The sequence below is a fragment of the Actinokineospora inagensis DSM 44258 genome (assembly GCF_000482865.1).
GTDB lineage: Bacteria > Actinomycetota > Actinomycetes > Mycobacteriales > Pseudonocardiaceae > Actinokineospora > Actinokineospora inagensis.
Genome location: NZ_AXWW01000031.1, coordinates 57672 through 98575 on the forward strand (window position 1 = coordinate 57672; position 40904 = coordinate 98575).

At 70.6% G+C, this 40904-nt stretch carries 35 protein-coding genes (1 of these 35 only partly in view); 17 read left to right on the forward strand and 18 right to left on the reverse strand.

Features of this window, described 5'->3' with window-relative positions; translation table 11 throughout:
• The 6 genes from H504_RS0113800 to H504_RS0113825 form a co-directional block, all read left to right on the forward strand.
• Positions 1-452: the 3' portion of a potassium transporter Kup gene (locus H504_RS0113800; protein ID WP_026423263.1), read on the forward strand. The gene continues 1462 nt to the left of window position 1, outside the view; only the last 452 of its 1914 coding nucleotides appear in the window; its start codon lies beyond the left edge, outside the window; the stop codon is at positions 450-452.
• Between the two features lie 488 nt (positions 453-940).
• Entirely contained in the window at positions 941-2497 is a 1557-nt protein-coding gene (locus H504_RS0113805; RefSeq protein ID WP_026423264.1) for a M4 family metallopeptidase, read from the forward strand.
• A 185-nt stretch (positions 2498-2682) separates the two neighbouring features.
• Positions 2683-3207 (forward strand): YlcI/YnfO family protein, encoded by a 525-nt coding sequence (locus H504_RS0113810; RefSeq protein WP_026423265.1) that lies wholly within the window; start codon positions 2683-2685, stop codon positions 3205-3207.
• A 70-nt stretch (positions 3208-3277) separates the two neighbouring features.
• Complete coding sequence (locus tag H504_RS0113815; protein ID WP_026423266.1) at positions 3278-4123, forward strand: DUF4097 family beta strand repeat-containing protein; 846 nt, start codon at positions 3278-3280, stop codon at positions 4121-4123.
• A 20-nt stretch (positions 4124-4143) separates the two neighbouring features.
• Entirely contained in the window at positions 4144-5070 is a 927-nt protein-coding gene (locus H504_RS0113820; RefSeq protein WP_211239314.1) for an ATP-binding cassette domain-containing protein, read from the forward strand.
• Positions 5067-5861: an ABC transporter permease gene (locus H504_RS0113825; RefSeq protein ID WP_026423268.1), complete on the forward strand. Its 795-nt coding sequence runs from the start codon at positions 5067-5069 to the stop codon at positions 5859-5861. Before H504_RS0113820 ends, H504_RS0113825 begins: the two co-directional genes overlap by 4 nt.
• Positions 5862-6087: 226 nt before the next feature.
• On the opposite strand, the gene H504_RS0113830 is transcribed toward H504_RS0113825, so the two are convergent.
• Positions 6088-7443 (reverse strand): cytochrome P450, encoded by a 1356-nt coding sequence (locus H504_RS0113830; protein WP_026423269.1) that lies wholly within the window; start codon positions 7441-7443, stop codon positions 6088-6090.
• A 390-nt stretch (positions 7444-7833) separates the two neighbouring features.
• On the opposite strand from H504_RS0113830, the gene H504_RS0113835 reads away from it, so the two are divergent.
• Positions 7834-9507, forward strand: a complete 1674-nt coding sequence (locus H504_RS0113835; protein ID WP_026423270.1) for a choice-of-anchor P family protein — start codon at positions 7834-7836, stop codon at positions 9505-9507.
• A 51-nt stretch (positions 9508-9558) separates the two neighbouring features.
• Here the strand turns inward: H504_RS0113835 and H504_RS0113840 are convergent, their stop codons facing one another.
• The 4 genes from H504_RS0113840 to H504_RS0113855 form a co-directional block, all read right to left on the reverse strand.
• Positions 9559-9912 (reverse strand): PRC-barrel domain-containing protein, encoded by a 354-nt coding sequence (locus H504_RS0113840; RefSeq protein ID WP_026423271.1) that lies wholly within the window; start codon positions 9910-9912, stop codon positions 9559-9561.
• A gap of 537 nt (positions 9913-10449) precedes the next feature.
• On the reverse strand, positions 10450-10878 hold the full coding sequence (locus tag H504_RS0113845; RefSeq protein WP_157440390.1) for a VOC family protein: 429 nt from the start codon (positions 10876-10878) through the stop codon (positions 10450-10452).
• A 9-nt stretch (positions 10879-10887) separates the two neighbouring features.
• Complete coding sequence (locus tag H504_RS0113850) at positions 10888-11382, reverse strand: DUF3291 domain-containing protein (RefSeq protein ID WP_026423273.1); 495 nt, start codon at positions 11380-11382, stop codon at positions 10888-10890.
• Positions 11383-11404: 22 nt separating this feature from the next.
• Complete coding sequence (locus tag H504_RS0113855) at positions 11405-12394, reverse strand: helix-turn-helix transcriptional regulator (protein ID WP_157440391.1); 990 nt, start codon at positions 12392-12394, stop codon at positions 11405-11407.
• 163 nt (positions 12395-12557) lie between these two features.
• Between H504_RS0113855 and H504_RS38660 the strand changes: the two genes are divergently transcribed.
• The 3 genes from H504_RS38660 (at position 12558) to H504_RS41975 (ending at position 14705) form a co-directional block, all read left to right on the forward strand.
• Positions 12558-13322 carry a hypothetical protein gene (locus H504_RS38660; RefSeq protein ID WP_169735385.1) on the forward strand — a complete coding sequence of 255 codons (765 nt, stop codon included), beginning with the start codon at positions 12558-12560 and terminating at the stop codon, positions 13320-13322.
• 113 nt (positions 13323-13435) lie between these two features.
• Positions 13436-13768 carry a DUF2218 domain-containing protein gene (locus H504_RS34915; RefSeq protein ID WP_035304288.1) on the forward strand — a complete coding sequence of 111 codons (333 nt, stop codon included), beginning with the start codon at positions 13436-13438 and terminating at the stop codon, positions 13766-13768.
• 64 nt (positions 13769-13832) lie between these two features.
• The gene (locus tag H504_RS41975) at positions 13833-14705 is read left to right on the forward strand and encodes a hypothetical protein (protein ID WP_026423276.1); all 873 of its coding nucleotides are present in this window, start codon (positions 13833-13835) and stop codon (positions 14703-14705) included.
• 920 nt (positions 14706-15625) lie between these two features.
• Here H504_RS41975 and H504_RS0113875 read toward each other — a convergent pair.
• From H504_RS0113875 to H504_RS0113910, 8 genes are all read right to left on the reverse strand, one after another.
• Positions 15626-16771: a 4-hydroxybenzoate 3-monooxygenase gene (locus H504_RS0113875; RefSeq protein WP_026423277.1), complete on the reverse strand. Its 1146-nt coding sequence runs from the start codon at positions 16769-16771 to the stop codon at positions 15626-15628.
• Positions 16768-17877 carry a bifunctional 3-oxoadipate enol-lactonase/4-carboxymuconolactone decarboxylase PcaDC gene (gene pcaDC, locus H504_RS43620; RefSeq protein ID WP_035304314.1) on the reverse strand — a complete coding sequence of 370 codons (1110 nt, stop codon included), beginning with the start codon at positions 17875-17877 and terminating at the stop codon, positions 16768-16770. Before pcaDC ends, H504_RS0113875 begins: the two co-directional genes overlap by 4 nt.
• 13 nt (positions 17878-17890) lie before the next feature.
• Positions 17891-18460, reverse strand: coding sequence for a protocatechuate 3,4-dioxygenase subunit alpha (pcaG, locus tag H504_RS0113885; RefSeq protein ID WP_026423279.1), 570 nt, complete (start codon positions 18458-18460; stop codon positions 17891-17893).
• Entirely contained in the window at positions 18457-19215 is a 759-nt protein-coding gene (gene pcaH / locus H504_RS0113890; protein ID WP_026423280.1) for a protocatechuate 3,4-dioxygenase subunit beta, read from the reverse strand. Before pcaH ends, pcaG begins: the two co-directional genes overlap by 4 nt.
• Entirely contained in the window at positions 19212-19856 is a 645-nt protein-coding gene (locus H504_RS0113895; RefSeq protein ID WP_026423281.1) for a CoA transferase subunit B, read from the reverse strand. Before H504_RS0113895 ends, pcaH begins: the two co-directional genes overlap by 4 nt.
• Positions 19856-20617 (reverse strand): CoA transferase subunit A, encoded by a 762-nt coding sequence (locus H504_RS0113900; RefSeq protein ID WP_026423282.1) that lies wholly within the window; start codon positions 20615-20617, stop codon positions 19856-19858. The genes H504_RS0113895 and H504_RS0113900 overlap by 1 nt, the downstream gene beginning before the upstream one ends.
• A gap of 122 nt (positions 20618-20739) precedes the next feature.
• Complete coding sequence (locus H504_RS43870; protein ID WP_026423283.1) at positions 20740-22347, reverse strand: IclR family transcriptional regulator domain-containing protein; 1608 nt, start codon at positions 22345-22347, stop codon at positions 20740-20742.
• A 75-nt stretch (positions 22348-22422) separates the two neighbouring features.
• Positions 22423-23034: a hypothetical protein gene (locus tag H504_RS0113910; protein WP_026423284.1), complete on the reverse strand. Its 612-nt coding sequence runs from the start codon at positions 23032-23034 to the stop codon at positions 22423-22425.
• Positions 23035-23209: 175 nt separating this feature from the next.
• Between H504_RS0113910 and H504_RS0113915 the strand changes: the two genes are divergently transcribed.
• Positions 23210-24049: a polysaccharide deacetylase family protein gene (locus H504_RS0113915; RefSeq protein WP_035304315.1), complete on the forward strand. Its 840-nt coding sequence runs from the start codon at positions 23210-23212 to the stop codon at positions 24047-24049.
• A gap of 599 nt (positions 24050-24648) precedes the next feature.
• On the opposite strand, the gene H504_RS0113920 is transcribed toward H504_RS0113915, so the two are convergent.
• From H504_RS0113920 to H504_RS0113930, 3 genes are all read right to left on the reverse strand, one after another.
• Entirely contained in the window at positions 24649-25434 is a 786-nt protein-coding gene (locus H504_RS0113920) for an AfsR/SARP family transcriptional regulator (RefSeq protein WP_026423286.1), read from the reverse strand.
• 162 nt (positions 25435-25596) lie between these two features.
• Entirely contained in the window at positions 25597-26712 is a 1116-nt protein-coding gene (locus H504_RS34920; protein WP_051385818.1) for a PLL family lectin, read from the reverse strand.
• 198 nt (positions 26713-26910) lie between these two features.
• Complete coding sequence (locus H504_RS0113930; RefSeq protein ID WP_026423287.1) at positions 26911-27306, reverse strand: ATP-binding protein; 396 nt, start codon at positions 27304-27306, stop codon at positions 26911-26913.
• Positions 27307-27440: 134 nt separating this feature from the next.
• On the opposite strand from H504_RS0113930, the gene H504_RS0113935 reads away from it, so the two are divergent.
• The 4 genes from H504_RS0113935 to H504_RS0113950 are packed head-to-tail and all read left to right on the forward strand — an operon-like array spanning position 27441 to position 35639.
• Entirely contained in the window at positions 27441-31925 is a 4485-nt protein-coding gene (locus H504_RS0113935; protein WP_035304289.1) for a HAMP domain-containing protein, read from the forward strand.
• 8 nt (positions 31926-31933) lie between these two features.
• The gene (locus H504_RS34925) at positions 31934-34399 is read left to right on the forward strand and encodes a SpoIIE family protein phosphatase (protein ID WP_084467671.1); all 2466 of its coding nucleotides are present in this window, start codon (positions 31934-31936) and stop codon (positions 34397-34399) included.
• A gap of 46 nt (positions 34400-34445) precedes the next feature.
• Complete coding sequence (locus tag H504_RS0113945) at positions 34446-35240, forward strand: transglutaminase domain-containing protein (protein WP_211239315.1); 795 nt, start codon at positions 34446-34448, stop codon at positions 35238-35240.
• 54 nt (positions 35241-35294) lie between these two features.
• Positions 35295-35639 carry a hypothetical protein gene (locus tag H504_RS0113950; RefSeq protein ID WP_211239316.1) on the forward strand — a complete coding sequence of 115 codons (345 nt, stop codon included), beginning with the start codon at positions 35295-35297 and terminating at the stop codon, positions 35637-35639.
• A gap of 7 nt (positions 35640-35646) precedes the next feature.
• Here H504_RS0113950 and H504_RS34930 read toward each other — a convergent pair whose 3' ends face one another.
• Together H504_RS34930 and H504_RS0113960 are read right to left on the reverse strand one after the other, a co-directional pair.
• The gene (locus H504_RS34930; protein ID WP_051385821.1) at positions 35647-37956 is read right to left on the reverse strand and encodes a zinc metalloprotease; all 2310 of its coding nucleotides are present in this window, start codon (positions 37954-37956) and stop codon (positions 35647-35649) included.
• A gap of 15 nt (positions 37957-37971) precedes the next feature.
• A complete protein-coding gene (locus H504_RS0113960; protein WP_035304290.1) occupies positions 37972-38664 on the reverse strand; it encodes a hypothetical protein in 693 nt (230 codons plus the stop codon).
• Positions 38665-39220: 556 nt separating this feature from the next.
• Between H504_RS0113960 and H504_RS0113965 the strand changes: the two genes are divergently transcribed.
• Together H504_RS0113965 and H504_RS0113970 are read left to right on the forward strand one after the other, a co-directional pair.
• Positions 39221-39889, forward strand: coding sequence for a GPP34 family phosphoprotein (locus tag H504_RS0113965; protein WP_026423292.1), 669 nt, complete (start codon positions 39221-39223; stop codon positions 39887-39889).
• Positions 39890-40270: 381 nt separating this feature from the next.
• Positions 40271-40904: amino acid permease (locus H504_RS0113970; RefSeq protein WP_026423293.1), on the forward strand; the 634-nt coding region annotated here is incomplete at its 3' end.

Consider the following 40904-nt stretch of genomic DNA (forward strand, 5'->3'; position numbering starts at 1 on the left):
TGTTCCTCAACCGCGGCAAGAAAACCGCGCCGCTGGCCATGCGCGCCAACACCGAGCACAACCACACCCGGCACGAACACGTCGTCATCATGTCCCTGGACACCGAGCCGGTCCCGCGCGTCCCCGCCGAGCGCCGCGTCGTCGTCGACGACCTCGGCTACGCCAACGACGGCATCATCCACGTCAGCGCCCGCTTCGGGTACATGGAGCCCCCGGACGTGCTGGCCGCCCTCACCGCTCTCGACCCGGCCACCACCGAGGGCGGCATCGACCTCACCCGGGCCTCCTACTTCCTCTCCAAAATCGAACTCCACCGCGGCCCCGATCCCACCATGGCGCCCTGGCGCAAACGCCTCTTCATCGCCACCTCCTACATCACCGCCGACGCCGCCGAACACTTCGGCCTGCCCCGCGACCGCACCGTCATCATGGGTGCGCACATCGACGTATAGCGCGTTCGCGGGTATCGGTGGTATGGGCTGGAAACTGTTCGCGGTTCGCCGCCCAAGGCCACTCGATACGTCCGGCTCTGCCGCCATCGCCGCAGTTGTGATAGGGCGCGGGGCCTGCCGGTGGTATTCCTCCGGGTGTTCCCGGCCATTCGGGTTCATATCACCGGCGGGAGCGCGCGGGTCGGTCCGGATAACAGGCGTTGCCAGTCGGGAATTCACGCGCCGGACACACGGCTATTCACCTGGAGATTCGCTGGAATCACGCGTGTCGGGTGGTTGCCGCGGATTTGCCTGATGTTGACAAACGGGCATTCCCACCATGGATTTCGTTGACTGGCGCACGGCCGCCCCCGAATGCTTGGTCGCGCTCGGTGACGCGTGCACAGCTCTGCGTCGCCAGTGCAGCCACTGGGCCGGTCGCCGGTGGGTCGCCCACGAGGCGGCGGCGAGCGGTACCGGGCGCGCAACCCTGCCCACGAGGAGCATGAATGAAGCGCAAAGGTATGACGGCCGGGGTAGCCCTCGCCGTGCTGGCCAGCGGCGCCGTCGCGTTGACCGCGTCGCCGGTGTTCGCCAGTCAGGACCAGGCCATCGACCACCAGGCACTCGCGGTCGCCGCCGCGGACCGGGCGGCGGCCAACGGTCTGGACGCCCTGGTCAAGGGCCCGGACGAGGTGTACGCCCGGGACATGGTGACCCCGTTCGTCAACGACCTGTACTCGATCAGCTACCAGCGGACCTGGCGCGGTGTGCCGGTGGTCGGCGGCGACGCGACCGTGCTGGCCGACGGCCAGGGCACCGTCCGGGCCACGGTCGCGGGCACCAGGGCCGGGGTGGCCGTCCCGTCCACCACCGCCAAGGTCGCCAAGGCGGCCGCCGAGCGGACCGCGCGGTCCCGGCAGGCGACCACCAGCCAGGCGCAGCCGAGCAGGCTGGTCGTCAAGGTCACCGACGACAAGCCCGCGTTGGCCTGGGAGCAGTTGCTGATCGGCACCCGGAAGGACGGTGGCCCCAGCCACCTGACCGTCTGGGTGGACGCCACCACCGGCGCTGTCCTGGACCAGGTCGAGGACGCCGCCGAGGGCACCCTCAACAGCGAGTGGAACGGCCAGGTCTCCATCAACACCACCCACTCCGGCAGCACGTACACGCTGGCCGACCCGACCCGTCCGGGTCTGCAGTGCGCCGACTACAGCGGCGGTCGGGTGTTCTCGAAGGCCACCGACAGTTGGGGCACCGGTAGTGCCTCCAGCAAGGAGACCGGCTGCGGCGACGTCATGTACGACGCGAGCCAGGAGTGGAACATGCTCAAGGACTGGTTGGGCCGCAACGGTCACACCGGTTCTGGCCGTAGCTGGCCCGCGAAGGTGGGTCTGAACGAGCTGAACGCGTACTGGGACGGTTCCACGATCACCATCGGCCACAACTCGGCCAACAAGTGGATCGCCTCGATGGACGTGGTCGGCCACGAGTACGGCCACGGCCTCGACCAGAACACCCCCGGCGGCACCTCGCGCGAAGCCGGTCTCGGTGAGGGCACCGGCGACATCTTCGGCGCGTTGACCGAGGCGTACGCCAACAACCCGAAGGACCGCCCGGACTACACCGTGGGCGAGACGGTCAACCTGCAGGGCTCGGGCCCGATCCGCAACATGTACAACCCGTCGCTGGTCAACAACGACCCGAACTGCTACAGCGCCTCGATCCCGAACGCCGAGGTGCACAAGGCGGCAGGCCCGCTCAACCACTGGTTCTACCTGCTGGCCGAGGGCTCGGCCCCCGGCGGCGGCAAGCCGAACAGCCCGACCTGCAACAGCTCCAGCGTCACCGGGGTCGGCGTGAAGGACGCGGGCCGGGTCTTCTACGGCGCCATGCTGCTCAAGACCAGCGGCATGACCTACAAGAAGTACCGGGTCGCCACCCTGACCGCCGCGAAGAACCTCGACAAGACGTGCAACCTGTACAACCGCACCAAGGCCGCGTGGAACGCGATCTCGCTGCCCGCGCAAACCGGTGAGCCGACCACCTGCACTCCGCAGGTCTAGGCAGGTCTAGGCAGGTCTAGGCAGGTCTGATCGCGCACAGAATGGCACGACCCGGTGGGGTGGGACGACTTTCGTCCCACCCCACCGGGCTTTGACCTGGGGTTTCACCCTGTGGTGCCATCGGTGGCACATGGCCTGAGCCAAGATGGCTTGCAGCGGTGCCAAGCGTGTGCCATAGTGGTGCCATGGACTTGACCACATACGTGAGCAACCTCGGCCGCGAGTTCGCCGCGCTCGCCGAGGCGGGTGGCGAGGACGCGCGCGCGCTGGTCGAGCGCCTGACCGGGCCGCTCGAGTCGGCGATCCGGATGGCCATGCTGGACGCGCTGTCCGCCGCGGCCGACGAGATCACCCGCGACCTGGCCCCGGGGTCGGTCGAGCTGCGCCTGCGCGGCCGCGACCCCAACTTCGTCGTCACCGCGCCCCCCGCCGAGCCGTTCGAGCCCGCGGGCGAGGCGCCCCCAGTCGACGGCGCGCCGGACGACCTGCTGTTCGCCGAGGACGGTCCCGCCGCCCGGATCAACGTCCGGCTGCCCGAGCAGCTCAAGGCCGCGGTCGAGGCGGCCGCCGCCAAGGAGGGCCGCTCGGTCAACGCCTGGCTGGTCCGGGCCGCGGCCGCCGCCCTGCAGCGCTCCGACCGCGAACCGCGCCCGGAGCCGCACGGCACCGCCAAGCGCGGCAAGCAGCGGCTCACCGGCTGGGTCCGCTAACCACCAGCCGTTCCCCCTTACGTCCCCGACCTGCGGGGACGGTTCAACCACTCATCTCCTGGAGACAGCCATGCCAAAATTCGACACCCCCGAAGCCATCTCCCTCGTCGTCGAGCTCGGTGTCGGCGACGTGCGGATCACCGCGAGCGACCGGGGCGACACCGTCGTCGAGGTCCGCCCGAGCGACGAGACCGACGAGTCCGACGTGAAGGCCGCGCGCCAGGTCACCGTCGAGTACGCCAACGGGACCCTGCAGATCAGCGGCCCCAAGGCGCGCGTGTTCGACTTCTCCCGCAAGACCAGGGCGGTCGACATCAGCATCGAGCTGCCCACCGGCTCCCGGGTGTCCGCCGACCTGCAGGCGGGTGGCTTCCGCGGCGCGGGCGTGCTGGGGGAGTGCCGGTTCAAGACGTCGATCGGCAACGTCGGGCTCGACCGCACCGGGCCGCTGCGCCTGGACACCGGCACCGGCCACGTGACCGTCGAAGGCGTCGCCGGGAGCGCGGAGGTCACCACCGGGTCCGGCAAGATCCGGATCGGCGATGTCGACGGCGGCGCGGTCGTCAAGAACTCCAACGGGAACACCACGATCGGCGCGGTCGCCGGTGACCTGCGGGTGCGCTCGGCCAACGGCGAGATCGAGGTCGAACGGGCGGGCGCCGGGGTCGACGCGAAGACCTCGAACGGCGGCATCCGGATCGGCGAGGTGGTCCGCGGCGCGGTCACCCTGGCGACCGCCCTGGGCGACCTGGAGATCGGCGTCGCCGCGGGCACCGCCGCCTGGCTCGAGGTCAACACCGCGTTCGGGCACGTGCACAACCTGCTGGACAACGCCACCCGGCCCGAGGACGCCGACGAGACCGTCGAGGTCCGCGGCCGCACGTCCTGCGGCGACGTCACCATCCGCCGCTCCTGATCTCCCGGAAGGGGAAAACCATGCACGCCATCTCCGTGACCGGACTGCGCAAGTCGTTCGGCGACCACGTCGTGCTCGACGGCCTGGACCTGTCCGTCCACTCCGGAACGGTCTTCGCGTTGCTCGGTGCGAACGGCGCCGGGAAGACCACCACGGTCAAGATCCTGTCCACTTTGCTCAGTGCGGACGCGGGCGATGCCCGGGTCGCCGGGCACGACCTCGCCCGCGAACCCGACGCGGTGCGCGCCGCGATCGGCGTCACCGGCCAGTTCTCCGCGGTGGACACCCTGCTCACCGGCGAGGAGAACCTCCTGCTGATGGCGGACCTGAACCACCTCGGCCGCGGCGCGCGGCGCGCGCGCGTCGCCCAGTTGCTCGACCAGTTCGACCTGGTGGACGCCGCCAAGAAGCCCGCGATGAGCTACTCCGGCGGCATGCGGCGGCGGCTCGACCTGGCGATGACCCTGGTCGGCAGCCCACGGGTGATCTTCCTGGACGAGCCGACCACCGGGCTGGACCCGCGCAGCCGCCGGACCATGTGGCAGATCATCCGCGACCTGGTGGCAGGCGGCGTCACCATCTTCCTGACCACGCAGTACCTCGAAGAGGCCGATGAGCTGGCCGACCGGATCGCGGTCCTCGACGGCGGCAAGCTCGTCGCCGAGGGCACCGCGGCCGAGTTGAAGCGCCGCATCCCCGGTGGCCACGTCCGCCTCCGCTTCGCCGACCAGCACGGCCTCGACACCGCCATGTCCGTGCTGGGTCAGGCTTCCCGCGACAACGACGCCCTCGCCCTGCGCGTCCCCAGCGACGGCAGCCTCCGCGCGCTCAAGGCGTTGATCGACCAGCTCGACCACCGGTCCATCCAGGTCGACGAGCTGTCCGTGCACACCCCCGACCTCGACGACGTCTTCCTCGCCCTCACCGACCAGAAGGTGACCCGATGACCACCATCAGCCCGCCCCTGCGCTTCCACCCCCTGCGCGACTCCGCGACGATGCTCCGCCGCAACCTCAAACGCATGCTCCGCTACCCGTCGATGACGGTGATGCTCGTCGGCATGCCAGTCGTGTTCCTGCTCCTGTTCGTCTACGTCTTAGGCGGAACCCTCGGCGCGGGCCTGGGCGGCGGCCGCTCCGCGTACGCCAACTACGTCGCCCCCGCGATCATCCTGATGACCGTGACGGCGGTGGTCCAGGGAACCGCCATCTCGGTCGCCATGGACATGACCGAGGGCGTGATCGCCCGGTTCCGCACCATGCACATCGCCCGCGTCTCCGTCCTCACCGGACACGTGGTGGGCAGCGTGATCCAAGCCCTGTTCAGCCTGACCATCGTCATCGGCGTCGCCCTGCTCGTCGGTTTCCGCCCCACGGCGGGGGTGTTGGCCTGGCTGGCCACCGCGGGGTTCCTGGTGCTGGTGACCTTCGCCCTCGTCTGGCTGTCGGTCGCCCTCGGCCAAGTCAGCAAGACAGTCGAGACGGCCAGCAACCTCCCCATGCCGCTGATCCTCCTCCCCTTCCTCGGCAGCGGCTTCGTCCCCACCGACTCCATGCCCACCGCCCTCCGCTGGTTCGCCGAGTACCAGCCCTTCACCCCGATCATCGAGACCATCCGCGCCCTCCTGATGTCCCACCCCCTCGGCAACCACGCCTGGCTCGCCCTGACCTGGTGCGCCGCCATCACCCTCACCGGCTACCTCTGGTCCAAACACCTCTTCAACCGCGAATCCCACTGACCCGCCGCGCACCTGCCACGGGGATCGGCACATGCGGACAATGATCCGCTCGACCCCGTGGTCGGCTGCTGATCACCGCCGAGTGGGTGCCGGTCGCGACTGTGGGGTGGGCTCGGTCCGCCTGCGCTGGGTCGGCCATAACCTGGTTCAAGCGCGCACCATCGCCCACGACGCCGAATGCGGGCTCGGGCGTGTACCGCCCAGGTTTCTCATCCACACCCACCGGTTACCGAGCACCGCCGTCCGGTTGTTTTGTGACCTGCGCCGGTGGTTGCCGTTGGTCGGGGAGGCGGGCCACGGCGGTCAGTCGCAACCGCAGGTCCTTCGGTCGCAGCGTGGCGGCGGGGACGGCGCGGACGGTGCCGGAACTCGTTGGCGTCACGTACCAGTGGCGCAGGATGGTGGTCAGTGCGATCGCGATCTCGGTCAGCGCGTACTGGGTGCCGACGCACTTGCGGGCGCCGCTGCTGAACGGGATGTACGCCGTGCGCGGTGGTTGCCGGTCGATCCAACGGTCCGGGTCGAACTCGTCGCCGCGCGGGTAGACGTCGTCGCGGAGGTGCAGCAGGTACGGGCTGACGACCACGGCGGTGCCCGCCGGAATCCGGTGTCCGGCCAGTTCGGTGTCCGCGCTGGTGGTGCGGGTGAACATCCACACCGGCGGCCACCGGCGCAGCGATTCGGTGATCACCCGGCCGGTGAGCGTCTCGTGACCGGGCGCGGTCCCGGCGGCGAGCACCTGGTCGGCCTCGGCGCGCACCCGCTCTTGCAGGTCCGGCCGGGTGGCGAGCAGGTGCAGTGTCCACGTCAGACAGCTCGCGGCCGTCTCGGTGCCCGCGATGAAGAAGGTGACGAGCTCGTCGGTCAGGCCGTCGTCCAGGTCTGAAGCCAGCAGCGCGGAGAGCAGGTCGCCGCGGTCCTTGTTGGGGTTCGCACGGCGATTGGCCACGACGTTGTCGAGCACGCCGCGCAGCCGGTCGGTCGCCTGGTGGTAGCCGCGGTTGCCCGGTGTGGGCAGGTTGTTCACCGCGGCGGGCCGCATCATCCGGTGGTACAGGCCGGTCATCAACGTGGACACGTCGGCCAGCGCCTGCTTGAGTTCGGACGTGGTCAGGGCGTCGGAGAACATGGTGACGGCGACCGTGCGCGAGGTGATGTCCATCATCCCGTCGAGCACGTCGAGCGGTGCGCCGTTGGTCCAGGTCTCGGCCACGGCGCCTGCCTCGCGGGCCATCACCTCGGCGTACCCGGGCAGCCGGTCGGCGTGGAAGGCGGGCTGGACGAGCCGCCGTTGCCGCCGGTGCAGGGCGTGCGGGCAGGAGGACAGGCCGTTGCCCGCGAACTCCCGGACCCGGTCCCAGAACGGGCCGCCCTTGTCGAAGACGTGGTCGTCGCGCAGCACCTGGTCGGCCAGGTCCGCCCCGCACACCACCACGGCGCGCACCGGCCCCAGCCGCACCGCGACCAGGTCGCCGTGGCGGGGCAGGGATTCCAGCAGCCCCAAGGGATCGCGCATCAGCGACAGGGCGTGCCCCAGCAGGGGCAGCGCTCCGGGTGCGACGGGGATGTCAGTGGTCGTCATCGCGGAGCGCCCTCCCGGGTCCGGTGTGAGCAGGCGGTCACCGTCCCCCAAACGCTAGGGGGACCGCCACCGCCGACCAAGGCACGTCACCCGTCCAGATGAAGCGGCACGGCCACGGGCGCCGCGGTTCTGCTCACCGGAGCTGAATCAGCCTGCCGGTGCTGTTCTCGCGGGCAACGATGGGGTACCGGGCTCGTCGCCTGCGTGGCGGTTGAGCCGGGGCGGCGCGGTGAGTGGTCGCGGCCGCCGGTCATCCGCTGTGCGGAGTCCGGGTGAATGTGCCGCACGGTGGAGTGACGGCGTCCGAACAGGTGCAACCGCGGGCCGGCGTGTCGCGATGGACCCCGTGGCTCGACGGTCGAGTGCTGGTGTCGTCTGTGGAGGTTCGCGGTGGACGTCTGGTCATGGGCACGCGGCAGTCGGTTCGTCATGGGAATAGTCGCCGTGGGGCTGGTGGGGTCGGGCCTGGCGGTCGGCGCGACGACCGCGGCCGCCGAGCCCGTTGCGCCGCGACCGCCGGTGGTGGTGTTCGCGGAGAACTTCGAGAATGGTCAAGGTTCCGCCATCACCTGGGTGAACCGCTACGTCGGCGCGGCGCCGCTGGGGCAGACGTACACCGCGGACCCGGTGTGGTTGGCCTCGTGCAACGGGATCATCGCGTCCGAGCTCAACCAGGCGACCGATCCGCCCGGCGCGGGCTGCGGCGGCTGGTGGCCACGGGTCAAGGACCTGGCGGGCGTGCTCGGTGACTGGGCGGACGGCAGCGGCGCGACCAACCACGCGGTCACCGCGTACACGCACACCGACCCGGGCGCGGGCCGGACCCAACTGCAGAGCACCGCCCCGATCCCGATCTCGGCGCCGAACCGGTTCATCGCGTTCTCGGTCGACGTCGCCGAGCAGAACTGCTACGGCCAGCACACGAAGTACGCGTTCTACCTGCTCGACGGCGCCACCGCCATCCCCGCGTCCACCCGCCCGATCGCGCCCTGCGAGGACGCGACCACGGTGATCAACGGGACCGCGGTCGGCACGTTCCACAGCGACGCGCCGGTGCTGTTCGCCGGGACCTCGCTCGGCCTGCGCCTGGTGAACCAGCAGCCCAGCGGCAACGGCAACGACAGCGCCTTCGACAACGTGCGGGTCCTCGACGTGACACCACAGGTGGGGATCGCGTTCGACCCGAACCCGGTGGAGGTCGGCAAGACCTCGAACCTGACGCTGACGGTCACCAACACCACCGAGTTGAGCGCCAAGGCAGGCTGGTCCTTCACCCTCGCGCTCCCCCCTGGCCTCACCCAGGCACCCACGGTCGCAACGACCTGCGCAGGCACCACGTTCACCCCAGTGGCAGGTGCGTTCAGCGCCACCGGAACCCTCCCCGCAGGCGCCGAGTCGTGCACCATCACGCTCCCGGTGCGCGCCGCCCGGACCGGGACCTACACAAGCTGCGGCGGTGACTTCGCGCCACTCGTCGGCCTGAACCCGCCCGGTTGCGCCACCCTCAAGGTCGTCGGCCCCACCCTCGCCTACGCCGCCCACGCCCACGGTGTCCGAGTGTCCACACTGCTCGGTCCGCTCCCCCCGCTGGCACCCGCCGACCTCACCTGCACCACCACCCCCACCACCGACTCGGCCACCCTCGCGACCGCTTCCGTGCTGGGCTCCACCAGCGCCCTCGTCGACACCGCCACCGGCACCACAGACCCCGACGGCCTGCGCACCGCCCACGCGACCTCCCACACCGCCGTGGTCAACCTCCTCGCGGGCCTCATCACCGCCGACGAACTCCACTCCGAGGCGATCGCCGCCACCACACCAACCGGCGCCATCACCGTGTCCGGCTCCAGCGGCCTGACCAACCTGCGCGTCGCGGGCGTGCCGGTGATCCCGAAGGTCAACCTCAACCTGACCATCCCCCTCGTCGGCTCAATCACCACCGACGAACAGATCCCCGGACCCAACGGCATCACCGTCAACGCCCTGCACGTCAGACTGCTCGCGGGCACCGATCTGGTGGTCGGCCAGACCACCGCCTCCCTCGGCACCCCCTGCCTGGGCTGAGGCCCCCGTTCGGCGGCGCCGACGTCCCCGGGCCTGACGTCGGCGCCCCGGTCACCGCCGCGCCAGCCTGCGCTCCGGCCCGACCCCGTAGTCCAAGTGGTAGTGCGCGAACACCTTCGGCTCATCAACCGCAGGCAACTCCCCATCCACCGCGATCTGCGGCGCGTCACGCACAAGATCCTTCGAGTACCGCACCCGCACCGACTTCGGAGTCACGGTAACGTCGATGGCAGGCACGAACACCAGATGATGCTTGCCGATGAGCCCACCCACGTCGATCGTGAGAAAACTGGGCTCATCACTGATCGTGTCGACGTAGACCGCCTCCAGGACGCCGATCTTCTTCGAATCCGGGTCCAGCACATCTATCCCAACCCAGTCGCGCAAATTTTCCACGGTGAACATGCCCCAGGAGTACCCCGTTACCACCGCAGCACACCTCCACCCCCGAAGGACCCCAACCGAGCTACCCCCCGCCTCGACCCCACCCCCACAGAGGGCTTCCGCCCCACATCGACGAAGCCCCCCGGCGCCGCGCGCCTCAAAAACCGCCCCCATATCGACAAAGCGCCACACCCGCACCGCACACCTCGAAACCCCACCTCACATCGACGAAGGCCGCCAGCCCACCCCCCGCGCCTCGGGACCCGCCCCATATCAGCGAAGTCCCACACTGGCCCCACGCGCCTCGGGACCCGCCGATGCCAACTGCCCGTTGTGGTGGAGTTGTTTTGTTTGGGGGGAGCGGTGGCCTAAGCCGGCTGGCGGGTAAGGCCACGCTTTCCAGTGGCCCCGCCTTTTAGCCTTACCCAGGCTGCCGCTAGAGGCCCCAAACAAAACAACTTCACCACAACGGGCACCACCGCTTTCATCTGGCGCCCGAGGCCGGCGTCGCCGAAGGCGACCAGACCCAACCCCGAGCGCAGCGAGGTCCAGAGATCCTCAACTCACACAAAACTCATTCCCCTGCGGATCCGCTAGAGTCACCCACCGAAACGGCCCCTGATCCCCATCGTGAAGCTTGACCGCCCCCCGCGCGATCAACCCCTCCACCGCAGCAGCCACATTCTCCCTCCCCACCCACACATCCACATGTACCCGGTTCTTCACCGTCTTCGCTTCAGGCACCCACTGAAACAACATCCGCCGCTTAACAGTCGGATGGTTGATCGCCGCCCCCGTCTTCCACACCAGCGCGCCATTGTGCGTTGTGGTGTCAGACTCACGAGCGTGACCTTCGGTCACCATTCTGCGGATGAACTCCTCGTCAGTGGGTTCCACCGCCCAGCCGAGGGTCTCGGCCCACCAGTCGGCGAGAGTGTGCGGGTCGCTGGAGTCGACCACGACCTGGAAGTCGTGCGGTGTGCTCATGCGGCCACCCTAGAGGCCATTCCGGACGATTAGTGTCCGCTCACGGGCTCCCTGCGCGGTGAACCGGCACCGCACCGTGAACGCCCGCGGGCTCGGGCCGTTCGCCCGGAGGTAGGCCAACCGCGCCAACCCGTCGGCCGGGCTCGGGCGTTGGCCGACCCTGATCCACCACAGCGCCGTGGCCGGGAGCGGGACGCGCTCGAACCATTCCCTGCGGTGCCGGACGAATCGGCCGTGTTCGGCGCGGTAGGCGTAGTCGTGCAGCACCCGGTACGACTCCCACACCGAGATGTTCAGCGCCATCCGCTCGTCTCCGAGCAGGTCCGCGCCGTTGAGGCGGTCGCCCGGCGATGGCAGCCGCCACACGAATCCCGGCGCCGACTCGGCGAGCCGGTTGACCCGGCGCAGCACGCTGAGGAAGGTCGCCAGTCGTGGATCGTCCGGCGGTACCCGCAGTTTGGACACGTTGACCTGCGCGAGGTGGAACCGGCCCCCGATCAGCATGCGACCGAGGGTAACGGGGGTGTCACGAGTTGAGGGTGTGGCTCGGCAGCACACCGAACGCCGAGCGGTAGTAGCCGGTGAACCTACCGGCGTTGAAGAAACCCCACCGGGCGGCCACGGCCGTCACGGTGTCCGCCCCGGGCGAGGCGTTCACGAGTTCCCGGTGCGCGTGTTCGAGCCGGATCCGCCGCAGGTAGGCCAGGGGAGTGGTGTCGAGGTGGCGGCGGAACGCGAGCTGGACCGCCCGCACCGTCACCCTGGACGCGACGGCGACGTCGGCGAGTGAGATGTCGGTGCCCGCGTTCTCCTCGATGTAGGCGATCGCGCGGCGCAGCGTCGGCGGGTACGCGTCGTGCCGGTCGGTTCCGGTTGGTTCGAGGACGGCGGTGCTCGGGAAGGTCGCCAGCGCGGTGGCGGCCAGCAACCGGGCCGCGTTCGCCAGCACCAGCGTCTCCGCGCCGGTGCCGAGCACGTCGTCGACCAGGAACTCCACCGTGCGCCGCCACCGCCGGGCGCCCACCTCGGTCAGCGGCCGGTACCCGGTGAACCGCGGCCGCCCGCTCGCCACCTCGCCCAGCAGCTCCGCCTCGAAGGTGACCGACCGCAGCTCGGCCAGCCAGGCCCGGGTCGCGAACCGCTCACCCGGCCGCGAGTGCACCAGTACGTCCCCGGGGGCGATCCGGTCGAACTCGGTGCCCAGGGTCCGCTCCGCGCGGCCGGCGTGCAGGTCGACGAACACCGGCCCGGTCGCCTCGGCGCTGTAGGCCAGGTCCAGTGGCAACCGCAGGTCGTCGATGGTGAACCGGCCGCCGCTGGCCCGCTGGTGGGCCAGCGTCCCGGCGCTGAGCCGGTCCACGGTCAGGTCGTGGTCGAGCGTCTCCACCAGGTACTGGTTCGCCCGGTCTGGGTCGTCGGTCTCGAACCGGGTGATCCGGTCCGGCTGCCGCTCCTGCTCGGGAACGGCCGTTCGGGACATGGTCTCCATCGCCGTCTCCATCGCCCTGCCTTCCACCCTGGTTCCTTGCCGACTACCCCGTCCCGCCGCGCCCGAACCTGGCAACCGGCTGTGGAACCCATGAGTTGGCTGTGCGCGGCCGCCGTTCGCTCGGAAGGGCGAACCGGAGGCCGAACCCCCGGTGGCAAGCGAACCCCACCGCGAGGCAGGAAGCATGACTGTGAGCACGATCTCGAGTGCGTCGAGCACCGCGCTGGCCCAACTCCAGCAGACCCAGCAGACCCAGGGCACCCACCGCCACGGCGAGATGCGCAAGGCGTTCGACGCCGCCGCCAAGACCCTCGGCATGTCGACCGACGACCTGCGCAGCGCGCTGCAGAGCGGTCAGAGCATGACCTCGCTGGCGCAGAGCAAGGGCATCAGCACCGACGCCCTCACCTCCGCCATCAGCGACGCGCTGACCAGCGCGGACTCCAGCCTGACCGCCGACAAGGCCAAGGAGATCGCCCAGCGCGTCGTCGCGGGCCCCGGCCAGGGCGGCCCGGGTGGTCCCGGCGGCGCGGGCGGGCCGGGTGGCCCGCCGCCCGGCGGCAAACCCGACTCGCGGATCGAGAGCGCCCTTTCGTCCGTCGCGGGCGCCCTCGGCATGTCCGACGACGACCTGAAGGACGCCCTCAGCTCCGGCCAGTCCCTCACCGACGTCGCCGCCGCCAACGGCATGGACGCCGACACCCTCAAGACCACCCTCACCACCGCCATCAGCAAGGCCGACTCGTCGCTGTCGTCGGACGCGGTCAGCGCGCTCGCCGACAAGATCATCCAGGGCCCGCCGAAGAAGGAGCAGGACAACCAGACCGACCGGCAGGGCTTCGACCTGTCCCAGCTCAGCAGCTCGCTGGACAGCTCGTCGATCAGCAAGCAACTGCTGAGCAGCGTGTACTCGCAGCAGTCGTCACAGTTGGCCGCCGCAGGCAGTTGGGCCTGACCCGCCCCGGCTCCCACCCGATCGGGTGGGAGCCGGTTAGGGTGTCCTCAGTCATGCCCCGCCGGTGCCCGCGCCACGCGTAGCATTCGGGGGACGTCGAGGGAGGACCACAAATGGCGACATCACACGCCCGCGTCGCGACCGACCGCCCCGGCCGGTACGCCAAGCAGTTGGCGGCGCACATGGCCCGCAAGGTCGAGACCGAGTGGGACCCGGACACCGGCGTCGGTGAGCTCCGCTTCCCGTTTGGCACCTCGGCGCTGCGCGCCGAGCCCGACGCCCTGCTGCTCACCGTGGACGGCGCGCCCGAGGACCTGGAGCGCCTGGAGGCCGTGGTCGGCAAACACCTCGTCCGCTTCGGCGCCAAGGACGAGTTGGTGGTCGCCTGGACCCGCGACACGGGCACCCCCGGCACCGAGTGGCGCAACGACGAGGACCCCGCCTGACCCCCGTCACCCACCCGGGTCGCCCCGCTCAAGCTCCGGTCACCCGACCGCCGATGACCCCCACATGGTCATCAAGCCGACCCTGGTCGCCCTCCTCCTGCTGCTCACCGCCTGCGCCCACCCGGTCCCCTTCGCGACCGCGCCGCCACGCGCCCACGAGCCCGACCAAATCGGCTGCCTCACCACCCCCGTGACGTCGTCGCCGACCACGTCCACCACCGCCGCAGCCCCGTTGTCCCTGCGCACCGCCCCCACTTTGGGCGTGTCGCTCCAGGGCAGCCCCGCCGTCTGGACCGAGATCCAACGGGAACTCGCGACGTACGAGAAGTCGGACTACCAGCACGTCACCACGGTCAACCGCTCCACAGGCACCTACATCGTCGACTGCTCAGGCTGGGGCAACGTCCTGCTCCGCACCGCCTCCTGCGCCGCCTACGCCGACCTCGTCGCCTCGGCCAACAACACCCGAGGCACCACCTTCACCGCGTCCTGCGACCTCGGCGCAGGCCAAATAGAACACGGCCCCTACGCGGTGGACTGGGCCCACATGCTCTCGTCAATCCCCCCGGGCACCCCCAACGCCCACTGGTCCCGCCTGACCTCCGTCGCCACCCTCACCCCCGGCGACGTCATCACCTACGCCCTCGGCCCCAACGCCACCGACACCGGCCACGTAATGTTCTGCGCAGGCCACCCCACCCAAACCTCCCCCACCGAATGGACCGTCCCCATCGCCGACTCAACAGCCAGCGAACACGGCCCAACCGACACCCGCCACAACAACCCGAAAAACATCAACGGCACAGGAATCGGCACCTCGTCACTGACCCTCATCACCGATACCAACGGCACCCCAACCCCCCAATTCCGCTGGTACCCGACTGACCCAAACATTGATACCGTTCCAGCCCCCGTTCTCCTGGGTCACCTGAACTAACCCTCTCGCACCCGCCCACCCACCCACCGGAAATCGCCATCGAGACTACGCCGCGAAACCCACACCTCATCGACGAAGTGCCACACCCACACCCCCCTCCCAAAAAAACCCACGCCCTATCGACGAAGGCCGCCAGCCTGCGCCGCGCGCCTCGGGACCCGCCGACACCAACTGCCCGTTGTGGTGGAGTTGTTTTGTTTGGGGGGGGCGGTGGCCTAAGCCGGCGGGCGGGTAAGGCCACGCTTTCCAGTGGCCCCGCCTTTTTGCCTTACCCAGGCCACCGCTAGGGGCCCCAAACAAAACAACTTCACCACAACGGGCACCACCGCTTTTATCTGGCGCCCGGGGCCGGCGTCGCCGCCAGGCGACAAGGCCGAATCTCGAGGCGCAGCCGAGGCCTGGAGTCCCTGTGTGGGCTCGTCGGGCCAGGACTGTCGGTGGGCTCGTCTAGGCTGTGTATTCAGGGGCTCAAGTCTAGGTTGATCATGGTTCGAGTGCTCACAGAGGGCACTGAGCCTCGCTTCGCTCGGGTTTCGGCCTTGTCGCCTGGCGGCGACGCCGGCCCCGGGCGCCAGATTAAAACGGTAGTGCCCGTTGTGGTGAAGTTGTTTTGTTTGGGGCCCCTAGCGGTAGCCTGGGTAAGGCTAAAAGGCGGGGCCACTGGAAAGCGTGGCCTTACCCGCCAGCCGGCTTAGGCCACCGCTCCCCCCAAACAAAACAACTCCACCACAACGGGCAGTTGGTGTCGGCGGGTCCCGAGGCGCGCGGGGCAGGCGTGGGACTTCGTCGATATGGGGGAGGTCTCTATTTTTTTTGGGGGGGGGGCGGTGTGGGTGTGGCGCTTCGTCGATGAGGGGTAGGGGTTCTTAGGCGGGCGGTGCAAGAATGTGGCGGTGTGGCGGTGTGATTCTGGGGTGTTGTTAGAGTGGGGTGGTGCCGGTGTAGTTTTCGGCTAGGGATTGGGTGGTGGGGGGTGAGGTGGTGGTGTGGTGGAGGTGGGAGAGTTGGAGTTGGGTTTCGAATTCCGTTTGGTCTGGTGAGATGTGCAGCATGGTTGTCATGGTGTTGGAGAAGTGTTGGGCTCGCCAGATTCTGCGGAGGCAGGTCTCCGTGTAAGCGTCCAGGAGTTCGGGGGAGCCGGTTTGAGACAGGTGGGTGAAGGCTTCGGCTAGGACGGTCACATCGTGGGCGGCGAGGTTGAGGCCTTTGGCGCCGGTTGGGGGGACGATGTGGGCGGCGTCGCCTGCTAGGAAGAGGGGGCCTTGTTGCATTGACTGGCGGACGGAGGCTCGCATGGGGAGGACTGATTTGGCGGTGATGCGGCCTTCGTTGGGGGTGTGGGGGGTGAGGCGGGTGGTGAGTTCGGACCAGATTCGGTCGTCTGGCCATGTGTCGGGGGTGGTGCCGTTGGGGACCTGCAGGTACAGGCGGCTGATGGTGGGGGAGCGCATGCTGGCCAGGGCGAAGCCGTGGCGGGAGTGGGCGTAGACGAGTTCGTGGTGCACGGGGGGTGCGTCGACGAGGATGCCGAGCCAGGAGTAGGGGAAGGAGCGGGAGAGGACCGGGGCGGGGACCAGGTCGCGGGTCACTCCGTGGAAGCCGTCGCAGCCGACGATGTAGTCGCACGAGAAGGTGTGGGGTTGGCCGTCGTGGCGGTAGTGGATCATGGGTGGGTCGAGGGTGATCGACTGGACTTCGGCTTCGAACAGCAGTGGCAGGTCGTCGGCGAGGCGGAGGGCGATGAGGTCTTTGACGACCTCGGTTTGGGCGTAGATCCAGACCCGGGCGCCGGTGAGTTCGACGAAGTCGACCCGGTGTGCGGCGCCGTCGTAGACGAGGTCGATGCCGTCGTGGGGGATGCCGAGTCGGTCGAGGCGGTCGGCGGCGCCCGCGGCGCGGAGGGTGTTGACGGTGCCCTGTTCGAGGATTCCGGCGCGTTGGCGTTGTTCGACGTAGTCGCGGTCGCGGTTCTCGAACACCACGCTGTCGATCCCGGCGCGGTGCAGCAGGCGGCCCAAGAGGAGACCGGCCGGGCCCGCGCCGACGATGCCCACGGTGAAACTCATCCGAGAACTTCTTGCGCCACAGCGAAAGCACGGTTGGCGGCGGGCACTCCACAGTAGATCGCGGACTGCAGCAGGACCTCGCCGATCTCCTCGCGGGTGAGGCCGTTGCGCAGCGCGGCCCGGACGTGCATGGCGAGTTCTTCGAAGTGGCCGTGGGCGATCAGCGCGGTCAGGGTGACGCAACTGCGGGTGCGCCGGTCCAGTCCGGGGCGGGTCCAGATCTCGCCCCAGGCGTAGCGGGTGATCAGGTCCTGGAAGTCGGCGGTGAAGGCGGTGGTCTTGGCGACCGCGCGGTCGACGTGGTCGTCGCCGAGGACTTCGCGGCGCACGCGCATGCCCGCGTCGGGGGTGCCGTCGCTGGGGAGGTGGCCGCCGGGGAGGTGGTGGCGCAGCGCGGCGGACACCGCGGTGGGTTGGTCGACGACGGTCAGGTGCCCGCCCCCGTTGATCTCCACGAGGTTCGCGGGCCGGATGCCGTCGGCGAGTTCGCGGGCGTGCGCGGGCGGGGTGGCCGGGTCCTGGCGGCCCGCGATGATCAGGGTGGGCGTGTCGATCTCGTCGAGCCGGGCGCGGATGTCGTATGTGGACAGTGCGTCGCAGCAGGCGGCGTAGCCCGCCGGGTCGACGGTGACCAGGTCGCTGATCAACCGCTCGCCCAGCGGGGACGCCGGGGAGTCCGGGTTGGCGAACCAGCGGCCGACGGTGGAGGCGACCAGGGACATCGTGCCCTCCGCCCGCACGGTCGCCGCGCGGTCGCGCCAGGTCTTGGGGTCGCCGAACCGGGCCGACGAGCAGATCATCGCCAGGGAGAGCACGCGGTCGGGCTCGCGCAGCGCCATGACCGCACCGGTGGCGCCCGCGATGGAGACGCCCGCGTAGTGGAACGTCGACCAGCCAAGGGAATCGGCCAGGGCGAGCACCGAGGTGGCGATGTCGTCGACGGTGGCCCCGGCGGGGAGCGGGGGAGCGCCGTTGTGGCCGGGGAGGTCGTAGCGGCACACGCGGAACCGGTCGACGAGGGTGGGCAGCACCGCGTCCCACACCGCGGTCGAGGTACCCACCGACGGGCCGAGCAGCAGCGGGGGCGCCCCGGCGGGGCCGTCCATGCGGTGGTTCAGCTCAACGGAGGTCAACGAAGATCGTCTCCCGATCGCCTTGCAGGCGGATGTCGAAGCGGTACCGGCGGTCGCGTTCGCGCGTCGCCAGCAGGGTGGCCAGCCGGTCCGCCCCGGTGTCCGGGAAGTCGGCGCGCAGGGCGTCGGCGTGGTCGGGCAGGTAGATCCGGGTGTGCAGGTGGTGCAGCAGACCGCGGGCGAACACCGCCACCGCGAGGTACGGGGTGGCGCCGGGCCGGTGCGGGCCGGGGGCGACGGTGCGCACCGCCCAGTGGCCGTCCGCGTCGGTGGGGACCCTACCGAAGCCGGTGAAGTCCAGGCCGTGCCTGCCGATGACCTCGCCCGTCACCTGGTCGTGGCGCAGCGAGCCGGGGGCGCCGGTGAGCGAGCCGTCCCGGTCGGCCTGCCAGATCTCGACCAGGGCGTCCGGCACTGGGTCGCCCGCGCCGTCGAGCACCAGGCCGTGCACGGTGATCGACTCGGGGCCCTCGGCGATGTCGCCGCCGCCGGTGAACGGGAGCGCGTAGCCGAAGAACGGGCCGACGGTCTGGGCTGGGGTGGGGGGCAGGCTCATCGGTCCTCGAACAGGGTGCTGATGGGGCCGTCCAGGACGATGTCCCAGCGGAAGCCGAGCGACCACTCGGCGACAGAAAGATCGTGGTCGTAGCGGGCGACCAGCCGGTCCCTGGCCGCTTGGTCGGTGACTGACCGCAGCACCGGGTCGTACCGGAACAGCGGGTCGCCCGGGAAGTACATCTGGGTGACCATCCGCTGGGTGAACGCGGTGCCGAACAGCGAGAAGTGGATGTGCGCGGGTCGCCACGCGTTGACGTGGTTGCGCCACGGGTACGCGCCGGGCCGGATGGTGGTGAACGCGTAGCTGCCGTCGTCGTCGGTGAGGCAGCGGCCGAATCCGGTGAAGTTCGGGTCCAGCGGCGCCGGGTGCTGGTCCAGGTCGTGCGCGTACCGGCCCGCGGCGTTGGCCTGCCAGATCTCGACGAGTTGCCGCGGCACCGGCCTGCCCGAGCGGTCCACCACCCGCCCGGTCACCGTGATCCGCTGGCCCGCGGGCTCGCCAGCCAAGCCGAGGGTGAGGTCGCTGTCCAAAGAGGACACGTCGGTCGCCCCGAACACCGGACCGGCCAGCTCCACCGCCTCCGGGTCGACAATCGGCAACAGCGGCTGCCTCGGGTGCCGCAGCGCGCTGCTCCGGTACGGCGGGTAGTCCCGGTTCGGGTGGTGCGGGTCCGGCGGCGCGGTCCGGTCCGCCTCGACGATGGCGGCGTCGATCTCCGCCTGAGTCGGTGCAGTGGTCGGTGGAGTGGTCATCGCATTCCCCTCGGGACGCGCAGGTCGGCGTCGGTCTTGGCGGCGACCTCGGCGGCGGTCACCCCGGGCGCGAGCTCGACCAGTTCGGCACCCCCCGGTCCGACGTCGAGCACGCCGAGGTCGGTGATCACCCGGTCCACGCAGGCGACCCCGGTCAACGGCAGGTCGCACGCCCGCACGACCTTGGCCGCCCCGTCCCGGGTGGTGTGCGTCATGACCACCAGCACCCGCCGCGCGCCGTGCACGAGGTCCATGGCGCCGCCGATGCCGGTCACCAGTTTGCCCGGCACGGCCCAGTTCGCCAGGTCACCGGTGGCCGACACCTGCATCGCGCCCAGCACGGCCGTGTCGATGTGGCCGCCGCGGATCATGCCGAACGACAGCGCGGAGTCGAAGTAGGCGGCCCCGGGCAGCACGGTCACCGTCTGCTTGCCCGCGTTGATCAGGTCCGGGTCGACCTCGTCCTCGGTGGGGAACGGACCGGTGCCCAGGATGCCGTTCTCCGACTCCAGCGTCACGTGCACCCCCGGCGGCAGGTGCTCGGGGATCAGCGTCGGCAGGCCGATGCCCAGGTTGACGTACTCGCCGTCGCGCAGTTCGGCCGCCGCGCGGGCGGCCATCTCGTCGCGGGACCAGGGCATCAGTCCACCTGCCGGGTCGTGCGGAACTCGATCTTCTTGTCGGCGGCCTGCGCCGGGGCCAGTTCGACCACCCGCTGCACGAACACGCCGGGCAGGTGCACGTGGTCGGGGTCGATCTCGCCCGGCTCGACCAGCCGCTCGACCTCGGCGACGGTGACCCGCCCGGCCATCGCGGCGAGCGGGTTGAAGTTCCGCGCGGACTTGGCGAACACCAGGTTCCCGTGCCGGTCGCCCACCGCCGCCCGCACCAGCGCGAAGTCGGTCCTGATGCCGTGCTCCAGGACGTGCTCGACGCCGTCGAACTCGCGGGTCTCCTTCGCGGGCGACGCGATCGCGACCGTGCCGTCCGGGTGGTACCGCCACGGCATGCCGCCCTCGGCGACCTGGGTGCCCACACCGGCCGGGGTGTAGAAGGCGGGGATGCCGTGGCCACCGGAGCGCAGCCGCTCGGCCAGGGTGCCCTGCGGGATCAGCTCGACCTCCAGCTCACCGGCCAGGTACTGCCGCGCGAACTCCGCGTTCGCCCCGATGTACGAGCCCGTCACCCGCGCGATCCGCCCGGCGGCGAGCAGCACGGCCAGCCCGGACTCCAGCGCGCCGCAGTTGTTGGACACCACGTGCAGCCCGCCGACGCCTGCCCGGTGCAGGGCGTCGATCAGCGTGGTCGGGACCCCGGCCAGGCCGAAACCGCCCACGGCCAGGCTCGCCCCGTGTCCCACGTCGGCCACCGCCGCCGCGGCGCCGTCGATCACCTTGTCCATGGACCGCCTCGACGCTTGTTCGCCTGGTGAACTTGACTTCACCGGATCGGGTTGAGTTTCAGCCCGCGCCCGTGCGGTGTCAACCGCCCGGCACCCGGAACTTCGTGGGTGCCCGAGCGCGGTCAGGTCACCGGGACAGTCGCATAGCGCTCGGTGACGTGCAGGTCGGCCTCGATCGCGGACGCGGCCGCGCGCAGGCGGGGGAGCACGTCGGCGACGCATTCGGCGGCCGTGCGGCGTTCGCTGTGCATGGCCACGTTGACCGCGGCCAGGACCGTTCCCGCGTGGTCGCGGACCGGGACGGCGATGGAACGGACGCCGATCCCCAACTCCTCGGTGACCAGGGCGTAACCGTCGTGGCGGACCCGGGACAGGGCCTCGGTGAGATCGGTGGTCGGGAGGTGGGCGAGCAGCACCTGGCCCAGGGCGGTGGCGGTGGCGGGGAAGCGGGTGCCGGGGGTGATGTCGACGTCCATGATCCGGCGGGTCGCCGCGCGGGCGACGTACTGGATGTCCTGGATGTCCTGGATATCACCGTCCGCGGTGGCGACCGCGAGGGACGACGAGTCCCTGACGTCGGCGGCGAGGGCGTCGAGGTGCGGGGTGGCGATCTTGGCGAGGGTGCTGGCGGCCAGCACCGGGAAGCCGAGGCCGAGGACACGGGGGGTGGGCCGGAACAGCCTGCCGTCGGTGCTGACGTAGCCGAGGTGGTCGAGGGTGATCAACGCGCGGCGGGCGGTGGCGCGGGCGAGACCGGTGGCCTCGGCGACGGCGCTGAGGGTCAATTCCGGCCTGCCCGCGCCGAAGGCGGTGAGCACGGTGAGGCCGCGGGCCAGCGACTCGACGAACTCGCGCCCCAGTTCCTGTTTGGACTCCCCGGTCCACTCGGCGAGACCGGTGCCGTAGGGGTCCACGGTCTGAGCGGAGGTGGTCAGCTCGGCCGTCATGTCCCGGACGGCGTCGGTCAGGCACGGCTGGACCTGGGCGAGCAGCGACTCGGCGGTGTGTCTGCTGGTGTGGCTGGACACGCTCGTCACACAGGCGACCCGGCCGTCCACGCCGTGGACCGGCATCGCCACGGCGACCAGGCCGCGTTCGACGAGTTGGTCGTCGACGGCCCACCCGCGCTCGGCGGCGTCGGCCACCCGGGCCGGGAAGTCGACGTCCAGGTGACGGGGGCTGATGGCGGGGAACCCACGCCCCTCGGGGTCCTCGGCCCGCCGGGTCCGCCACCGCGCCCACTCGGCGTCCGTCCACTCGACCGCGACCAGCGGACCGGCGGCGGTGCGTTCGACGGGAAGTAGGTCGCCGATCCCGAAGGTCAACGACACAGCGCGGCGACGGGGGGAGTGGCGGACGAACCGGATGCCGTCACCGTCTCCGACAGACAACGACACCGACTCGTCCAGCCGCTCACCCAGCCGCCGCACGCTAGGACCCAAGCGGTCCGGTAGGGCTAAGGCGGCCAGGTAGGCGTTGCCGAGTTCGAGCAGCCGAGGAGCCAAGGTGACTTCTCGGCGGTTCACACGCAGGTAGCCCATACGGGCCAGCGTTGCGACGATCCGGTCCACGGTGGACCGGGCGAGGCCGCTGGCGCGCTGCAGTTCGCTCGGGGTCAGCGTCCCGCCCGCCTCGGTGAGGACCCTTGTCACCGCCAGCCCCCGGACCAACGGCGCGACGACGTCGGCGGGCACGGCCGCCGGGTCGGGGTCGTCGGGGGTCGGTCGCATAGGGTCTCCGTCCGGAACGCGCGAGTGGGTCGCGCCTGGACGGTAGAAGACCGCGGACCGACCCCGCCACTCCCGTCAGTTGCCGCCCTGGGTGGGCGCGGTGCCGTTCGGGGCGGCGCCGCCGGGCATGCCGCCGCCGTCCGGGGTGCTGCCCTTCTCGCGGATGGACGTGGCGGTGGCGGTGTCACCGGACTCGGTCGCGATGAGGGTCACGCTCTCGCCGTTGGTCACGGCGGCCGACGAGCTGGACGAGCCGGTGGTGGTGGCGCCGATGGTGGTGCTGGAGTCGATGACGTAGGTCTTGGTGTAGTTGTCGTCGCTGACCACGGTGATGGAGGTGGCGCTGATCGCGGTGACCTTGCCGGTCTGCAGCAGCTCGGTCTTGGTGCCGCCGGAGCTGTCGGAGACCAGGAACTCGCCGTGCAGCGCGTTCATGATGTCCGCGCCGCCGCCCATCCCGCCGCGCATGCCGCCCATCCCGCCGGGGCCGCCCTGGCTGCTGGTCTGGCTGGAGTCGCTGCTCGACGCCGCCCACGCGACCGCGCCGCCGACCCCGGCGATGCCCAACGCGACCGCCACGGTGACCGCCGTCTTCTTCCCGGTCCAGCGGCGGCCACCCGGGTTCGGGGCCTGCTGCCCGCCCCAGGCGGACTCGGTGGCCGGGGTCTCGGTGGACTGGGGGTTCATCTCGGTGCTCCTCTGCTCGGTGGGTACGCACCAAGGTTCGGCGGCGCCGCTGTGTCCGACCTGTGCGGTCGGCCTGATGATCCTGTGGTCCGCTGTGGGTTGCCTGTGCCGTCGAGATGCTGGATTCCCAAGGCGTGGTTCCAAGATCCATTGGTCCGGCTTTACTGTGCGCGACGTGCTCAAACACCTCGCCCTGGCGGCCGCCGCGCTCGTCGCCGTCGCCACCCCCGCCGCCGCTGCCACGCCCACGTCCGACGTCGTCTACTCGGCCCGCTCCACCGGCCAGGTCCTCGCCCTCACCTTCGACGACGGCCCGTCGCCGGACTGGACGCCGAAGGTGCTGGAACTGTTACGCCTGCAGAAAGTCCGCGCCGTCTTCTGCCTGCTCGGCAGCGAGGCCACCAAGTACCCCGACCTGGTCCGCCAGATCGTCGCCGACGGCCACCCGCTGTGCAACCACACGATGACCCACGACGACCTGTCGGCCATGACCGCGGACCAGATCCGCGCCGACCTCACCGCCACCGACACCGCCATCCGCACGGCCGCGGGCAACCCGAACCTCCCCATCCCGTACTTCCGCGCGCCGTTCGGCATCTGGGGCAACAACGTCCCCACCATCGCCGCCTCCCTCGGCCACACCTCCCTCGGCTGGTCCGTGGACCCCCGCGACTGGGACGGCTCCCCGTCAACCGTGATCATCGACCGCCTCAGCACGTCGGTGTACCCGGGCGCGGTAGTCCTCTCCCACGATGGTGGGGGAGACCGCAACCCGACGCTGACCGCGTACCAACAACTGATCCCCCAGTGGAAAACCGCGGGCTGGAAGTTCGACCTCCCCGTCAACACCGCGGGCACCTACCCGTGCACCGCGGGTTCGTGGCAGCGCAACGGAACCTACGTGGCAGGCACCCGCGTCACCCAGGACGGCAAGCTCTACCAAGCCAACTGGTGGACCCGCGACGAACGCCCCACCGCAGCGCCGTGGACCTGGACCAACCTCGGCACCTGCTGACCGATCGGGGCCTGCGCCTCCGCCAGGCCCCTTCGTTTTGGCGTTGCTATCAACTATTGACTATCCCGATGCCGTGGTTGTGTATGCTCGCTGGTAAAAATATCCACTATGCACTATAAAGATAACGGAGAATTGCCACACAGTGGGCGACACCGGTCAACCGGGAATCCATGAGTTCGCACAACCGCAAGGACGGGAAGGGATGTCCACAGGGCGTGATGCCCGCAGATGTCGGCTTCCCGGAAGGCGTCGGTGCCGATCAGGCCCGCGGGTCTGCCGGCCGGTGATCGCCACGATCGGCACCGAGTCCATGTTCGCGTCGGCTGTTCGTCGAGATGAGGACTGGCACCGAGGTATCCACAGGGCTGTGCGTCGAGGTGTGGGACTTGTCGGTGGCTGGGGCTAGGCCGGAAATCGGGGGCTGCTCTGCACGGTGATCTTGGACGGAGCGGATTCGATTGCGCGGCAACGGCTTTCGCCGCGAGCATGCGCCATGGCCACTGACCTGATCAGCCACTACGCCACCGGCCCCGGTGTGGCCACTCGAGTGGGATCCGCATCTGGTCAACGCCTGCGCACCTGTTGTCTGTCTACTGTGGTCAGTTGGTGGCCGCCTGGGCGCAGGGGATGGCGTAGGGGGAGTCGGGGAATGAGGGTGTGAGCACCTGTTGCAGGGCGGCTCGCAGCACGGGGCCGGGTTCCAGGCCGTGCTCGTCGACCAGGCGGGTGCGGATGGTGTTCAGTACGGCCACCGCTTCGGCTTGGCGGCCGCAGGCGGTGAGGAGGCGGGCCCAGCTCGCGTAGACGGCCTCGTCCAGGGGGCGTTCGATGGCGAGGGCGGCCAGGGCTGGGACGGCGGTGAGGTGGTGGCCGGAGGTGATCGCGGCTTCGGCGAGGGTGCAGGCGGCGGCGGTGCGGGTGAGGTCCCATCCCGCTGTGGTGGGGAAATCCGCGGCGACCGGGTGGGCGTCGAGGACGGGGCCGCGCCACAAGGCCAGGGCGGCGGTGAGGTGTTGGACGCGGCAGTGGGTTCGCGGGTCGAGGCCGCGGCCTGCGAGGTCTTCGAAGCGGTCCGCGTCGGTGCCGAAGGGGCCGAGGTCGAGGTGGTAGCTGTCGTGGTCGTGGTTGATCCGGGCGCCGGGGAGGGCGTCGCGGAGCCAGCCGCGCAGGCGGGACACGGCCACGTGCAGGGCCTTCATGCCGGAGGGCGGGAGCGAGTCGGGCCAGGCCAGGTCGAGCAGGTGGCGTTGGGTGACGGCTCGACGGGCGACGGCGAGGGCCATCAGGACCACCCGTTGCACGCCGACCGGGGTGGGCAGCGGGTGGCCGCCGCGGTGGGCGCGCAGCGGGCCGAGGATGTCGAGTCCGCCTGGGTCGTCGCGCACCTGGCCTCCCGGAAAGTCGGTGGTACCGGCGGAAAGCGCCAGCCCCGACTATGCCACCGTCCACAATCACCGTGGGGTGACCCGGAAAGCGGCGCAACCCGTGCGGCGCCGGTCGGCTGACCGCCGGAATGGAGCAGGCGGGTCAGCCGACCGGCGCGGTGGTCAGTCGGTGATGGTGAACCGTGCGTAACCGGCGTCCGGCGCGGTCTGGACCGCGGACCAGACCTGCCGGTCGGTGCCGACCCCGAAGACCTGCAGTCGACCGTCCACGTTGACGCCGAGCGCGGCGCCGCCGGAGAACTTGCCGCCGATGCTGACCGGGGCGGTGAAGGTGCCCGCGCCCGCCGAGGTCTCGGTGACGGTCCAGAACGCGTTGTCGCCGCCCCGGTTGACGGTGGTGAGTCGGCCGTCGGCCTGCCTGCTCACGGCGAACTGGTCCGGGGTCCAGTAGCCGCCGATGTAGGCGTACGTGCCGTAGGCGCCGCTCGGCTCGGTCTGCGGCAGCACGTAGAGGGCGCCGTCGGTGCCGCGGACGAACAGGTAGAGCTTGCCGTCCACGCCGCGCTGGGCGGCCGGGGGAGCGGTGATGACGCCGCCGAGGTAGCCGTAGTCGGGCTGCCAGCCGCCGTTGATGTCGGACTGGGTCTTGACGTAGACGGCGTTGTCGGTACCGCGGACCACGGCGACCAGGCGGCCGTCGGACTGGGCGGCGATCGCGGGGGTGCCGACGATGCCGCCGCCGAGCCCGGTCCAGGTGCCGGTCGTGCCGCTGGGCGCGTCCTGCTTCCACGCCCACAGGTCACCGGCGGTGCCGCGGACCAGGGCGGTCAGCGAGCCGTCGGCGTCGCGGGCCACGGCCGGGTCGTCGGTGAGGCCGCCGCCGATGCGGACCCACGGGCCGAACGGTCCCGCGTCGGTCTGGGTGCGCCACCAGAGGGCGTTGTCGGTGCCGCGGGCGAAGGCGACCAGGTGGCCGTCCGCGTCCCGGTCGACCACGGGTTTGCCCGCGACCTGGCCGGAGCCGATGTTGCGCCAGCCGCCCCAGCCCGCGCCGGGGGTGGCCTGGTTGTCGTACCACAGCGACTTGTCGGCGCCGCGGGTGAACACGGCCAGCGAGCCGTCGACGTCCCGGCCGACCGAGGGGCTCAAGGTGGCGACGGGGCCGAAGCCGACGTCGTTACGCTGGTTCTGCGTGGCCCCGGCCGATCCCGCCACGCCGACCAGCGCGGTGGCCGCGGCGAGGGTGGTGGCCAGCGCCCGGTGCAGCAACGCGCGCATCCTGGTTCCTCCTGACCGCTCCCCGTGCGGGCGTGGACCGCCCACCAGCACCCGGGGGGCGCTCGGGGCCGATGTTCGGCGGTCCGGTTTGCCCGGTGCTTGCAGTGGCCTTGCCCGGCGCTGATGGCGTTGTGGGACAACCGGTTCGGCCGCACCGGGGGTGACGCTGCGTGCGTGTCGGCCCGGTGTTGGTCCGGGTCAGGTGGTGCGGCGGAAGCGGGCCAGCAGGGTGGTGGCGCCGTCGGCGTGGTCGAGGCTGACGTGTTCGGCCAGGGCGGTGATGAGCGGCAGCCCCCACCCGTTGGTGAGACCGGGTTGGCCGGTGGGTGGTTTCCACGTGCCGTGGTCGGTGACCGTCACGGTGACGGTGTGTTCGTCCGCCGTGGCGCGCAGGTGGACCTCGCCGACGTCGGTTCCGGCGTAGCCGTGTTCGATGGCGTTGGCGAGCGCCTCGTCGGCGGCGAGGATGATGTCGCCGCCGCGGGCGGTGGACACGGCGGCCGCGGTGAGCCAGGCGCGCAGTTCGCCGCGCAGCACGGCGAGGTGGTCCGGCTTGGCGGGCACGCGCACCGAGAGGGGTGGGGGCGTGTCCATCCGCGGGGTGCCTTCCTTGCCGGGGGTCGGTGTGAGGGTACCGCCCGGACGCGGGACGTACGCGCTGGCGGGCTTGAGTACGGTTACCGGTGTTCCCTCCGCCGACCGGCGGGCACCGTGACGAGGGATGGGCGATGAGCGACCCGCGAGTGGACAGCGCCCAAACCGGGCCGGGCAGACCGGCCGCGCACGGGGTGGGTGAGGCCGAGTTGCGGCGGCTGCTGGCCGGGTTGACCGCGGTGCGCGACGGGGATTTCGGCACCCGGCTGCCGGACGCGTCGGACGGGTTGCTCGGTGAGATCGCCACGGTGTTCAACGGCATGGTGGACCAGTTGTCGCTGTTCACCTCGGAGGTCACCCGGGTGGCGCGCGAGGTGGGCACCGAGGGTCGGTTGGGTGGTCAGGCCGACGTCAAGGGGGTGTCGGGGACCTGGCGGGACCTGACCGACTCGGTGAACGCGATGGCGGGGAACCTGACGACCCAGGTGCGCGACATCGCCCAGGTGGCGACGGCGGTGGCGAAGGGCGACCTGTCGCAGAAGATCGATGTCGACGCGCGGGGCGAGATCCTGGAGCTCAAGGAGACCGTCAACACGATGGTCGACCAGTTGCGCGCGTTCGCCGACGAGGTCACCCGGGTGGCGCGCGAGGTGGGCAGCGAGGGTCGGTTGGGTGGTCAGGCCGAGGTGCCCGGGGTGGGTGGCACCTGGCGGGACCTGACCGACTCGGTGAACTTCATGGCGGGCAACCTGACCAACCAGGTCCGCAACATCGCCCAGGTGACCACCGCGGTCGCCGGTGGTGACCTGTCCCAGAAGATCACCGTGGACGCGCGCGGTGAGATCCTGGAGTTGAAGAACACGATCAACACGATGGTCGACCAGCTCTCGGCGTTCGCCGATGAGGTGACCCGGGTGGCTCGCGAGGTGGGCACCGAGGGCATCCTCGGTGGTCAGGCCGACGTCAAGGGTGTGTCCGGTACCTGGCGGGACCTGACCGACTCGGTGAACTTCATGGCCGGGAACCTCACCGCGCAGGTGCGGTCGATCGCCCAGGTCGCGACCGCCGTCGCCCGCGGTGACCTGTCCCAGAACATCTCCGTGGACGCGCGCGGTGAGATCCTGGAGTTGAAGAACACGATCAACACGATGGTCGACCAGCTCTCGGCGTTCGCCGATGAGGTGACCCGGGTGGCTCGCGAGGTGGGCACCGAGGGCAGGCTGGGTGGCCAGGCGGACGTGAAGGGCGTGTCCGGTACGTGGAAGGCGCTCACCGAGTCGGTGAACGTCATGGCGGACAACCTGACCGCGCAGGTGCGGTCGATCGCCCAGGTCACCACCGCCGTCGCGAAGGGCGACCTGTCGCAGAAGATCCGGGTCGACGCGCGCGGTGAGATCCTGGAGCTCAAGGAGACCATCAACACGATGGTCGACCAGCTCTCCGCCTTCGCCGACGAAGTGACCCGGGTGGCGCGCGAGGTGGGCACCGAGGGGAACCTGGGTGGTCAGGCGACCGTGCGGGGCGTGTCGGGCACGTGGAAGGCGCTCACCGAGTCGGTGAACGTGATGGCGTCGAACCTGACCGGCCAGGTGCGCTCGATCGTGCAGGTGGCGACGGCGGTGGCGAAGGGCGATCTGTCGCGGAAGATCAACGTCGACGCCAAGGGCGAGGTCGCGGCGTTGGCCGGGGTCATCAACGTCATGGTCGACACGCTGTCCGCGTTCGCCGACGAGGTCACCCGGGTCGCCCGCGAGGTCGGCACGGACGGCATGCTCGGCGGGCAGGCGCGGGTGCCGAACGTGGCGGGCACCTGGAAGGACCTGACCGACAACGTCAACTCGATGGCGAACAACCTGACCAGCCAGGTCCGCAACATCGCCCAGGTGACCACCGCCGTCGCGCAGGGCGACCTGACCCGCAAGATCGACGTGGACGCGTCCGGGGAGATCCTGGAGCTCAAGACCACGATCAACACCATGGTCGACCGGCTCTCGTCGTTCGCCTCCGAAGTCACCCGGGTGGCCCGCGAGGTGGGCACCGAGGGTCGGCTGGGTGGTCAGGCCGAGGTGGAGGGCGTGTCCGGGACCTGGAAGCGGCTGACCGAGAACGTCAACGAGCTGGCCGGGAACCTGACCCGGCAGGTGCGGGCGATCGCCGAGGTGACCTCCGCGGTGGCCGAGGGCGACCTGACCCGGTCGATCAGCGTGGACGCCTCCGGTGAGGTGTCCGAGCTGAAGGACAACATCAACTCGATGGTGGAGTCGCTGCGCCAGTCGACCCAGGCCAACCAGGAACAGGACTGGCTCAAGTCGAACCTGGCCCGGATCTCCGGGTTGATGCAGGGCCACCGGGACCTCAGCGTCGTCGCCGCGCTGGTGATGGACGAGCTGGTCCCGCTGGTCGGCGCCCAGTACGGCGGGTTCTACCTGGCCGAGGACGGTGCCGGGCTGCGGCTGATCGGGTCCTACGGGCACCCGGGCGGGCCGGGCGGGCGGCGGTTCGCGCCGGGGCAGTCGCTGGTGGGGCAGGCGGCGCGGAGCAGGCGGACGATCGCGGTCGACGACCTGCCCGCCGGGTACGTGCGGATCACCTCGGGGCTGGGTGAGGCGGACCCGTCGGCGCTGGTGGTGCTGCCGATCCTGGTCGAGGACCAGGTGCTCGGGGTGATCGAGCTGGCCTCGGTGCGGGCGTTCACCCAGGTGCACCGGGCGTTCCTGGACCAGCTCATGGAGACCATCGGCGTCAACGTCAACACGATCGTCGCCAACGCGCGCACCGACGAGCTGCTGGAGCAGTCGCAGCGGCTCACCGAGGAGCTGCGGGCCCGGTCCAGCGAGCTGCAGGTGCGCCAGGACGAGCTGCAGTCGTCGAACGCGGAGCTGGAGGACAAGGCGGCGTTGCTGGCCGCGCAGAACCGGGACATCGAGACCAAGAACCTGGAGATCGAGCAGGCCCGCCAGGAGCTGGAGGCGCGGGCGCAGCAGTTGGCGCTGGCGTCGAAGTACAAGTCGGAGTTCCTGGCGAACATGAGCCACGAGCTGCGCACCCCGCTCAACAGCCTGCTGATCCTGGCCCAGTTGCTGGCGCAGAACCCGACCCGCAACCTGTCCGCCAAGCAGGTCGAGTACGCCGGGATCATCCACTCGGCTGGCTCCGACCTGCTGCAACTGATCAACGACATCCTCGACCTGTCCAAAGTGGAGGCTGGGAAGATGGACGTCACCCCGGAGCGGGTGGCGGTGCGGCAGTTGCTGGACTACGTGGAGGCCACGTTCCGGCCGCTGACCACGCAGAAGAACCTCGGGTTCCGGGTGACCACGGCGGTCGACGTGCCGTCGCACCTGCTGACCGACGACTCGCGGCTGCGGCAGGTGCTGCGCAACCTGCTGTCCAACGCGGTGAAGTTCACCGAGGCCGGCGAGGTGGAGTTGGTGATAGAGCTGGCCGAGCGGGCGGAGCCGCCGCACCCGGTGTCCCCGCACGGGCCGGTGGTGGCGTTCCGGGTCCGCGACACCGGCATCGGCATCGCCGAGGAGCAACTGGAGTCGATCTTCGGGGCGTTCCAGCAGGCGGACGGCACGACCAGCCGCAAGTACGGCGGCACCGGGCTGGGGCTGTCCATCAGCCGGGAGATCGCGCACCTGCTCGGCGGGGCGGTCACCGCGCAGAGCGCGCCCGGTCGCGGGTCCACCTTCACCCTGTACCTGCCGGTGACCCGGCCGGACTTCGAGTCCCGGCCGGAGACCGGTCCGGGGGAGAACGCCGAACCCGGCCAGGTCGAGCCGCGCCGGTTGCTGGTCGTCGAGCAGCGGGCCCGCGGGCTGCTGTCGCTGGTCGCGGAGAGCGCGGTGATCGACGTGACCGGGGAGCTGGGCGAGCGGCACCGGCCGATCGAGGTGATCACCACCGTCGGCGCGCAGGAGGCGGCGGCCGCGTTGGCCGGTGGGCCGTTCCACTGCGTCGCGGTGGAACTGGACATGCCGGACGACGCCGCGGTCCGGCTGCTGCGGGACCTGCCCGGCGACCCGACGTCCCGCGCGGTCCCGGTGCTGGCCTACAACAACCGGCGCCTCGCCCCCGAGCAGGAGGCGTCGCTGCGCGCGAACGGCGACCGGCGGCGACTGGAGCTGCTGTCCAGTTTGGACGAACTGCGCGAGCGGATAGCGCTGCACCTCGGTGCCGACGACGTGCTGCCGCTGGTGCGGTCCACCGGGTCGGTACAGGCGCCGAGCGTGGACGACCGGTTGGCGGGTCGCAAGGTGCTGGTGGTCGACGACGACGCCCGCAACGTGTTCGCGCTGACCAGCATCCTGGAGCTGAACGGGATGCGGGTGCTGCAGGCGGAGAACGGCCGCCGCGGCATCGAGATCCTCGACCAGCACCCGGACGTCGACCTGATCCTGATGGACGTGATGATGCCGGAGCTCGACGGCTACGCGGCCACCGCGTCGATCCGGTCCAGGCCCGAGCACGCCGAGTTGCCGATCATCGCCGTCACCGCCAAGGCCATGCCGGGCGACCGGGAGAAAAGCCTGGCGTCGGGCGCCACCGACTACGTCACGAAACCGCTGGACGCCGACGACCTGATGGCCCGCGTGCACCGCTGGCTGGGCGACTGAGGCCGCCCGTGCCGACTCCCCGCGAGCTGCCCGGCCAGGGCCGCCCTGACGTGCTGGACTCACTGGACACGGTGGGCGCGGCAGACAAGGTGGACCGGTTGGCGGACACGGTCGAGCGGCTGCGCGCCCAGGTCCGGCACGCGCAGGCCAACGCCGACGGCCGCGCGCTGCTGGAGTTGGCCCGCGGGGTGCTGGTGGAGCGGTTGCACTGCGGTCCGGCGGCGGCAGCGGCGCAGTTGGCCGGGCTGGCGCGGCGGGCCGGGCGCTCGGAGCTGGAACTGGCGGCCGACATCGTCGACCAGGCGGCCCAGGACGGGCTGAGCGAGGCCGCGCGCCAGTTCATCACCGAACTGGTTGCCGGGGACGCCGACAGCACCAAGGCCACAGAGGACACAAGGGCCGCTCAGGACACTGTGGACACTCGGGACGCTGTGGGCTCCGAGAGCGCCGGGGATGGTGGGACCGCCGTGCCGGTGGCGTTGCGGCTGCGGATGGCGGAAACCGGTGTGGTGGCGGCGAACGACACGCAGGGCATCGCGGAGTCGTTGCTGGAACACGCTTTGGTGCCGTTGGACGCCATCGCGGTCGCGGTGTGGTCGGTGGGCGCCGACCTGTCGTTGGCGCTGGTCGGCGCCGCCGGGTTCGCCGCGGACGAGGGCGGCCGCTGGCAGTACGTGCCGCCCGGGGTGGAGACCCCGGCCCGGCGCGCGGTGGACCAGCGCGACGTCGAGTGGGTGCCGTCGCTCTCGGCGTCGACACTGCCCTCGATCGGGCAGCGGGACGTGCCGGACGGGGCGCGCGCCGCGGTCCCGGCGATGCTCGGCGGCCGGATCGTCGGTGTGTTGGAGGTGTGCTGGCCGCGGCCGGTGGGCGAGTTGGCGCCGACCGCGTGGCGGCAGTTGGTCGCGCTGGCGCGGTTGTGCGCGCACACCCTGGACGAGCCCGGCACCGTGGTGGCGGGGGCGAACGCGGGTGACGAGGTGGGTGAGTTGGCCGTTCTCGCCGACAGCCTGCGCGACCCGGCCATGGTGCTGCGCCCGCACCGCGACAGCACCGGCGGCCTGGCCGATTTCCGGATCACGCACGCCAACCCGCGGCTGCTCGGCCTGCTCGGCAGACCGGGCGACGAGGTCATCGGGGCGTTGCTGCTGGAGGCGTACCCGCTCTCGGCGAGTGGGCTGTCGGACCGGGTGGAGCGGGTGTTCGCGACGGGTGAGCCGTTCCGCGCCGACCGGGTCGACTTCGCGGCACTGGTGCGGCAGGTCCCGCTGACCGCCGCCATCGGTCTCGCGGTCAGCCGGGTCGGCGGCGCGGTACTGGTCGTCTGGCACGTCGAGGACGAGGCGACCAGGCTGGCGAACCTGCTGCAGCACGCGCAGCGGCTGGGCCGGATCGGCGGGTTCGAGGAGAACCTGGTGACCGGCGAGATCGACTGGAACAGCGAGCTGTTCGCCCTCTACGGGCTGCCGCCCACCGCGGACCCGGTGCCGCTGGAGCAGTTGACCCGGCACGCGCACCCGGACGACGCCGTGGTCATCGGCCGGTTCCTGCGGACCGTGCTGCACCACCACCGGCCCGCGTCCACCGCGTTCCGGCTGCGCCGTCCGGACGGGGTGGCCAGGCACATCCGGGTCATCGCCGAACCGGTGCCCGACAACGGTCACGCCGTCCGCGGCGCCTACCAGGACATCTCGGCCCAGCACTGGACCGAGGTGGCGCTCGCGGCGACCCGGGAGCAGTTGGCGCACAGCGAACAGCAGGCCGTCGAACGCAACCGGCTGACCCTGCAGTTGCAGCACGCGATCATGCCGCCCGCGCAGAACGCCCTGCGCACCCCGCACCTGGACGTCGCCGTCCGCTACCGCCCCGCCGAGAAGGAACACCTCATCGGCGGCGACTGGTACGACGCGGTCGTGCTGCCCTCGAAGCAGATCCTGCTGTGCGTCGGCGACATCGCCGGGCACGGCATCGAGGCCGCCACCAGCATGGTCGTCCTGCGCAACGCCCTGCGCGGCCTGACCGCCACCGGCGCCGGTCCCGCGCAACTGCTGAGCTGGTTGAACCTGGTGACCCGCCACCTCACCGACCACGTCACCGCGACCGCCGTCTGCGCCCTGTTCGACCCGCCCACCCGATCGCTGCGGTGGGCGCGAGCCGGTCACCTGCCGCCGGTGCTGATCCAACAGGGCCAAGCCGCGACCCTGCCCCTGATCGGCGGCCCCCTCCTCGGCGGCCTGGCGTCGCCCGCCTACGAGGAATCACAACTCACCATCTCCCCCGGCGACACCCTGCTCCTCTACACCGACGGCCTCATCGAACGAAAAGACCGCACCGTCGAGGAGTCCCTGTCCCGCCTCCTGGTCACCGCCGCCCGCGGCACCCCCACCCTCGACCAACGCCTCGACCGCCTCCTCACCCACAGCAACTCGGACACGGACGACGACACCTGCATCGTCGGCTTCCAGTTGCGGTGACCCTTGGTCGTCGCAACGCTCGTGGATGATGTCTACAGTGGATCGCATGGCACTCGACCTCGCCACCGCGGGCCCGTTCACCGAGTTGGACCACGAACTGTCGTTGCCCGCCGACCCGGTCGCCATCTGTGCTCTCGTGCGCGAACTGGTCATCCAACCGCACGAGGCGCCCGACCAGACCCGCCTCGCCGAGAACCAACTGCGGCCCGCCCGCGACCTGGTCCGGACGTTGCTCACCCTCGACCCGGGCCCGCTCACCGCCGGACGGCCGCCGGAGCACCGGGTCATCGGTACCTGCCGCCACTTCGCCGTGCTCGCCTGCGCGTTGCTGCGGTACCAGGGCATAGCCGCCCGCGCTCGCTGTGGCTTCGCCACCTACTTCCAGCCCGACCGCGGGCTCGACCACTGGATCGTCGAGTACCACGCAGGCACCCGCTGGATCCGCCTCGACCCCGAAACCCTCGGCGGAACCGTTGTCGCCAACGCCCACGACCTCACCCCCGACCAGTTCCGCACCGGCGGCGAAGCCTGGCAAGCACACCGCTGCGGCCAGATCGACGCCGCCCACTACGGCGTGTACGGCACGGAGAACTTCGGACCGGCCGAGATCAGCGGCAACGCCGTCCGTGACCTGGCTTGCCTCAACAAAGTCGAGACCCTCCCCTGGGACGAATGGGGCCAGATGACCGCTGCCTACGCGGGCACCACCGACTCGGAGTACGACACCCTAATCGACCGGGTCGCTGCCGTGTGCGCCACCGACGACCCCGCGGCGATCGCAGACCTCTACACCCACCCCGACCTGCGCGTTCCGGACACCCTGATCCGGTCGAGCCATTAGTGGTTCGCGGGCGGGGGTTGGGGCTCGGTAGGGTCCGCGACCGGGGAGGTGGCGGTGGTGGAGACGACCACGTTGTGGCGGCCGGTGGGGCCGGTGGAGTTGCGGTTGGTCGAGGAGTCCGGGTGGCGTGCCTGGCCGCCGAGGTTGCCGGAGCAGCCCGTCTTCTACCCGGTGCTCAACGAGGACTACGCCGTTCGGATCGCGCGGGACTGGAATGTTCGGCACGACGGTGCGGGCTATGTCACCAGGTTCGAAGTGGACAGTGCGTTCCTCGGGCGGTACCCGGTGCGGCAGGCGGGTGGGCGGACGATCCTGGAGTTGTGGGTCCCGGCTGAGGAGTTGGCCGAGTTCAACGACCACATCGTCGGTCTGATCGAGGTGGTGCGCGAGTTCCGCTGACGGGGCCTCACGGACTCGTCGGCGCCGTGGGGGATGGCTCGGAGGTCGGGACTGTTGTCGAGGGTTCCGATGTCGGTGCCTCCGACGACGTGTTGTGTGTCGTCGTGGGGGTTGCGGACGACGACGGCGGCGGGGTGCTGGTGGTTGTGCTGGTGGCCTTGGTCGACGTGGTCACCGGCGCGCTCGACGACGGTGGGGCGTCCTTCTGCAGTACGGCCGCGATGTCCTGTTTGACGCCTTCCAGGGCCGCGTCGATCTGGGTGGCGGTCATGCCGCGGAGTTGGGTGGCGAGGGCGGTCATGCGGGACCAGATGGTGGTGATCTCGGTGAGTGCGGCCGCGCTCGGTTGGTGGGACACGGTGACCACTAGCTGGGAGGCCAGGGCGTAGGTCAGGCATTCCACACAGGAGTGGTTCACCGCCACCGCGATGTTCTCCGGGACGATCACGTTGGCCTGGCCGACGATCAGCACGACCTGGAACGCGATCGCGACGGTGGCGCAGGTGTGGCAGCTCGCGAGGGCCCAGGCCTCGTTGCGGTTGTCGACCGTGTCGCCGGTGGCCCAGACGAGGGCGAAGGAGACCTCGTACTTCACCGAGCCGTCGGTGGTGTTGATGGCCAGCGCCTGGTTGTCGCCGGGGCGGGGCGGGTCCGGGCGGTCGAACGGGAAGACCCAGCCGGGGGTCGACGGGTCGGCGCCGACCGGGCGCAGCACGAGCGCGGGGACGGGCTTGTCCCGGGTGGGCACGGTGGAACCCTGCGGCATCAACAGTTTCCGCGTGGAGGCAACGGGGGCAGCGGCGGTTCCCCGGTCGGCGACCCCGCGCGGCGCGGCGGCGCCCATGGGCAGGACGTCCTGGACGGTGCCGCGTTCGTTCGGCTGGATCGGACGGTAGCGGTCGCTGTCCGGCCACCACGCCCACGCCAAACCGGCCAGTACCGCCGCCAGCGCGACCACGGCGACAACCCGTCGGCCGGGTTTGCCCGCGGACCAGCGACCCACCTTGGCGCCTGTCCGTTTCACCATCCGGACCATCATGTACAGCGAGCCCAGGACCGGCACCGCCACGGCGATGATCGCCAGGACGCGCACGCCCGCTCGGGCCAGGTCGCCCTTGTCGAACGCCACCCCCAGCGCCAGCGACTGCTGTTGCACGCTGTGCACGGCGGTTCCGACCAGCCGGGGCAGCGTCAGCACCATCAGCAGCAGGCTGGTGATCAGCATCGGGACCACCACGACCACCCAGAGCGTCACCACCGCCCGTGCCCACGGCTTGAGGACGGTCGCTTCCGGTGAGCGCCACTTGTGCGGCAGCAGACCGACCAGCGTCGGCTTGATCCGGTGGAACAGGTCCGGCACGCCGGTCAGGTCGGCCAGCACGTGGTAGCCGTCGAAGCGGACCATCGGCGCCAGTTGGCGGACCATCTGCAGCAACTGCGTCGCGATGACCAGCAGCAACGCGTCCCAATGGGACAGCCACCACGCGCCGAACATGGCGACGGCGATGATGGCGTTGAAGTACAGCCCGCCGAGGTCGGTGCGCAGGCGACCCGCGCGGCCGAGGCGGTAGCTGTCGGTGACGTCGGTGTAGAACGCGGGCCACAGCAGGTAGACGCCGAACCCCATCGCGCCCGGAGTCGCGCCGCCGTAGCGGGCCGCGGCGGCGTGGCCGAACTCGTGGAAGCCCGCGGACACGATGGTCACCGCGAACACCAGCAGCAGCAACGAAGGCTGGCTGAACGCCTGGTACGCCGCGCCCGCCAGGCCCTTGTCGAACAGGACCCAGTAGCCGACCCCGACGAACGCGGCGACCAGCGCCAGCACCACCAGCGGGTGGAACAGCCAGGTGAACGGCGCGGTCACCCGGCGGGTCAGCTCCGGCTTCGAGATCACGCACCGCAGCCGCAACCCCAGCAGCGGGTTCGCCTTGCGCGGCCGGGGATCGCTTCCGTCGGCGCCCTTCAGCACGCCCAGCGGACGCAGTTTCGCGTCCAGCAGGGTCCGGATGTCGTCTGCGGTCACCCGGCGGCCGATGGCGGTGCCGACCCGGGCGGCGATGCCGTCGTGGTCGGTCTCGCCGTCGACCGCTTCCAGGACCCGGTACAGCAGGGGCGTCAACTGCAGCACCTGACCGTCCGCGCGGCGCACCAGCGCCGGTGGGCGCCGGTAGCCGGAACCGCGCATCTCCCCGATCAACCGCACCCCGTCCGCGCGGCGCGGCGGGGCTTCGGAATTGGGTCGGCGCGGAACCACCGCCGGGCGGGACGCGCTCGCGTCCCGCCCGGTCGAGGTGCCGGGCCCCGAGGTGACACTCATCAGGGCGGCCCTTCCTTACTGGTGGATGTCGGCGCTCTGCTCGCCGGTGGCCTCGGCGTTGCCCTGGATGTCCTGGTTGATCACGGCGGTCTGGTGCGCGACGGCGGCGGACTGGGAGGCGTCCGAGCCGATGTTGGCCGACACGGCGGCGTCGATCGGGGCGGCCACGTTGGCCTGGGCGGCGACCGCGCCGTTGATCGGGGCGGTGAGGTTGAGGTCGCCCTTGATGTTGGCGTCCACGTTGAGCAGGCCGCCGTTGAGCGCGCCCTCGATGTCGCCGGGCACGTCGGCCGTGCTGCCGGTGTGGGCGGGCGGCGTGGTCGGGGTGGTCGGGCCGGTGGGGTTGGTCGGGGCCGGGTTGCCGTGGTCGGTCGCCGACTGGTCGATCCCGCTGTCCTGGTGCGAGTGCGCGACCGAGTTGCCGTGGATGCCCTGGGTGATGCCCGCGGCCTGCTCGGCCATGGCCTGCGCGGTCGAGCCGTGCGAGAGCACGTTCGCGCCGACCGCGGCGTCGATGGGCGCGGCGACGTTGGCGTTCGCGGCCACCGCCAGGTCGATCGGGGCGGCCAGGTCGAGCCCGAGGTCGAGGTCGACGTTCAGGTCGAGCAGCGAGTACACCTCTTTGTCCGGCAGCGCGGTGCCCGCCTCGGCGGCCAGGTCGGCGGCGGACAACGGCGGCAGGTCATTGGCCTGGTTGGTTCGCTCCATGTCGCGATCGGTACCACTGGCGCGGGCCGGTGAAACGGTGTGAAGGAACAGTGAGACGTCGTCGGAGAAATGTTTCTCGGTGGTCGAGAGACATTTTCCGGGCCTCCCGGTGCTGATGGTGGCCTTGCAGGCGTTGTTTCGTGATCTAGCCCGCCGGGTATCCAAGCACTATTTTGCCAATCGTCTACACGTGGGGTGAAAAGACTTCACGATCCACTGTGAACACCTCGGCTGATCCGATTTGGACGACCGTTGAGCAGCGCTCACTTCACCGTCCCGGCCACCCGAATGTCGTAGTGACGTCACACACACGGGGAGCGCTACCAGTCATCCGGTGGTCCCGTGCGTGGTCAAGATCGAACATGGTGTACGGCATTGCGCCAATCGGGTGGTGACTCGCCGGGAGGTATCCCGCTGCACCGGAGAAGGCCCATATCCTCCCGGGCGCACACCACGAAGAAGTGAGGACCGTGAGTCGACCTGTCCAGTGGCGGCGGACAACCCGCCCGGACCAGTACACCCGGCCACCGCGCTGCCAAACGCAGCGGTGTCCGGCATGACCCGACCGGCGCAATACGGAAAGAGCGAACCGGGACTGCTCGCCGACGAGTTCTTCCTCTCCGGACTGGACGACATGACCGGCGAACAACGGTTGGAACCGCAGGCCCTCGCGGTGGGGCTGGCCGCCGCCGTGCTGGGCGAGCTGGTGCTGACCCGGCACGTCGTGATCGACGACGGCAGGCTGCGCGTCGCGGACGTCGCGGTGGCCGACGAGCTGCAGGAACGGGTCCGGCAGTGGGTGCGCAAGGACCAGACCGTGGTGGTCGCCAAGGACTGGATCCGGGTCCTGGTCGCCCGGAACATCGCCGACCTGGTGCGGCACCGGATGCTGGCGGCGGGCAAGGTGGTGCGGACCTCCCGGCGCAGGCTGCTGCGCAGGCCGCTGGAGCTGTACGTGCCGCCGTCGCTGAGCACGGCGGCCGCCGCGGGCGTGCGCATCGCGGGCACGCTGGGCGTCCCGCGGCCGCTGTCACCGACCGACCTGCTGCTCGCCGCGCTGCTGCGCGCCACCGGCCGGGACCGGGAAATCCTCAGCCACTGCGCCCCGTCGGTACACGAGGAACTCGACCGGCAACTACACGACCACCTCACCTCCAGCGCACGCCAACTCGTCAACCACGCGACCGAGGTACTGGTCACCGAGGCCGTGACGCCGCTGTTCTGACCCGCCTCCGATCCGCCCCGACCCCCGCCGTGACCAAGGACCAAGCCGCGACCAAGGCCCGGATCCGGCCTTGACCCAGCTTGATCCGACTCGACCAAGTCTCGACCTGGTCCTGATCCAGTGCCCGCCCCGACGTGAGTTCAGCGTTCACCCGGACCCGACCCACCTGGCCCAGCCCCGACCCGACCAAGCCGCGACTCAGTCCTGATCCAGCCCGCACCGACGCGAGCCCGCGACCACCTGGTCCCGACCGGGCCTTGACCCACTTGATCGCCTACAACCCGACCTGACCGAGCCTCGACCCGGTCCTGATCCGGCGTCTGCCCCCTGTCCGCCCGAACCGACCGCCATCTTCCCCACCTGGTCCCAAGAGGAGAGACCGTGTCCACAACCGCAGCCCAAACACTGGCCGGGCAACGCGTGTCGACCGCGGGCGTGGTGTTCTTCACCGCGTCCGCCGCCACCCCGCTGACGGTGTGCGCCGCGATCGTGACGACCGGGCTGGCCGCCACCGGCAAGCTCGGGTTACCGCTCGCGTTCATCATCATCGCCGCCGTGTTGGCCGTGTTCAGCGTCGGCTATGTCGCGATGGCCCGCCGGGTGCCCAACGCGGGCGCCTTCTACACCTACGTCAGCCTCGGCCTCGGCAGGCCTGCCGGGGTCGGCGCGTCCTGGGTGGCGTTGTTGGCCTACAACGCCCTGCAGATCGGACTGTACGGGGCGATTGGCCCGACTCTCGCGCCGTTGCTCGCCAAGTGGTTCGGCGTCGACGTGCCGTGGTGGGGGATCGCGCTCGTGGCGTGGGCGGTGGTCGCGGTGCTGGGTCTGCGCCGGATCAAGCACTCCGCGCGGGTGCTGCTCGTGCTGCTGGCCGCCGAGGTGGCGCTGCTGTTGGTCTACAGTGTGGCGAACGTGGCGCACCCGGCGCCGGGTGGGCCGAACCTCGCGGGCCTGAACGTGGGTGACCTGCTCGGTGCCGCGCTCGGTCCGCTGCTGGGTCTCGCGGTGCTCGGGT

What these genes read in the sequence shown, in the direction of transcription:
- H504_RS0113805 (WP_026423264.1), top strand. Translation starts at nt 941, where the DNA reads ATGAAGCGCAAAGGTATGACGGCCGGGGTAGCCCTCGCCGTGCTGGCC.
- H504_RS0113810 (WP_026423265.1), top strand. Translation starts at nt 2,683, where the DNA reads ATGGACTTGACCACATACGTGAGCAACCTCGGCCGCGAGTTCGCCGCG.
- H504_RS0113815 (WP_026423266.1), top strand. Translation starts at nt 3,278, where the DNA reads ATGCCAAAATTCGACACCCCCGAAGCCATCTCCCTCGTCGTCGAGCTC.
- H504_RS0113820 (WP_211239314.1), top strand. Translation starts at nt 4,144, where the DNA reads ATGCACGCCATCTCCGTGACCGGACTGCGCAAGTCGTTCGGCGACCAC.
- H504_RS0113825 (WP_026423268.1), top strand. Translation starts at nt 5,067, where the DNA reads ATGACCACCATCAGCCCGCCCCTGCGCTTCCACCCCCTGCGCGACTCC.
- H504_RS0113830 (WP_026423269.1), bottom strand. Translation starts at nt 7,443, where the DNA reads ATGACGACCACTGACATCCCCGTCGCACCCGGAGCGCTGCCCCTGCTG.
- H504_RS0113840 (WP_026423271.1), bottom strand. Translation starts at nt 9,912, where the DNA reads ATGTTCACCGTGGAAAATTTGCGCGACTGGGTTGGGATAGATGTGCTG.
- H504_RS0113845 (WP_157440390.1), bottom strand. Translation starts at nt 10,878, where the DNA reads ATGAGCACACCGCACGACTTCCAGGTCGTGGTCGACTCCAGCGACCCG.
- H504_RS0113850 (WP_026423273.1), bottom strand. Translation starts at nt 11,382, where the DNA reads ATGCTGATCGGGGGCCGGTTCCACCTCGCGCAGGTCAACGTGTCCAAA.
- H504_RS34915 (WP_035304288.1), top strand. Translation starts at nt 13,436, where the DNA reads ATGGCGACATCACACGCCCGCGTCGCGACCGACCGCCCCGGCCGGTAC.
- H504_RS41975 (WP_026423276.1), top strand. Translation starts at nt 13,833, where the DNA reads ATGGTCATCAAGCCGACCCTGGTCGCCCTCCTCCTGCTGCTCACCGCC.
- H504_RS0113875 (WP_026423277.1), bottom strand. Translation starts at nt 16,771, where the DNA reads ATGAGTTTCACCGTGGGCATCGTCGGCGCGGGCCCGGCCGGTCTCCTC.
- pcaDC (WP_035304314.1), bottom strand. Translation starts at nt 17,877, where the DNA reads ATGGACGGCCCCGCCGGGGCGCCCCCGCTGCTGCTCGGCCCGTCGGTG.
- pcaG (WP_026423279.1), bottom strand. Translation starts at nt 18,460, where the DNA reads ATGAGCCTGCCCCCCACCCCAGCCCAGACCGTCGGCCCGTTCTTCGGC.
- pcaH (WP_026423280.1), bottom strand. Translation starts at nt 19,215, where the DNA reads ATGACCACTCCACCGACCACTGCACCGACTCAGGCGGAGATCGACGCC.
- H504_RS0113895 (WP_026423281.1), bottom strand. Translation starts at nt 19,856, where the DNA reads ATGCCCTGGTCCCGCGACGAGATGGCCGCCCGCGCGGCGGCCGAACTG.
- H504_RS0113900 (WP_026423282.1), bottom strand. Translation starts at nt 20,617, where the DNA reads ATGGACAAGGTGATCGACGGCGCCGCGGCGGCGGTGGCCGACGTGGGA.
- H504_RS43870 (WP_026423283.1), bottom strand. Translation starts at nt 22,347, where the DNA reads ATGCGACCGACCCCCGACGACCCCGACCCGGCGGCCGTGCCCGCCGAC.
- H504_RS0113910 (WP_026423284.1), bottom strand. Translation starts at nt 23,034, where the DNA reads ATGAACCCCCAGTCCACCGAGACCCCGGCCACCGAGTCCGCCTGGGGC.
- H504_RS34920 (WP_051385818.1), bottom strand. Translation starts at nt 26,712, where the DNA reads ATGCGCGCGTTGCTGCACCGGGCGCTGGCCACCACCCTCGCCGCGGCC.
- H504_RS0113930 (WP_026423287.1), bottom strand. Translation starts at nt 27,306, where the DNA reads ATGGACACGCCCCCACCCCTCTCGGTGCGCGTGCCCGCCAAGCCGGAC.
- H504_RS0113935 (WP_035304289.1), top strand. Translation starts at nt 27,441, where the DNA reads ATGAGCGACCCGCGAGTGGACAGCGCCCAAACCGGGCCGGGCAGACCG.
- H504_RS0113945 (WP_211239315.1), top strand. Translation starts at nt 34,446, where the DNA reads ATGGCACTCGACCTCGCCACCGCGGGCCCGTTCACCGAGTTGGACCAC.
- H504_RS34930 (WP_051385821.1), bottom strand. Translation starts at nt 37,956, where the DNA reads ATGAGTGTCACCTCGGGGCCCGGCACCTCGACCGGGCGGGACGCGAGC.
- H504_RS0113960 (WP_035304290.1), bottom strand. Translation starts at nt 38,664, where the DNA reads ATGGAGCGAACCAACCAGGCCAATGACCTGCCGCCGTTGTCCGCCGCC.
- H504_RS0113965 (WP_026423292.1), top strand. Translation starts at nt 39,221, where the DNA reads ATGACCCGACCGGCGCAATACGGAAAGAGCGAACCGGGACTGCTCGCC.